Source organism: Turicibacter sanguinis (genome assembly GCF_013046825.1).
Taxonomy (GTDB): Bacteria; Bacillota_I; Bacilli_A; order MOL361; family Turicibacteraceae; genus Turicibacter; species Turicibacter sanguinis.
On record NZ_CP053187.1, the window covers coordinates 57672 to 115342 of the forward strand.

The 57671-nt window shown below is 35.4% G+C and carries 47 protein-coding genes, 51 tRNA genes and 2 rRNA genes (2 of these 100 cut by a window edge); 10 read left to right on the plus strand and 90 right to left on the minus strand.

Annotated elements, in window-relative coordinates:
- The 3 genes from HLK68_RS00255 to recJ all read right to left on the minus strand — a co-directional run.
- Nucleotides 1-1139: the 5' portion of a RelA/SpoT family protein gene (locus HLK68_RS00255; RefSeq protein WP_132942911.1), read on the minus strand. The gene continues 1054 nt to the left of window position 1, outside the view; the window shows 1139 of its 2193 coding nt (coding positions 1-1139); its start codon is at nucleotides 1137-1139; its stop codon lies beyond the left edge, outside the window.
- Between the two features lie 262 nt (nucleotides 1140-1401).
- A complete protein-coding gene (locus HLK68_RS00260; RefSeq protein ID WP_006784225.1) occupies nucleotides 1402-1914 on the minus strand; it encodes an adenine phosphoribosyltransferase in 513 nt (170 codons plus the stop codon).
- A complete protein-coding gene (gene recJ / locus HLK68_RS00265; RefSeq protein WP_132942912.1) occupies nucleotides 1904-4129 on the minus strand; it encodes a single-stranded-DNA-specific exonuclease RecJ in 2226 nt (741 codons plus the stop codon). Before recJ ends, HLK68_RS00260 begins: the two co-directional genes overlap by 11 nt.
- 79 nt (nucleotides 4130-4208) lie before the next feature.
- Here recJ and spoVB point away from each other — a divergent pair, with 79 nt between their 5' ends.
- The gene (gene spoVB / locus HLK68_RS00270; RefSeq protein WP_006784227.1) at nucleotides 4209-5735 is read left to right on the plus strand and encodes a stage V sporulation protein B; all 1527 of its coding nucleotides are present in this window, start codon (nucleotides 4209-4211) and stop codon (nucleotides 5733-5735) included.
- Between the two features lie 57 nt (nucleotides 5736-5792).
- On the opposite strand, the gene HLK68_RS00275 is transcribed toward spoVB, so the two are convergent.
- Nucleotides 5793-6467, minus strand: coding sequence for a DUF421 domain-containing protein (locus HLK68_RS00275; protein WP_006784228.1), 675 nt, complete (start codon nucleotides 6465-6467; stop codon nucleotides 5793-5795).
- A 117-nt stretch (nucleotides 6468-6584) separates the two neighbouring features.
- Between HLK68_RS00275 and HLK68_RS00280 the strand changes: the two genes are divergently transcribed.
- Nucleotides 6585-6965: a TIGR04086 family membrane protein gene (locus HLK68_RS00280; RefSeq protein WP_006784229.1), complete on the plus strand. Its 381-nt coding sequence runs from the start codon at nucleotides 6585-6587 to the stop codon at nucleotides 6963-6965.
- A gap of 52 nt (nucleotides 6966-7017) precedes the next feature.
- Here the strand turns inward: HLK68_RS00280 and yajC are convergent, their stop codons facing one another.
- From yajC to HLK68_RS00315, 7 genes are all read right to left on the minus strand, one after another.
- Entirely contained in the window at nucleotides 7018-7281 is a 264-nt protein-coding gene (gene yajC / locus HLK68_RS00285) for a preprotein translocase subunit YajC (RefSeq protein WP_006784294.1), read from the minus strand.
- A gap of 461 nt (nucleotides 7282-7742) precedes the next feature.
- Nucleotides 7743-8879: a tRNA guanosine(34) transglycosylase Tgt gene (tgt, locus tag HLK68_RS00290; RefSeq protein WP_006784293.1), complete on the minus strand. Its 1137-nt coding sequence runs from the start codon at nucleotides 8877-8879 to the stop codon at nucleotides 7743-7745.
- Nucleotides 8880-8914: 35 nt separating this feature from the next.
- Nucleotides 8915-9943 (minus strand): tRNA preQ1(34) S-adenosylmethionine ribosyltransferase-isomerase QueA, encoded by a 1029-nt coding sequence (gene queA, locus HLK68_RS00295; protein WP_006784292.1) that lies wholly within the window; start codon nucleotides 9941-9943, stop codon nucleotides 8915-8917.
- A 79-nt stretch (nucleotides 9944-10022) separates the two neighbouring features.
- The gene (gene ruvB / locus HLK68_RS00300) at nucleotides 10023-11030 is read right to left on the minus strand and encodes a Holliday junction branch migration DNA helicase RuvB (RefSeq protein ID WP_006784291.1); all 1008 of its coding nucleotides are present in this window, start codon (nucleotides 11028-11030) and stop codon (nucleotides 10023-10025) included.
- On the minus strand, nucleotides 11027-11230 hold the full coding sequence (locus tag HLK68_RS00305) for a hypothetical protein (protein ID WP_129821269.1): 204 nt from the start codon (nucleotides 11228-11230) through the stop codon (nucleotides 11027-11029). The genes ruvB and HLK68_RS00305 overlap by 4 nt, the downstream gene beginning before the upstream one ends.
- Nucleotides 11231-11366: 136 nt before the next feature.
- Nucleotides 11367-11954, minus strand: coding sequence for a Holliday junction branch migration protein RuvA (ruvA, locus tag HLK68_RS00310; RefSeq protein ID WP_006784290.1), 588 nt, complete (start codon nucleotides 11952-11954; stop codon nucleotides 11367-11369).
- A 175-nt stretch (nucleotides 11955-12129) separates the two neighbouring features.
- Nucleotides 12130-12897 (minus strand): formate/nitrite transporter family protein, encoded by a 768-nt coding sequence (locus HLK68_RS00315; RefSeq protein ID WP_039930827.1) that lies wholly within the window; start codon nucleotides 12895-12897, stop codon nucleotides 12130-12132.
- 284 nt (nucleotides 12898-13181) lie between these two features.
- On the opposite strand from HLK68_RS00315, the gene HLK68_RS00320 reads away from it, so the two are divergent.
- Nucleotides 13182-14453: a DUF1576 domain-containing protein gene (locus HLK68_RS00320; RefSeq protein WP_132942913.1), complete on the plus strand. Its 1272-nt coding sequence runs from the start codon at nucleotides 13182-13184 to the stop codon at nucleotides 14451-14453.
- Entirely contained in the window at nucleotides 14450-14794 is a 345-nt protein-coding gene (locus tag HLK68_RS00325; RefSeq protein ID WP_040763902.1) for a hypothetical protein, read from the plus strand. Before HLK68_RS00320 ends, HLK68_RS00325 begins: the two co-directional genes overlap by 4 nt.
- 77 nt (nucleotides 14795-14871) lie before the next feature.
- Here HLK68_RS00325 and HLK68_RS00330 read toward each other — a convergent pair whose 3' ends face one another.
- The 6 genes from HLK68_RS00330 to HLK68_RS00355 all read right to left on the minus strand — a co-directional run bounded on the left by HLK68_RS00330 (nucleotide 14872) and on the right by HLK68_RS00355 (nucleotide 21969).
- Entirely contained in the window at nucleotides 14872-15732 is an 861-nt protein-coding gene (locus tag HLK68_RS00330; protein ID WP_006784287.1) for a patatin-like phospholipase family protein, read from the minus strand.
- Between the two features lie 76 nt (nucleotides 15733-15808).
- The gene (locus HLK68_RS00335; protein ID WP_055163554.1) at nucleotides 15809-16897 is read right to left on the minus strand and encodes a hypothetical protein; all 1089 of its coding nucleotides are present in this window, start codon (nucleotides 16895-16897) and stop codon (nucleotides 15809-15811) included.
- Nucleotides 16898-17006: 109 nt separating this feature from the next.
- Nucleotides 17007-17312 (minus strand): hypothetical protein, encoded by a 306-nt coding sequence (locus tag HLK68_RS00340; RefSeq protein ID WP_006784285.1) that lies wholly within the window; start codon nucleotides 17310-17312, stop codon nucleotides 17007-17009.
- Nucleotides 17313-17425: 113 nt separating this feature from the next.
- Nucleotides 17426-18697 carry an aspartate aminotransferase family protein gene (locus tag HLK68_RS00345; RefSeq protein ID WP_006784284.1) on the minus strand — a complete coding sequence of 424 codons (1272 nt, stop codon included), beginning with the start codon at nucleotides 18695-18697 and terminating at the stop codon, nucleotides 17426-17428.
- Between the two features lie 11 nt (nucleotides 18698-18708).
- Nucleotides 18709-20634, minus strand: a complete 1926-nt coding sequence (locus HLK68_RS00350; protein ID WP_132942914.1) for a peptidase U32 family protein — start codon at nucleotides 20632-20634, stop codon at nucleotides 18709-18711.
- A gap of 177 nt (nucleotides 20635-20811) precedes the next feature.
- A complete protein-coding gene (locus tag HLK68_RS00355; protein ID WP_006784282.1) occupies nucleotides 20812-21969 on the minus strand; it encodes a YecA family protein in 1158 nt (385 codons plus the stop codon).
- Between the two features lie 577 nt (nucleotides 21970-22546).
- Here HLK68_RS00355 and HLK68_RS00360 point away from each other — a divergent pair.
- On the plus strand, nucleotides 22547-23368 hold the full coding sequence (locus tag HLK68_RS00360) for a site-2 protease family protein (protein ID WP_132942915.1): 822 nt from the start codon (nucleotides 22547-22549) through the stop codon (nucleotides 23366-23368).
- A 152-nt stretch (nucleotides 23369-23520) separates the two neighbouring features.
- Here HLK68_RS00360 and HLK68_RS00365 read toward each other — a convergent pair whose 3' ends face one another.
- From HLK68_RS00365 to HLK68_RS00385, 5 genes are all read right to left on the minus strand, one after another.
- Complete coding sequence (locus HLK68_RS00365; protein ID WP_129821268.1) at nucleotides 23521-24345, minus strand: hypothetical protein; 825 nt, start codon at nucleotides 24343-24345, stop codon at nucleotides 23521-23523.
- A gap of 298 nt (nucleotides 24346-24643) precedes the next feature.
- Entirely contained in the window at nucleotides 24644-25615 is a 972-nt protein-coding gene (locus HLK68_RS00370; protein ID WP_006784279.1) for an aldo/keto reductase, read from the minus strand.
- A gap of 114 nt (nucleotides 25616-25729) precedes the next feature.
- The gene (locus tag HLK68_RS00375) at nucleotides 25730-26119 is read right to left on the minus strand and encodes a helix-turn-helix domain-containing protein (protein ID WP_006784278.1); all 390 of its coding nucleotides are present in this window, start codon (nucleotides 26117-26119) and stop codon (nucleotides 25730-25732) included.
- Nucleotides 26120-26343: 224 nt separating this feature from the next.
- Nucleotides 26344-26604, minus strand: a complete 261-nt coding sequence (locus tag HLK68_RS00380; RefSeq protein WP_006784277.1) for a zinc ribbon domain-containing protein — start codon at nucleotides 26602-26604, stop codon at nucleotides 26344-26346.
- Between the two features lie 42 nt (nucleotides 26605-26646).
- Nucleotides 26647-27621, minus strand: coding sequence for a 5'-nucleotidase (locus HLK68_RS00385; protein ID WP_006784276.1), 975 nt, complete (start codon nucleotides 27619-27621; stop codon nucleotides 26647-26649).
- Nucleotides 27622-27984: 363 nt separating this feature from the next.
- On the opposite strand from HLK68_RS00385, the gene HLK68_RS00390 reads away from it, so the two are divergent.
- Both HLK68_RS00390 and HLK68_RS00395 read left to right on the plus strand, forming a co-directional pair.
- A complete protein-coding gene (locus tag HLK68_RS00390; RefSeq protein WP_132942916.1) occupies nucleotides 27985-29025 on the plus strand; it encodes an IS1595 family transposase in 1041 nt (346 codons plus the stop codon).
- A gap of 69 nt (nucleotides 29026-29094) precedes the next feature.
- Nucleotides 29095-29571 (plus strand): DUF4825 domain-containing protein, encoded by a 477-nt coding sequence (locus tag HLK68_RS00395; RefSeq protein WP_132942917.1) that lies wholly within the window; start codon nucleotides 29095-29097, stop codon nucleotides 29569-29571.
- Between the two features lie 264 nt (nucleotides 29572-29835).
- Here the strand turns inward: HLK68_RS00395 and HLK68_RS00400 are convergent, their stop codons facing one another.
- From HLK68_RS00400 to HLK68_RS00410, 3 genes are all read right to left on the minus strand, one after another.
- Nucleotides 29836-30195, minus strand: a complete 360-nt coding sequence (locus HLK68_RS00400; RefSeq protein WP_006784275.1) for a hypothetical protein — start codon at nucleotides 30193-30195, stop codon at nucleotides 29836-29838.
- Between the two features lie 71 nt (nucleotides 30196-30266).
- A complete protein-coding gene (locus HLK68_RS00405) occupies nucleotides 30267-31019 on the minus strand; it encodes a 5'-nucleotidase (RefSeq protein WP_006784274.1) in 753 nt (250 codons plus the stop codon).
- Nucleotides 31020-31133: 114 nt separating this feature from the next.
- Nucleotides 31134-31445: a DUF1540 domain-containing protein gene (locus tag HLK68_RS00410; RefSeq protein ID WP_006784273.1), complete on the minus strand. Its 312-nt coding sequence runs from the start codon at nucleotides 31443-31445 to the stop codon at nucleotides 31134-31136.
- Between the two features lie 262 nt (nucleotides 31446-31707).
- Between HLK68_RS00410 and HLK68_RS00415 the strand changes: the two genes are divergently transcribed.
- A complete protein-coding gene (locus tag HLK68_RS00415; RefSeq protein ID WP_006784272.1) occupies nucleotides 31708-33072 on the plus strand; it encodes a sodium-dependent transporter in 1365 nt (454 codons plus the stop codon).
- A 32-nt stretch (nucleotides 33073-33104) separates the two neighbouring features.
- On the opposite strand, the gene HLK68_RS00420 is transcribed toward HLK68_RS00415, so the two are convergent.
- The 10 genes from HLK68_RS00420 to HLK68_RS00465 form a co-directional block, all read right to left on the minus strand.
- Complete coding sequence (locus HLK68_RS00420) at nucleotides 33105-34640, minus strand: poly(ethylene terephthalate) hydrolase family protein (protein WP_055163545.1); 1536 nt, start codon at nucleotides 34638-34640, stop codon at nucleotides 33105-33107.
- A gap of 125 nt (nucleotides 34641-34765) precedes the next feature.
- Nucleotides 34766-37057 carry a beta-L-arabinofuranosidase domain-containing protein gene (locus HLK68_RS00425; RefSeq protein WP_132942918.1) on the minus strand — a complete coding sequence of 764 codons (2292 nt, stop codon included), beginning with the start codon at nucleotides 37055-37057 and terminating at the stop codon, nucleotides 34766-34768.
- Between the two features lie 154 nt (nucleotides 37058-37211).
- Nucleotides 37212-38270, minus strand: a complete 1059-nt coding sequence (locus tag HLK68_RS00430) for a patatin-like phospholipase family protein (RefSeq protein WP_055163539.1) — start codon at nucleotides 38268-38270, stop codon at nucleotides 37212-37214.
- Between the two features lie 482 nt (nucleotides 38271-38752).
- Nucleotides 38753-38836: transfer RNA gene (locus tag HLK68_RS00435), tRNA-Leu, on the minus strand.
- Nucleotides 38837-38898: 62 nt separating this feature from the next.
- Nucleotides 38899-38974: transfer RNA gene (locus tag HLK68_RS00440), tRNA-Lys, on the minus strand.
- A gap of 32 nt (nucleotides 38975-39006) precedes the next feature.
- Nucleotides 39007-39081: transfer RNA gene (locus HLK68_RS00445), tRNA-Gln, on the minus strand.
- 23 nt (nucleotides 39082-39104) lie between these two features.
- Nucleotides 39105-39180: transfer RNA gene (locus HLK68_RS00450), tRNA-Val, on the minus strand.
- A 7-nt stretch (nucleotides 39181-39187) separates the two neighbouring features.
- Nucleotides 39188-39263: transfer RNA gene (locus tag HLK68_RS00455), tRNA-Thr, on the minus strand.
- A 9-nt stretch (nucleotides 39264-39272) separates the two neighbouring features.
- Nucleotides 39273-39349, minus strand: a tRNA-Glu gene (locus HLK68_RS00460).
- Between the two features lie 190 nt (nucleotides 39350-39539).
- Nucleotides 39540-43940 (minus strand): AAA domain-containing protein, encoded by a 4401-nt coding sequence (locus HLK68_RS00465; RefSeq protein WP_132942919.1) that lies wholly within the window; start codon nucleotides 43938-43940, stop codon nucleotides 39540-39542.
- Between the two features lie 263 nt (nucleotides 43941-44203).
- Here HLK68_RS00465 and HLK68_RS14770 point away from each other — a divergent pair, with 263 nt between their 5' ends.
- Nucleotides 44204-44443, plus strand: coding sequence for a potassium transporter TrkG (locus HLK68_RS14770; RefSeq protein ID WP_350022611.1), 240 nt, complete (start codon nucleotides 44204-44206; stop codon nucleotides 44441-44443).
- A gap of 396 nt (nucleotides 44444-44839) precedes the next feature.
- On the opposite strand, the gene HLK68_RS00475 is transcribed toward HLK68_RS14770, so the two are convergent.
- From HLK68_RS00475 to HLK68_RS00745, 55 genes are all read right to left on the minus strand, one after another.
- Entirely contained in the window at nucleotides 44840-45166 is a 327-nt protein-coding gene (locus HLK68_RS00475) for a hypothetical protein (protein ID WP_009606150.1), read from the minus strand.
- Nucleotides 45167-45287: 121 nt separating this feature from the next.
- A tRNA-His gene (locus HLK68_RS00480) sits at nucleotides 45288-45363 on the minus strand.
- A 2-nt stretch (nucleotides 45364-45365) separates the two neighbouring features.
- Nucleotides 45366-45439 (minus strand) — tRNA-Trp (locus tag HLK68_RS00485).
- A 10-nt stretch (nucleotides 45440-45449) separates the two neighbouring features.
- A tRNA-Thr gene (locus HLK68_RS00490) sits at nucleotides 45450-45525 on the minus strand.
- 9 nt (nucleotides 45526-45534) lie between these two features.
- Nucleotides 45535-45611: transfer RNA gene (locus HLK68_RS00495), tRNA-Glu, on the minus strand.
- A 10-nt stretch (nucleotides 45612-45621) separates the two neighbouring features.
- Nucleotides 45622-45698, minus strand: a tRNA-Asn gene (locus tag HLK68_RS00500).
- Between the two features lie 8 nt (nucleotides 45699-45706).
- Nucleotides 45707-45815, minus strand: a 5S ribosomal RNA gene (rrf, locus tag HLK68_RS00505).
- Nucleotides 45816-45822: 7 nt separating this feature from the next.
- Nucleotides 45823-45911: transfer RNA gene (locus HLK68_RS00510), tRNA-Leu, on the minus strand.
- Between the two features lie 36 nt (nucleotides 45912-45947).
- Nucleotides 45948-46023 (minus strand) — tRNA-Lys (locus HLK68_RS00515).
- Nucleotides 46024-46028: 5 nt separating this feature from the next.
- Nucleotides 46029-46104: transfer RNA gene (locus HLK68_RS00520), tRNA-Val, on the minus strand.
- 3 nt (nucleotides 46105-46107) lie between these two features.
- Nucleotides 46108-46183: transfer RNA gene (locus HLK68_RS00525), tRNA-Phe, on the minus strand.
- 8 nt (nucleotides 46184-46191) lie between these two features.
- Nucleotides 46192-46267 (minus strand) — tRNA-Asp (locus HLK68_RS00530).
- Nucleotides 46268-46270: 3 nt separating this feature from the next.
- Nucleotides 46271-46346, minus strand: a tRNA-Met gene (locus HLK68_RS00535).
- Between the two features lie 17 nt (nucleotides 46347-46363).
- Nucleotides 46364-46456 (minus strand) — tRNA-Ser (locus HLK68_RS00540).
- A gap of 10 nt (nucleotides 46457-46466) precedes the next feature.
- Nucleotides 46467-46543, minus strand: a tRNA-Met gene (locus HLK68_RS00545).
- 24 nt (nucleotides 46544-46567) lie between these two features.
- Nucleotides 46568-46643 (minus strand) — tRNA-Ala (locus tag HLK68_RS00550).
- 15 nt (nucleotides 46644-46658) lie between these two features.
- Nucleotides 46659-46735: transfer RNA gene (locus HLK68_RS00555), tRNA-Pro, on the minus strand.
- A gap of 5 nt (nucleotides 46736-46740) precedes the next feature.
- A tRNA-Arg gene (locus tag HLK68_RS00560) sits at nucleotides 46741-46817 on the minus strand.
- A gap of 8 nt (nucleotides 46818-46825) precedes the next feature.
- Nucleotides 46826-46914: transfer RNA gene (locus HLK68_RS00565), tRNA-Leu, on the minus strand.
- 38 nt (nucleotides 46915-46952) lie between these two features.
- A tRNA-Lys gene (locus HLK68_RS00570) sits at nucleotides 46953-47028 on the minus strand.
- A gap of 6 nt (nucleotides 47029-47034) precedes the next feature.
- Nucleotides 47035-47109: transfer RNA gene (locus HLK68_RS00575), tRNA-Gln, on the minus strand.
- A 9-nt stretch (nucleotides 47110-47118) separates the two neighbouring features.
- A tRNA-Tyr gene (locus tag HLK68_RS00580) sits at nucleotides 47119-47203 on the minus strand.
- Between the two features lie 3 nt (nucleotides 47204-47206).
- A tRNA-Thr gene (locus HLK68_RS00585) sits at nucleotides 47207-47282 on the minus strand.
- 18 nt (nucleotides 47283-47300) lie between these two features.
- A tRNA-Val gene (locus tag HLK68_RS00590) sits at nucleotides 47301-47376 on the minus strand.
- A gap of 27 nt (nucleotides 47377-47403) precedes the next feature.
- A tRNA-Glu gene (locus HLK68_RS00595) sits at nucleotides 47404-47480 on the minus strand.
- A 372-nt stretch (nucleotides 47481-47852) separates the two neighbouring features.
- The gene (locus tag HLK68_RS00600; RefSeq protein ID WP_170837654.1) at nucleotides 47853-49187 is read right to left on the minus strand and encodes a CoA-disulfide reductase; all 1335 of its coding nucleotides are present in this window, start codon (nucleotides 49185-49187) and stop codon (nucleotides 47853-47855) included.
- Nucleotides 49188-49307: 120 nt separating this feature from the next.
- Nucleotides 49308-49383, minus strand: a tRNA-His gene (locus HLK68_RS00605).
- Nucleotides 49384-49385: 2 nt separating this feature from the next.
- Nucleotides 49386-49459 (minus strand) — tRNA-Trp (locus HLK68_RS00610).
- A 10-nt stretch (nucleotides 49460-49469) separates the two neighbouring features.
- Nucleotides 49470-49545: transfer RNA gene (locus tag HLK68_RS00615), tRNA-Thr, on the minus strand.
- A 9-nt stretch (nucleotides 49546-49554) separates the two neighbouring features.
- Nucleotides 49555-49631 (minus strand) — tRNA-Glu (locus tag HLK68_RS00620).
- Nucleotides 49632-49641: 10 nt separating this feature from the next.
- A tRNA-Asn gene (locus HLK68_RS00625) sits at nucleotides 49642-49718 on the minus strand.
- An 8-nt stretch (nucleotides 49719-49726) separates the two neighbouring features.
- Nucleotides 49727-49835 (minus strand): 5S ribosomal RNA (rrf, locus tag HLK68_RS00630).
- Nucleotides 49836-49842: 7 nt separating this feature from the next.
- Nucleotides 49843-49931, minus strand: a tRNA-Leu gene (locus tag HLK68_RS00635).
- A gap of 36 nt (nucleotides 49932-49967) precedes the next feature.
- A tRNA-Lys gene (locus HLK68_RS00640) sits at nucleotides 49968-50043 on the minus strand.
- Nucleotides 50044-50048: 5 nt separating this feature from the next.
- Nucleotides 50049-50124: transfer RNA gene (locus HLK68_RS00645), tRNA-Val, on the minus strand.
- Nucleotides 50125-50127: 3 nt separating this feature from the next.
- Nucleotides 50128-50203, minus strand: a tRNA-Phe gene (locus tag HLK68_RS00650).
- 8 nt (nucleotides 50204-50211) lie between these two features.
- Nucleotides 50212-50287: transfer RNA gene (locus tag HLK68_RS00655), tRNA-Asp, on the minus strand.
- A gap of 3 nt (nucleotides 50288-50290) precedes the next feature.
- Nucleotides 50291-50366 (minus strand) — tRNA-Met (locus HLK68_RS00660).
- 17 nt (nucleotides 50367-50383) lie between these two features.
- Nucleotides 50384-50476 (minus strand) — tRNA-Ser (locus HLK68_RS00665).
- A gap of 10 nt (nucleotides 50477-50486) precedes the next feature.
- A tRNA-Met gene (locus HLK68_RS00670) sits at nucleotides 50487-50563 on the minus strand.
- 27 nt (nucleotides 50564-50590) lie between these two features.
- A tRNA-Pro gene (locus HLK68_RS00675) sits at nucleotides 50591-50667 on the minus strand.
- Nucleotides 50668-50672: 5 nt separating this feature from the next.
- Nucleotides 50673-50749: transfer RNA gene (locus HLK68_RS00680), tRNA-Arg, on the minus strand.
- An 8-nt stretch (nucleotides 50750-50757) separates the two neighbouring features.
- Nucleotides 50758-50846 (minus strand) — tRNA-Leu (locus HLK68_RS00685).
- Between the two features lie 38 nt (nucleotides 50847-50884).
- Nucleotides 50885-50960 (minus strand) — tRNA-Lys (locus tag HLK68_RS00690).
- 6 nt (nucleotides 50961-50966) lie between these two features.
- Nucleotides 50967-51041: transfer RNA gene (locus HLK68_RS00695), tRNA-Gln, on the minus strand.
- A 9-nt stretch (nucleotides 51042-51050) separates the two neighbouring features.
- Nucleotides 51051-51135 (minus strand) — tRNA-Tyr (locus tag HLK68_RS00700).
- Nucleotides 51136-51138: 3 nt separating this feature from the next.
- Nucleotides 51139-51214: transfer RNA gene (locus HLK68_RS00705), tRNA-Thr, on the minus strand.
- Nucleotides 51215-51234: 20 nt separating this feature from the next.
- Nucleotides 51235-51310: transfer RNA gene (locus HLK68_RS00710), tRNA-Val, on the minus strand.
- A 27-nt stretch (nucleotides 51311-51337) separates the two neighbouring features.
- Nucleotides 51338-51414 (minus strand) — tRNA-Glu (locus tag HLK68_RS00715).
- Between the two features lie 344 nt (nucleotides 51415-51758).
- The gene (locus tag HLK68_RS00720) at nucleotides 51759-52598 is read right to left on the minus strand and encodes a phosphatase PAP2 family protein (RefSeq protein WP_006785768.1); all 840 of its coding nucleotides are present in this window, start codon (nucleotides 52596-52598) and stop codon (nucleotides 51759-51761) included.
- Nucleotides 52591-53928: an alkaline phosphatase family protein gene (locus HLK68_RS00725; RefSeq protein WP_132943026.1), complete on the minus strand. Its 1338-nt coding sequence runs from the start codon at nucleotides 53926-53928 to the stop codon at nucleotides 52591-52593. The genes HLK68_RS00720 and HLK68_RS00725 overlap by 8 nt, the downstream gene beginning before the upstream one ends.
- A 197-nt stretch (nucleotides 53929-54125) precedes the next feature.
- The gene (locus tag HLK68_RS00730) at nucleotides 54126-54407 is read right to left on the minus strand and encodes a rhodanese-like domain-containing protein (protein WP_006785770.1); all 282 of its coding nucleotides are present in this window, start codon (nucleotides 54405-54407) and stop codon (nucleotides 54126-54128) included.
- Between the two features lie 118 nt (nucleotides 54408-54525).
- Nucleotides 54526-54726 (minus strand): cold-shock protein, encoded by a 201-nt coding sequence (locus tag HLK68_RS00735; RefSeq protein WP_006785771.1) that lies wholly within the window; start codon nucleotides 54724-54726, stop codon nucleotides 54526-54528.
- A 182-nt stretch (nucleotides 54727-54908) separates the two neighbouring features.
- Entirely contained in the window at nucleotides 54909-56081 is a 1173-nt protein-coding gene (locus HLK68_RS00740; RefSeq protein ID WP_006785772.1) for a THUMP domain-containing class I SAM-dependent RNA methyltransferase, read from the minus strand.
- Nucleotides 56082-56389: 308 nt separating this feature from the next.
- On the minus strand, nucleotides 56390-57181 hold the full coding sequence (locus HLK68_RS00745) for a hypothetical protein (protein WP_238843609.1): 792 nt from the start codon (nucleotides 57179-57181) through the stop codon (nucleotides 56390-56392).
- A 269-nt stretch (nucleotides 57182-57450) separates the two neighbouring features.
- On the opposite strand from HLK68_RS00745, the gene HLK68_RS00750 reads away from it, so the two are divergent.
- Nucleotides 57451-57671, plus strand: the start of a protein-coding gene (locus HLK68_RS00750; RefSeq protein ID WP_006785774.1) for an MFS transporter. Its footprint extends 961 nt past the window's final position; the window shows 221 of its 1182 coding nt (coding positions 1-221); the start codon lies at nucleotides 57451-57453; its stop codon lies off the right edge, out of view.

A 57671-nucleotide genomic window follows, 5' to 3' on the forward strand; every position in this document is an offset into this window, starting at 1 on the left:
TCTTCTTGGTAAGCGATTAATGTTTCATACCATTTTAATTTATCTTGAATTTCTTTTTGTTCCTGTTTTGGAGTGATTTGTCTATTTTCTTTATACGCCCAATGAGCAGCAACTCCTTGCTCCGCGATATCATCCATTTCTTTTGTACGAATTTGAACCTCAAAGACATTACCATGTGGTCCAATAATCGTTGTATGTAAGGACTGATACATATTTGGTTTGGGCATCGCAATATAATCTTTAAAGCGATTTGGAATCGGTTTAAAGTGCGCATGGATAATTCCAAGCGCTGAATAACATTCAGGAACAGAATTAACAATTAAACGTAGCGCTAGCAAATCATAAATTTCTTCAAAATCTTTTTCACGCGTCATCATTTTTTTGTACACGCTATAAATATTTTTAATACGCCCTTTAATCTCAAAATTAATTTGATATTCACTTAATGCTGATTTAATCTCGTCTTCCATTTCTTTTATCTGTGCTTCTCGCTCGTGTTTCTTTTGTTTAATTAACTGAGCAATTCGATAAAAATCTTCGGGCTTTAAAAAGCGAAGCGAGGTATCCTCAAGTTCAGCTTTAACACGATACATCCCTAAACGATGTGCAATTGGAACATAAATTTCCATCGTCTCATGAGCAATCGCACATTGTTTTTCCGGCGCTAAAAACTTAAGCGTACGAATATTGTGTAAACGATCAGCTAATTTAACTAAAATAACACGAATATCTTTACTCATCGCAAGTAACATTTTACGATGATTTTCAGCCTGCTGTTTTTCTTTTGATTTATAAGATAATTTTGTTAACTTTGTCACACCATCTACAATATTGGCAATTTCATCATCAAAGAGTTCAGCTATTTCCTCTTTTGTAATATCTGTATCCTCGATAATGTCATGTAAAAGCCCTGAAGCAATGGTACGAGGTCCCGTTTGCCACTTCGCTAAAATATAAGCGACCTCAATGGGGTGGATAATATACGGTTCCCCTGATTTGCGCAATTGCGTCTTATGCTGCTGATACGCAAGTTCAAACGCTTTTTCAATGATGGCAATACTATCCGGATTTTTAATATATGTTTTAGCTTGCTCTAAAACATGGTCAATTGAAATGTCATACCCATTTAGTTGGTACATAATTATTACTCCTACCATTTAATATACTTAATTTATTATAAATCTAAAATCATCTTTTGTTTCAAAAAAAATGATATTTTCGAATTATTTTAGGTGAAAAAAAAGATGATGACCAAATCAACATCTATCACAAACCGTAAAACTTAACATAATCAATACTATTTTAGCATGATACATACTTTTTTTAGATTTTAACATAAAAAAAAGTAGAATTGCAACAATAATTGCTTCAACTCTACTTAATCTTTTATATTTTTAAAAATTAATATTGCATTAATGAGAAAACGTCATAATTTCCTAAGTGTTTGCGCCCATCTAAATCAACAAGCTCAATTAAGAAAGCACATCCAACTACAATACCACCAAGCTCTTCAATGATTTTAATCGTAGCTTCAACTGTTCCACCTGTTGCTAATAAATCATCAACGATTAAAACACGTTGCCCTGGCTTTACGGCATCTTTGTGCATGCATAATGTATTTGAACCATATTCTAAATCATAGTTAAATGAAACTGTTTCACGAGGTAATTTTCCTGGTTTACGAACAGGCGCAAATCCAATTTTTAATTCATTTGCAACTGGACATCCAAAAATAAATCCACGAGCTTCAGGTCCAACGATTAATTCTGCGTTTTGTGCCTTTGCAAATTCCACCATTTGAGATGTTGCAAAGTTATATGCTTCTCCGTCTGCCATTAACGGTGTAATATCTTTAAACTGAATACCTTCCTTTGGAAAATTAGGTACGTTTGCAACATAATCTTTAAGATTCATGAGTTATTTCCTCCCTAGCGTTAATAAAACTGTTCTTCAATTCACTCCACGTCGTCAATTCAAAAAATTCAAGCATCAAAAGCTTTGATTGTTGAGACTGATACGTTGGAGCTTCTGATAAATCACGCTTCATCTGATAATCGGTTGAAAAAACCGAACCATTTTTTATTATAACAAGTTCTATCTCAAAAAACACCTGCAAAATGAATAATAATTCATTTTTACTAATTCCAATGCGCATAAAGTAACTATACATTTGATCATTTAAATGAATTGGACTGTGTTGTTTGACTAGCTTATACACGGTAATAAATTTTTCTCTCGGTGCAAATGTCACGTGATTTGGTAAAGGAGCTAAAACGATATTTTGAATTGGATGCTCTTTTATAAGTGCCCACAACTGTTCTTTAGAGCTTGGAATTTTATCGATGATTAACGTACTTATTTCTGATGTTTCAGTTACCTCAGAATATAAAGTCGCATGAATAAGCTTTTCCCTATTTTGTTCGTAAACTTGCTTATTTCTTAAATCAAGCAACTGGAACTCATCACATTTAACATCCATGACATGAAATTGAACCGTTCGATTTCCATTCCATTCATTAATTTTAATCTCTCCAATAAAATCAAACAATGTATCAGGCGTTAAATAAATCATTAAATCCGCTTTATTAAACGCAATTGCATCTAGTTGATGAGCCTCATCATAAATCGTAAACTTTAAATGTTGTAACTTATTTCCGATCGCTTTAATATTTTTAACTTTAACCTGCTCAATTCCGATCACTGGAGGACGATTGCCCTCACCATAAGGCGCCAAAACAGCTAAATCCTCAACTAATTCAAGATCAATTTTTTCAAGTGATAAATTTAAGTCTACCCGTTGCATCGGTTGAATCTTAATCCCTCTTAAATCAGCATTTAACTTATCTTCTAACGGTTGAATATTTTCTGGAGCTAACGTAATCCCAGCCGCAAGCGCATGTCCCCCAAAACGTTCGATTAAGTCTTCATTTTGATTGAGTAAATCAAATAAATGATACCCCTCAACCGCTCTTGCCGATCCTTTAACAAATCCATCATGATCATCAGTTAAGACAAAGACAGCTTTTTGCCACAATTTCGATAATCGACCTGCAACAATTCCTAAAATCCCCTCATGCCAGTTCGGTTGATATAATAAAACCACTTTTTTATCTTCTAGTTGTTTTGGAGTCATGAGTGTACTTGCCTGATCTAATACTTTTTGCGTTACTTTTTGACGTTCTAAGTTAAAAGATTCAATTTGTGTTGCAATCAAAGCGGCTTCCATCTCATCATCACTAATTAAAAGTTCAACAGCTAACGCTGCTTCATCCATTCGTCCTGGCGCATTTAACCTTGGACAAATTTCAAATCCGACATTAACTTCATCCACTTCCGATTTATCTATCTTTGCTTCATTCATCAGCGCATTTAACCCGCATAACTCAGTCCGTCTAATCGCCTCAAGTCCACGTTTAACGATATAACGATTTTCGTCACTTAAAGGAACAACATCTCCAATTGTTCCAAGAGCTGCAATAGCAAAATACTCTTCTGATAACCCATCTCCAATTAAAGCTTGAGCTAATTTCAAGGCAACTCCAGCTCCTGATAATTGATGAAATGGATAAGATGAATCTAATTCCGGATGAATAATTGAAAAAGCATTTGGGTGGCATTCCTTTGGTTGATGATGGTCGGTAATAATTAAATCAACCCCGTAAGGAGGTAAAATATCAGCTTCTAATAGACCTGATATTCCATTATCCACCGTTATAATTAACTTATATCCATCTGAAATAGCCTGCATAAAAGCATCTTCATTCGGCCCATATCCCTCATAAAAACGATTTGGGATATAATAATCTACGATGGCTCCTAGCCCTCTTAATGCTCTCATTAAAATAGAAGTTCCTGTTACACCATCAGCATCATAATCCCCATAAATTAAAATTGGCTCTTGATTTTCAATTGCTTTGTTTATACGATCAACACTCTTTTTCATATCCGAAAATAAAAAGGGATCATATAAAGGACCCTCACCGCTTAAAAAGGTGTCAATACTCTTCTCACTCGCTAAGTGACGATTTAAAATGAGTTGTTTAACTTCATCACGAAGATTTGAATTAAAGTCAAGTTCTAACTCCCCGATTGATTCACTCCACTGCCATAAAAAATTAGATTTAAGCAAAATATCTCCTCACCTTCATATTTTATAAAATTCTATCATAGACTTAATCGAAATATTAATTAAGTATAGGTGGATAACTATGAAAAAACAAAGCGTTGCACAAGGAACTTTAATACTCGTTGTAGCCGGTTTAATTACTAAAATATTAGGAATGATAAATCGGATTATTGTGACAAGGTTGTTAGGAGAAGACGGAATTGGTATTTACATGCTAATTTCACCGACATTGATGTTATTAACGACATTCGCAAGTATCGGGCTTCCCGTTGCCATCCCAACCTTAATTTCACGAGCAAACAAGCGACAGAAAAAAATATTATCTGTCTCTCTTATTATTGCGATGGCCTCTAGCCTTTTAATTTCTATCATCCTCTTTTTCACAGCAAAACCATTAGCTGTTTATTTATTAAAGGATGCTAGAACCTATCTTCCCCTCATTTCAATCGGACCCCTTTTATTTTGTGTGTCATTATCGTCCATTTTGAAAGCCTATTTTCAAGGGGAACAAAACATGTATCCCTCAGCGATTTCAACACTTGTTGAACAAATTGTCAGAATTATCATTTGTATCTTCTTTATTAATTGGTTATTGCCTTATGGTGTAATCTATGGCGTTGTCGGGACAATTTGGGCTTCGATTGCAGGAGAATTAGCTTCCATTTTTATTTTAATTGTGATGTTCTTAAACAATATGAGAATTAACCATCGTGGTGCTAATCTCTTACCAACTCGATTAACTTCTCAAAACTTCAAAGATGTTATCGCCATCTCCTTACCCGCAACTGGAAGTCGTTTAATCGGTTCTTTCTCACACTTTCTAGAACCCATCATTGTCGTACAATGTCTCTACCAAATCGGTTATACTAGTGAATCAAGTGCCAAATTATACGGTGCCGTTTCAGGATTCGCCCTTCCTATGCTATTGATGCCATCCTTTATTACGATGGCTGTCACACAATCGATTGTACCTCCGATTAGCCAAGCTTTTGCAAGTAAAAACTTCGAACGAATCCACTCGCATCTCAATGCAGCTTTTCAACTCTCTTTTCTTCCGAGTGGACTTTATACGGTCTTACTGATGATTTTCCCATTTGAATTAATGAAACTTCTATATGGCACAAGTACTGGATCAGACTATCTACTCATCATGGCACCCTTTTTCCTTTTATACTATTTCCAAGGGCCGATGACAGCCAGTTTACAAGCCATTGATGAAGCAAGTCGTGCCATGACGACCACACTTATTTCCTCTATCATCAAAATTATCATGATGGTTGTCTTACTTTTAATCCCGTCTTTAAATATTTACGGATTAATTATCTCTGTTTTATTCAATATCGTCTTTATCACAGGATGGCATTATATTATTATTCATAAAAAAATCGGATATAGTATGGATCTTCGTGCTGTAATTAACGGAACGTTAATTATTGGGATTACCTTTTTACTGGGCCGATACCTATCCGCTACTATGAGCTTCTTCACAAACCCATTTCTCAATATGATATTCATTATGATGATTGTATCGATTGCTTACCTATTTCTTATTGTTATTTGTGGACTTTTTCCAACACAAAAAATGACAACATCCATCAAAACGAAATAACGTTCTTATTATAACATATGTTTCCATGAGATAAAGAAGGATTGCGACTAAAAAACGTTACTGCTCGGTAACGTTTTTTGCATTTAAATCGAGATTTCGTCGTGTTAAACATTGAAGATGCTCACCATCATAAGCTGCATAATACACCTCTTTAACCGAAAAAATCCCCTGATTTTCAAGTTCTTGTTTCACCCAATCTTCATTTTTTTGAATTAAAAATAAATTTTCTTTTTCAATTCCACCTGACGTAATAATTGGTAATGGGTTATATTCAGTTTCTTGTTTTTTAAAGGCAGATAACTCACCATTTGCTTCTAGTATCGCATACTCCACTTCAAATACAGACGAAATATTATTTGTTCTCAATTGAAGCATTAAATCATCAAATGTATAACGTTGTCTACGCATCTCATCTAAATCAACCATGCCATGATGAATTAAAATAGAGGGCTTGCCGTCTACAATCTCTCTCACCTTTTTAAATCTTAATGTAATAAAAGCGGAACAAAACTGTAAAGCCCCTAGAAGACCAATTGCTAACAAGACTTCATGAATGGGACGATTCAAGTTATCAATGGCCATCGCTGCAATCTCAGCCATTAAAACCGATACAACTAAATCAAGTAGCGTCAACTGACCAATTTCCCTTTTTCCCATTAATTTAAATACAATTAACAACACAATATAAAATAAAGTTGTTCGATACACCACAATATAACAATTCGGATCCATAACGTCCTCCTCTTTTTACTTAATCTATTACTAACTTTATTAATGATTCTCATAATCCTGTCGCATCGTTCATAAATTGATTATTGAGATAACATGATTGTATTAGGAGTTGAGAATATGACACAAAAATTAGGACGAGCATTATTATACGGTTTAAGCTTCATTGTTATTAGTATCCTCATACTTGGGTTACTTATAACTACTTTTGCGTATTTTGAATGGCTTTCAGTTGGAGCATTAGAAAAATTAATTTATGCTTCATACGTTGCAATCTTTTTCATCGGATCTGCAGTTGTTGCCAAACAAGTCGCTGAAAAAGGTTGGTTAATTGGGTTAATGATTGCGGCTACGATGATTATCCTGAGCCTGCTTTACTATCTCATTGGAGTAGAATCACCTCTTTCATTTAAATTTGCTATTCGTTGTGTGATTACCTTAGTCATCTGTGTCACTGGAGGAATGATTGGTGTTAATCTTCCGGGAACTAAAAAAAATTAATAAAAAAAGCATAGAACTAAAATTAGTTCTATGCTTTTTTTATTTTCAATTACTACTCAGCTTTACGTGCAATGGCACTACGTTCAAAAGTCCATTTTGCACCTTCATCATTAATTAAAGTAACAGTCGTCTCTTCTAATGCATGAATACGTCCGTGAACACCACCAATAGTCACCACACGGTCACCTTTGTTTAAACTACTTTGCATCGATGCAACAGCTTTACGGCGTTTACTTTCTGGACGAATCATAAAGAAATAAATAATTACCCCTAATAAGGCAAATTGAATAATAAGTACAATCATATCAGCGCTCATTGAACATCTCTCCTTCACCATTCTTAATTTTAAAATTTATGAAAAATAAGATCGTAGTTGATTTCCTACACTTCTATTATAAAAAACTTTCACTTAAAAAAATAGAGAATATTCACATACTTTCAGTATTAAGTCTTTCTATTTTTCACACTAAATTAAATAAATATGTTTAAACTCCAAAATTCATGATAAAAATCGACTTCATCAGTGGGGCCCCGCTTTTTTTATTGTCTAGCAACACTCGCACAATGCTTGTAAAGTTCGAGAAGCTGTTGCAACTCTTCAGTTGCTTCCACCTCCTCTTAGCCCAGTAATTGAGGAAAGCTTTCCAAACTCTAGGTCCCTACTTTCTACGCATTATAGTAGTCCGTCTAATGGAATAAGATTTTTCCTTCAAGAAGGAACAGCCCCACCTACGGAGTAAACCTGACTTCGTCAGGGTGGGGACCCCGCTTTTCTTATTAGAATCCGCGTGATCCTGGTTTGTTTAGTCCGTATTGTTCGAAGAATTCTTCTTTGAAGTCTAGTAAACGATCGTTTTTGATGGCTTCACGGATTTGTTCCATTAAGTTGATTAAGAAGTGTAAGTTATGATAAGACACTAAACGTTGTCCAAATGATTCGTTCGCTTTAATCAAGTGACGAATGTATGCTTTTGTATAATTTTTACAAGCATAGCAATCGCAGTTTGGATCTAACGGAGTAAAATCGCGTTCATAAGTTTTATTTTTAATCACAACACGACCAACTGAAGTCATCGCTGTTCCGTGACGAGCAATACGAGTTGGTAACACACAGTCAAACATATCAATACCTAAAATAGCTCCATCGATTAAATCATCTGGAGATCCTACTCCCATTAAATAACGTGGTTTATCTTTTGGTAAATATGGTGTTGTATACGAAATCATCTTACGCGCTACATCTTTTGGTTCTCCAACTGATACCCCACCAACAGAGTATCCTGGGAAATCCATTTCAACTAACTTTTCAGCACAGTATTTACGAAGTTCTGGGAATTCCCCACCTTGAACAATCCCAAATAACGCTTGCGTATCAGGATTTTTATGAGCATTTTTCCCACGCTCTGCCCAACGAATCGTACGTTCTACTGAATCTTTCATATAGTCATAAGTGGCTGGATATGGTGGACACTCATCAAATGACATGATAATATCTGCCCCTAATGAATTCTGAACACCGATAGAAATTTCTGGTGACATAAATAATGGTGCTCCATTACGATGATCACGGAAGGTTACTCCTTCTTCCGAGATTTGACGTAGTTTACTTAAGCTAAAAACTTGGAATCCACCAGAGTCAGTTAAAATAGCTCCGCCCCAATTCTCAAATTTATGAAGCCCTCCGGCTTCTTCCACAATTTTTTCACCAGGCTGTAACCATAAATGATATGTATTCGCTAAAATAATTTTAGCTCCCATTTTTTCTAACTCTTCTGGTGATAATGTTTTAACCGTTGCTAATGTTCCAACAGGCATAAAAACAGGAGTTTCAAAACTTCCGTGTGGTGTGTGTAATTTTCCATAACGCGCACCTGATTGTTTACATTCATGTATTAATTCATATTTAATCGCCAAGATTGGCACCTCACTTTAACTATCTTAGTTGCATTTTATTCTATAATTAGCATCGCATCTCCAAAACTAAAGAAACGATATTTTTCCTCAACTGCAATTTTATAAGCATTCATCACAGCATCTTGTCCTGCTAAAGATGAAATTAACATAATTAATGTTGACTTTGGTAAATGGAAATTTGTAATCATTCCATCAATCCCTTTAAATTGATACGGCGGATAAATAAAGATATCTGTCCATCCTTCACAAGCCACAAATTTCCCATGATCACGAGCAATGGTTTCAAGTGTACGTGTTGAAGTGGTTCCAACTGTAATAATACGTCCACCTAACTCATGAGTTTGATTTAAAATATCTGCCGTTTCTTGTGACATTTGATAAAATTCTGCATGCATATCATGTTCTTCGACAGAATCTACTGATACTGGTCTAAACGTTCCAAGTCCAACATGCAACGTTACATAAGCAATTTTAACCCCTTTAGCTTGAATTTCTTCAAGTAATTCAGGAGTAAAATGTAACCCTGCTGTTGGGGCAGCTGCTGAACCAATTTCCTTAGCAAAAACAGTTTGATAACGATCACGATCATCTAACTTTTCAGTAATATAAGGTGGTAATGGCATTTCTCCAAGTGAATCTAATACCTCATAGAAAATCCCATCATACATAAATTTGAAAACACGTTTTCCCATATCGCCTGTTGAAATACACTCTGCTTTTAAACGTCCGTCTCCAAATTCAACAATCGTCCCAACTTTAACACGCTTAGCAGGTTTTACTAACGTTTCCCAACAATCTTGTTGTTCTTGTTTTAATAATAAAACCTCAATGCTGGCTCCTGTATCTGGTTTTTGTCCCATTAACCTAGCTGGCATGACCTTCGTATTATTTAATACTAATGTATCATTTGGGCGCAAGTAATTTAACACATCATGAAATACTTCATGTTTTACCTCACCCGTTTTCTTGTTTAAAACCATTAAACGCGATGTATCGCGATCTTTTAATGGAGTCTGTGCGATTAATTCATCGGGCAATTCAAAATCAAACTGATCGACTCGCATAAAACACCAACTTTCTATGTTGCAAAATTAATTTAATTACTTCTTAAATTATCTACCAAATATCGCTTTTTTTCAATCTTTATTTTAACGGATACTCAATCCCTAAATGATGACAAGCTTGTGGTGTAATCACTCGACCACGAGGTGTTCGTTTAATAAATCCCATTTGAAGTAAATACGGCTCATAAACATCTTCAAGCGTCTGTGATTCCTCCCCGATTGAAGCGGCAATCGCTTCAATTCCACAAGGACCACCACCAAAGCGTTCAATAATTCCTCTTAAATACTTATGATCCACATAATCAAGCCCTAACTCATCAATGTCTAAACGATCAAGTGCTAATTTTGCAATATCATGTGTAATCACTCCATTCCCTACTACCTCGGCATAATCACGAACACGACGGAATAATCGATTTGCAATACGAGGTGTGCCACGAGAACGACGAGCTAACTCTAGTGCGGCTAAATCATCCATCTCAATCTCATAAACAATCGCCGTACGCTTAACAATAGAAGTTAACTGCTCTTCTGTATAGTACTCTAATCGATTAATAACACCAAAACGATCACGAAGTGGAGCTGATAAATCCCCTGCTCTTGTCGTTGCCCCAACCAGTGTAAATGGCGCTAAATCTACACGAATCGAACGTGCTGACTCATCTTTTCCAACGACAATATCTAAAACATAATCTTCCATCGCTGGATACAAAACTTCTTCGATTGATTTAGGTAAACGGTGAATCTCATCAATAAATAAAACATCTCCTGGTTCAAGAACTGATAAAATAGCCGCTAAATCACCACTTCTTTCAATCATAGGCCCTGATGTTGTTTTAATGTTAACACCCATTTCATTTGCAATAATCGTGGCTAATGTCGTTTTACCAAGACCCGGAGGTCCGAATAATAAAACATGATCTAGCGACTCGTTACGATTTTTAGCCGCTTCAATGAAAATACGTAAATTTTCTTTTACAGCTGTCTGTCCGATATACTGATTTAAACGTTCAGGACGTAAGCTTAATTCAGACTCATCTCCCATGACTTCATCTGGTGTCACTAAGCGTTCTTCTGTCATCTTCATTCCCTACTTCCTTCTTTTATTTTTGCACAAGCATGCAAAGTAATACCAAATTCCTCTTTAAGTTTTACTTCTCCCTCTTCAGTCAAATAATATTTCACCTCATGATCCATTACTTCCATCACAAGGTATCCCTTATCAACGCAATACTCAACAAAGGCGCCCCCAATAGCAAATGGATTAATACGTTGCATTGACTTCATCCTATCCCTCTCTTCTATATATAACAATTAATAACCAAGATAATAAAAGTCAGTCTTGATTATTCAAATGCTTGATTATCCACCCCAACTATAGACCCTATAAAATAACTATAGAAAATTAATCAGGACTAATCGATTACTTAACTAATAATTGTAGACCTTTTTTAATAATTTCATCAACAGAAGCATCAGTATCTTTAAATGCGTTTTTAACCTTCGTTAATTCTTTATCTCCATATCCAAGTGCTTGTAGAGCTTCAAGCGCCTCAGATAAACTATTATTGACAAAAATTGCAGCATCTGGCACAACTAACTTACCTTTTAAATCCAAGATAATTTGTTGCGCAGTTTTTGGACCGATTTTAGGAAACTTACATAAATATTTTGCATCACCATTTTCAATCGCATGACGTAATCCACTCATATCCTTCATCGCTAAAATCGCACAAGCTGTTTTAGGTCCAATGCCTCTTGCACTAATCAAATTGATAAACAAATCATGTTCCTCAAGCGTCTTAAATCCATACAAACTTAAATCATTCTCTGACACCACTTGGTGTGTAAAAACCTGTGTCGCTTCATCCTTTCTAAATTCATAAGGATTCGCCGTATAAACTTTATATCCAATACCCGCTACCTCAATCACAACGAAATCTTTAGCGCTATAAGCAACCGTTCCTTTTAAATATGCGTACACCTTCATCACCTCTTTATATTGATTCATTATAACATAACTTCACCTAGATTAAAAAGTTACAAAAACAAACATTAGTTCTATTTTAGGAGATTCATTTCTATTTTAATCATGAATCCATTTAAAATCATCATAACCTTCTAAAAAATCACGTCAATAGTTGCTATAAATTAAAAAAGCTTGCCCTTACGGACAAGCCCTCATCTTAATGATGATCTTTATCTTTTAAGAATAAGAAGTAGTACGCTGCAGTCACTAACATCCCACCTATAATATTTCCGATTGTAACTGGAATAATATTAGCCATAATTTGTCCAATCGTAAGATCTGCTCCAAGTAAATATCCCATTGGTAAAACGAACATGTTTGCCACGCAGTGTTCAAATCCTGTAATAACGAATAACCAAATCGGAATATAACTAATAATAACTTTTCCTGTAACATCCTTCGCTGCATAAGACATATAAACTGTGATTGCAACTAAAATATTACATAACGTACTACGAGTTAATAATTCAACCATATTTAAATGAACTTTTTTCTCAGCTAAATGCATCACACCTTCAGCTATTGATCCGGTAAATGTATTACTATAATACACTAAAACAACTAAGAATAAAGCTCCAACTAAGTTTCCAAGCCAAACAATACTAAGATTTTTTGCTACATCACCTAATTTAATTTCTTTTTTATACCACGCCATCGTGACTAACGTATTACCGGTAAATAAATCAGCTCCAGCAATTAAAACTAATAATAATCCCACAGGGAATAATAAAGCTCCAACCACTTTACCAACTGCCGCATCTGCCATAATGCCAGATACAATTAAATATCCTGTGTAGCCAAGTCCAATGAATAGTCCTGCCAACATAGCTGAAACAAATACAATACTATTTTTCTTAGATGTCTTATACTTACCAACACCAACCGTTGCTTCAGCAATTTCTTTTGGCGCTAACATTTGTTGCATAAAATACCCCTCCACGTAATTCTCCTAAAATCTAACTATAACATCAGAGTTAATACATTATGATGTTATAACGTTATAACATAACAATAACACCAATTCACTTTATTTGTAAATAAATTTTAAGCAATTTAGTGTCATTTTTTCCTTATTTTATCCACATTTCTCCTGTACTTCCCATATTCTCTCCACTTCTTTCTTACATTTTAATGAAAACGTTATATTTACGACCATTCCCACAATATATTATAATAGTTATAACATTTAATAGAAAAGGAGATTGATAGATGGAAACGATAGAGAGGCAAAAAATAAAAATTTGGAAAGAATCCGATAAAATGTGGGTCATGATATTTATCGCCCTCTCCTTAATCGGATTTGGATTTATTACCTCTTCCTTTAAAGACATTTTAAACGGTTTATATGAAATTATTATTCATCCAGATGCCCTTATCACTGATTATATCGTGATCGGTGGAATTGGAGGAGCATTTGTTAACTCTGGAATATTAACCTTAATTATCATTTTTCTACTCTGGAAAAACAAAATCCACTTTAATGGGGCAACCTTCGCTTCCCTATTCCTAATTGCTGGTTTTTCATTTCTAGGTAAGAATTTATTAAATATATGGGCCATCATCATTGGGGTCTACTTATTTGCAAAGTATCATAAACAACCTTTTGCTAGATACATCTATATCGCATTATTCGGAACGGCGATGGCCCCCATCGTAACAGAGATTATCTTTCACTTTCAACTTATTTTACCGCTTCGAATCATACTCGGTATTATCTTAGGAATTCTAATTGGATTTATTCTTCCCCCTCTAGCCTCTCACTTTTTAAAGGTTCACCAAGGATATAACCTTTATAATGTTGGATTTACAGCAGGTATGATGATTACCGTTTTAGTTGCCTTATTTAAATCCTTTGGATATAAACCCTCATCTCAACTCATTTGGGGAGAGGGGAATAATCTTTTAATCGGAAGCTATCTCTATTTTCTTTGCACGGTAATGATTCTACTAGGAGAGTTGACTGATACACGATCAATTGAACAATTCAAACGGATTACACACCACTCAGGACGACTAGTTAGTGATTTCATTTTAATAGATGGTTTTTCTCCAACACTCATCAATATGGGAATCAATGGATTAATCGCTACTACTTACGTCTTAATAGTTGGTGGTCAGTTAAATGGACCAACTATCGGTGGAATTTTTGCCGTTATAGGATTCGGAGCATTTGGAAAACATTTTAAAAACATTATCCCGGTAATGATTGGTGTAGTCATCGGTTCCTATTTAAAGGTATGGTCTATTAATGATCCCTCGATTTTACTTGCAGCCTTATTTGGAACGTCACTCGCTCCGATTGCAGGTGAATTTGGTTGGGCATACGGAATTTTAGCAGGCTTTTTACATTCATCCGTTGTTTTACATGTCGGAAGCCTGCATGCTGGATTAAATTTATATAATAATGGTTTTTCTGCTGGCATTGTCGCCGCTATTTTGGTACCATTAATTGAAGCTTTTCGAAAGGAAACACGTCAATGATTTCAACACAAAAACGCATAGCAAAAATAACTAACGAGCTTATTAGCTTCTTCTTCACCTTAGATGCAACGAATATCTCTGTTCAAATCAATGAGCAAGACTCACAATTTGAACTTCTCCTAAGTTGTAACTATAACGTAGAAAAATCAGATAAGCTTAAAGATCTAAGCTATTATTTACAAACTAATCGACAAGTTGAAATGGAAGAGTGTTATTGGGAATTAGCAGGCGAAGGATGTAAAGATTTTGAATTAGCCTTAATTGGGATGATGACTGACTCATTTAAAATGGAAATCAATCAAAACCTTCTAAACCTTAAACTCTATAAAAATAAGGCTTAGACACAAAAAAGGAGATGCTTTATAACTTAAAGTATCTCTTTTTTTATTTAATCATTTTTCTGTCTGTTCATCTTCACTTATTTTTTCTTAAGATAACGTGGAGGTCTCGGATTTTCCTTTAAGACATTATACAAAATTCGATATGCATCATTCCCTCCTAGTTCAATCGAATTTTCAATCACACTTTTTCTAAAATCAAAACTTCCGTAAATACCAGTGCCCAAATCTCGACTTGGTGCAATTTCAATCAGTCGTTTACCATTAATTTCTTTTCGACCCAAACACTGCCCCCGATTTAAATAAACAATAATAATCGTCTCACAATCTGATTTTAACAAAGGAGCGAGAGGGGCACGTTCATATTTCATCGGATCACAATAATAGCTGTTATCAATATAAACAGGATTATACAACATCGGTACAGCTGTTGTCGCAAACAAAATATCTTGCATTTTCTTTGGAGACTGATGATTTAAGTTAAAATAGGCTAATTGCTTACTATTTACTTTTCCACATGATACGATAAGGTCTATTGATTGTTTCTGTATAATAGATGGCTTTAAATACTGGCGTAATACTTTCTCAAATCCCTTTCTTTGTAATGGAAGTCCTGTTTGATTAGCAACTCCAACCATATTAATCGCCCCAAAAAAAGGCGACATCTGCCTCGTATTCACACGATGTACAATTTGATTTACCTTTTTAATATTTTCTTTACTCACACCAAAAATAGCTGTCCAATTACACTGTTGCCAAATTTGGTCAATCTCATCTGCACTATACATTAGGTACAGAGCCCCATTTAAAGCGCCAATGGATGAACCTGATATCATTTTTATTTCGTTTGCAATTTCTAATTCTTCCAACACTTTAAAAACACCCACTTGATAGGCACCTTTTGCCCCTCCACCACATAGAACTAACCCTATATTTTTCACACTATCCCCTCCTCTCTATATCAATAAGTTATGAAATTAGCCCCTAATGGTGCCTTTAAATAAAAAAGGATTCCACTTAGGAATCCTCTTCTTGACATAACTTAAAAGCATTAGCCGTCACTTCTTTTTTAACAAGGCGATTGAGTGTACAGTAACGCTCTTGATACACTCCAACCTGACTTGCAGTTTGATAACCGATGGTCTCATTTTGTAAATTCTTAGCCAGATGACTCCCAAGCGATGAAGAAGCAATTTTCATTACAAACAAATAACTTGATTGCCAAGCATATCGTGTCTGTTGCCACAACTTAACATAACACATGATCTCATCAAAACAACCTTTGCATGATTGACATTGCGACTTAGAAAGCCCTGCCAATCGTCTTGCAATACAGGGGGTCGGCGTTAAGGCATAAAGGGGCATTTGTTTTTTTTGTGTGCGAGAAGAAAACATCATAAACGCATTTAATGCTCTTTTGAAAACAGGTGACTCCTCACTTTTCGAATTAGGATCGACAGTTTCCGCAATCACAGCAATTCGATTAGGATTCATCAAACTTTGAATTAACTCATATAAATCAAGAAACTTCATCTGTTTTCTAACTGATTTCTCGTTCATCCAATTAAAGCTTTGAATCATATCAAACTTTGTAAAATCGTAAGGTTTAAAACATAACTCATTTAACTTTTCTTTAAATCCTTTAAATGATGGTTGAATAACCATCGAAATTGGAACTAAATTCACCTCATTTTTAATTAGTCCAACACTTACATAATGTCTAAAAATATTCATTTGACTTCGCAAGGCTAACTTATTCCCCTCAACGGTAAAGACATTAATAATCTTATTAGAAAAAACCTCTTCCATCACCTGAATTAAGCCAAAGACATCTCCACCTGAACCACTTCCAAGCGCTAGTACATTTATCACTTGAAGCTCATCATACGTTTGATACACCTCAACATTTAAAAACCAATCATGATAGACCTCATAACTTTGACGATAACTAATCGGAAACTGTTCTACTAAACAAGCAATAATCGCTTCCTTACTATTGTGTAAATTATCCTGAGTATGTCCAAGTGTTTTCACATCCACATCAGGTGACAATTGTTCCTGCCACACTTCAATTTGTTCATACAATGTGGGATTTAATACTCTCATCATCTCACCCCAATCAAAAATTAGTCAACTCTTTACATCATATGATGTAAATCAAAAAAAGCAGTAAATTTTTATAAAAAATTACTGCTTCTCCTACTAGTTGCCTATTTTATCGTAATGATGACCGATCAGGTGAATACATTCGTCCAACTTCAAAATATAATGATACTTGAACAAAACCTGATTGGTTATAATCATTGATTTCGTTATAAGGAAAATAAGCTGTCATTTCATTATACTTTTCTGTCTTATCAAGAACAAATTCAACTTCTTGAGGGTAATTGATATTAGCTAACTTGCAAAAATAATTAAATTTATCAATTGCTGCCAATACATCGTCATAATAGCGATCAAAATAAACTTCATCCCCTGGCTGTACAACAACAATCCGAACACGACTAAAGCTTCGTTCCATCTTCTTTCCTCCTACCCTTATTATGATTTCATTCTATTATATTTTCAATGATCACAAACTATGTCTGCAAAAACATAAAAAGAGACCTTTCTTATGAAGGCCTCTTTCATCTTTTATAATTCACTTAAAACATCATCTAAATTCTGAATTAAAACTTCGATATTTTCTTCCGTAATCACTAAAGGTGGCTGGAAAGCTAGTACATTACGTCCTAGTCCATTTTTTCCAACAATTAATCCGCGATCTTTTAGCTTCTCTAAAATGAGATCTGTTTCTTCAGATGCTGCTTCTCCATTTGCTTTTACTAATTCAGCACCAAGCATTAAGCCAAGTCCACGAACCTCTTTAATAATCGGATGCTTTTCCTTTAGCAACTCTAATTTTTGTTTTAAAATAGCTCCTAAATACTCTGAACGTTCACACAGGTTATTTTTTTCAATGTAATCTAAAACTGCCATCGCAGTAGCTGATGAAACAGGATTTCCACCAAGTGTTGAAGCAGATGGCTTAGTAAATGCCTTTGCGATTTCATCATTCGTACAAAAAGCAGAAATTGGCATTCCATTTCCAAGTGCTTTCGCAACCGTCATAATGTCTGGAACCACGCCATAATTTTCAATCGCAAACATCTTTCCGGTACGTGCAAATCCAGTTTGAACTTCATCAATCAATAATAAAATATCATGTTGCTCAAGAAGAGCCTTTAATTCTTTGAAGTACCAAAGAGGAGGTGTAATAATTCCACCATTTCCTTGAATCGGCTCTGCGATTAAAGCTGCAATATTTTCTGCTCCTTGTTCTTCAATAACTTGTTTAATACTTTCAATTGAAGCCTTTGCCGCTGATTCTAAGTCTAATGTATCACTATAAACATTCTTGGCAAAATGAATACAACGAGATAAATCTGGATCTGCTCGCCACATTGGAATAGCAGTGGCACTCATGGTTAAATGCGTACGTCCATGTAACCCATTATGAAGGGCTATAAAATCATTTTTCCCCGTATATAATCTTGCCAGCAACATGGCTCCTTCATTCGCCTCAGAACCCGTACAGCAGAAGAATGAGCGACGTAAATTTCCAGGTAACACCGTTGCTAACTTCTCTGCTAAATTCACCATTTGCTCTGTTAAATAAATGATCGTCGTATGTTGTAACGTTTGCATCTGTGAAATCGCCACATCTAAAATTTCTTTATTACAATGCCCACAGTTCATCACTGAAACACCCGCAAAAAAGTCAATATACTCTTTTCCTTGATCATCATATAAATACTGCATATCCCCTTTCACGATTTGTGGAGGATTTTTATAAAAATGATTTCCATGAGACGATGGAAATAAAAACTCTTTTTTCTTTTGAATAATTTTATCTGCACCTATCATAATTTATCTCCTTAATTATATTGCATTGCTCCAAGTGTGAAGCCTAAGTTTTCATAATTTAATTCTTTTACTAACTCATCACAAAGCTCAAGATTCGCTATCGCTTTTTGATACGTATTAATAATCTGACGTAACGTTTCAAGTTCATAGTTACATCCTTCAATTTTAAAGGATGCCGCACCTAAATGATGTAATTCTTTTAATAAAGGTAAATAACATAATTCTTTAGCTAATACCATATGGTTATTCCCTTTATTGTCACGATAAACAGGATGTTCCTGTCCTCTATCATCAATTAATAACAAGACCTCTTTATCACGATACTTACGATCTGCTTTTTGACTTGCCTCAACGATTTTTGTATTTTCATATAAATCATGACTCATATACATCACAACAGGGGCCCCATGAACTGTAATCTCAATCGGTAACGCTGAATGTTGCAATAAATCTTTTGTATTCATCACTGGTGATTCATTTGACATGCCCGCTAAGCTTAAACCAAAACGTCCATAGAAATTAGCTGCTGTCGCATTATAAATATTTAAAGCTGTATCCCCAATCATTTCAAAAGCGAAATCTGCAAAATAACGAATAGCCCCTAAATTCGTCACGACAATCCCATCAATTCCTAAATTTTGCGTACGTAATAAATGAGCATAACGACTGAAATCATCTTCATACATCATCGTCGGTAATCCTAAATAAAGTTTAGAATTTCCCTTATTTTTCGAAAGACTTTGAATTTCTTTCACACTAAATGGCAACTGTGGTTGGAATACTTCACCTGATAAATAAATCTTTTCAACCCCTTCTTCGATTGCCATCATCGCGGCCTGATAAGAATTAACTTTAACACTTAAAGTCGGTCGATGCGTTTTGATGTCCTCTGTCGCAAGCATCGATTTAATTTGTTGAACTCGTGAGTCTTTCATTTCACTCTCTTCGACTGGTTTACTAAACACTTTTCCAGTACTATAAAACTTCCCTGTTCCTTCCCATCGTTCATTAATATTACTTAGTCCTGGTTTACCAAAAGCATAAGCGGTCGAGAAATCACGTTTTCGGTTTTCATACAACGTTTTTGAATCCTTCTGACGATCATAAAAAATCGGATCTTCAATATAACGATTAATGGCATCACTGTAGCTATTAATAATCCCCAGTAGATAGTCGGCTTCTCGCATACGACCTTCAATTTTAAATGAAACCACTCCCGCTTCAATTAATTCCGGAATATTTTCATACATATACATATCTTTAACCGCCAATGGGAAAGTTGTATTGTATTGGTTCCCCCCTTGGTTCATTTTATATCCCCAACGACAAGGCTTCATACATAAACCACGATTACCACTTTTTCCAAATAAAATTCCACTATACGTACATTGTGAACCATGTGCCACACACATGTCACCATGCACAAAATATTCAAACTCCATATCAGTTTGACGAGAGAAGTACTTGACCGTCTCTAAATCAATATCACGAGAAGTTACAACGCGTGTTACGCCAAGTTCTCGTAAGGCTTTAATGGTTTCAAGATTATGTGTATTCATCATAACAGAGGCATGAATATTTAAATCTAGTCCAAGTTCATTAACTAAGTACACAATACTCATATCTTGAACGATAATAGCATCTGGCTTTAATTCACTCAAATAGGTTAAATAATCTTTTGCTTGTTTTAAATCCTCTGAACTTAACAGGTTATTAACTGTAATATAGATTTTCTTTCCTAGATCATGTGTAATTTTAACGGCTTCTGCTAACTCTTCATCTGTAAAGTTAAATCCTTTTCGATGCATACGCATATTGAAAATTTTACCACCTAAATAAACCGCATCTGCTCCACTATGAATGACTTGTTTAAATATTTCGAACGTCCCAACAGGGGCCAGTAATTCAACTTCTTGATTATTAAAATATCGACTCATACTCCGCTTCCTCTTCTTTCATCAGATTGATTTTCATTATATCATAACCTGTTTTTAAATGAATAGACTTTAATATTTCGACATTTATCACTTTATTCAGTTAACTCATTTTAATATGAAATAAAAAAAATCGCCTCTTAAAAGCAAAAGGCTTTAACAGGCGATTAAATAAGACGATTAACGTCCACAACATTTTTTATATTTTTTTTGACTCCCACATGGGCAAGGTTCATTACGTCCAATTTTAGTTGATTTAATTGGATTAATCATTGGAACAACAACTTGTGTTGAGGCAACCTCTTTCACTGCTGAAGCTTCTAAATCAACTTGACGGAATCCACGATTTTCCCACGTACGAGCATGATTAAATGCATCCATTAAAAGAATCATTAACGCCTGTCCTACATTGTAAGATTCCATTTCAATTTGACGGCCTTCAAGTGCCATAAAGGCTAATTTAGGTTGATATTTATATGCAAAAGACATTCCCATTTCATGTGCAATTTCACGAGCGACTTTTTTATCTTCACAAATATTTTCTTCAATAAATTTTTGAACTTGCATTAATTGAGGAGTCCATTCACCTTCGTCCATTCCAAACTGTTGAATTTCTTCTTTTGTTGGCATGTAATATTCTTTTTCTTCTTGAGTTTCGCGTAAAGCTAATACTTCTTGTTCTGAATCAATAAGTAATGAATCTGAAACAAATAATGGTCCAAATGATTGAACATTTCCATGGAATGTTAATTTACAGAATAATACATTTAGCGCTTCTTCTGGCGTTAATGGTGTTGTTTCATACTCATTAAACACTTTACATAATTGAGCAAAATCACAAATTCCGTATAAATTAACTAATGCCTTCATATATAAATAAACAAGATCCGTACGTACTTTTGTATCTTGTAATTCTGGTTGAGAGATATTAGCATAAGCCTCTTTTACAACTTGAGGCATCATGTAAACAACCTCTTTACCGTTCATGACAGGGTAAACATATCCAAGATTGTATAACGTGTAAACAGAAGAAGACATCATCTCATCACAGTTAACATATGCTTCATTAACTAACATAACGAAATCACTCATCATCAAATCGTCCATGCCACACAGAATATACTCTAAACGTGATACATCACCAAGTGTGGCAATAATACGTTCAATTAATCCACCTTTTGCTAATGACGAACATCCTTTTAATCCATGATGATCCACTAAACGTTTTAATTCAGGTTTTTTGAGTTTATTTAGAATTGTTTCTAACTTCTCATCATAATTACATTTAATTGCATTTGCAATCATTGATTCTTTAATAATATCGTTCATATTTTGCATCAGTAATCCCACCTTACAAAAGAAAAAGTCAACTCGAAATTTATACTTTATCATATTATTAATAAAAAAGCAAAAGAAAATTCTACAAACAAGGTGTTTTACCTCTTATTTTTCTTGTTTTCTTTTCTTTTTTCGACATCGAATTACACATAAAATAATCGATTTTTCTTAGACTATAACTAACAATCATTTAAGGTGGTGACCATGATGGGATTATTATTGTTTTTTGAATTCATCTATACGTTGTTTTCCTATTGGGAGATTATATGGCCCAATATCGCAAACTTTTTTTAATCCAAAAATAGAAGCATTGCCTAACGCAATGCTTCTATTTTTGGATTAAAGGATATTCTAATTCCATGACGCATATATATGTATATGTCTAAGTCTAAATCAGTTTTGTACAACTGCAAAACTTTTGCCTCTCCTATCAGCGGAGAAGACTGCTTCAAGAGTAGGGGACCCATGGACTATTGGATGTCTTAGTAGTAGAAAGTCCGATGAACTAAGACTTATTCTAAAACTGAAAAGACATTTCTATTTCTGTATAGATAGTCTTAAAAAGGGGGGAATCCTAATGCCAATTTTTCTATACATCGTCATTGCCTACCTCAGTATTTTCATTCATGAATGTGGCCACTATTGTGCAGCTTACCTCTTTGGAGTTAAAGCAACCGATGTGGTAACAGGAATGGGTATCAAAATATTGTCTATTAAAACCGCTCATACTCGCTTTATTTTTAAATTATTTCCGAGTGGTGGTGTAACAATTTATGATTTAACCGATGAAAATAAATTAAATTCCTTTCAACAAATCATCATCCTTCTAGCAGGTAGCACCTTTAATTACATCACAGCCGTTATCGCCTCTACTCTTTATTATCAAACAAACTTAATAGAAGGATTTAAAATTTTGAACCAACTCATTAGCAGATTCATTATCTCCTTAACCTCAATGTTGTCTGTTCATGATTTTTTAATACCGGATACCTCATTCACCGAATCAATCGAAATCATTGCAAATGAAAATACGCTTCAACAGTATGCCCTATTTATTATTTTATTCATGAATGTTTTACTATTTCTTTTCAACCTAATTCCGATTCCCTTTTTTGATGGAGGACAGATTGTATCCATTTTATTAGATCCTTTTTTAATAAAATTTGGACTACATGTAGAGTTATTGGAACAGATTAAAACAATCATTAATCAAGCCGTTGGTTATTTTTTAGTGTTTTTAATCGTCACTCCTTTTTTAACTCGCTGGTATCAAAATATGATGCTCTCAAGTAACCCTAAATCAGAACTTCTAAAATGGATTCTCATTTTGTTAGGTGCCATTTTACTCAAACGCATTTTTAACACCCTAAGTCACCTTGTCCGTTCAAATAAAATATAAAATCAACCATTTTTTGAATAGTTTTACAAATAATTTCTAATAATAAAATTGGTACACTTTCATTGCATCTATTCTTTCCTGTTTCAATACTCCACTTCCATGAAGTGGAGTATTTTTTTATACAAGCGATACCACATAAATATCGCTTTTTACTACTTAATAAAATATTGATTTAATCGAACATCGTATGTAATCGTCTGACTCGTTCCTTTTTCATCAATTATCGTATATTTAATCGTTTTAGTTTCCATATCTTCCATATTTCCACTCTCAGGTCCCGTACAAGAAATAGGCCCAATACTTTCTCGTGCCCCAATCGTATCAACAACCATTAGATTAACATTTTTTCCATTATTCATTTCAAATGTATAAACTAATCCCATGATGGCATAATCAGAATTATTTTTAAGACTTGTCTCAAACACACTTCCACTAGCATTTGAAGGAACCGTTAACGTTGGATTCATAAACTCCAAATCAGTCACGGTAACCTTAGGAGTTTCAGCTGAGAATGCCTCTCCTGGTGTATAAGTATATTTATTTTGATTAACATCATATTCCACAACAGTATGAACCATATTCTCATCATACATATTAATCAAAATCCGCGTCGCTTTCATATCCTCAATACGACCTGAACTTGGACCAAAACATTGAATAAACCCACTAATGTCACCTGATTTTAACGTATCTTGTGTGGAAATCGTTGTATAATTTCCATTACTCAACTCTATATCGATTGAAATCCCTCGTATAATAAACTTTGAATTATTTTTAATTTGAGCTTGATAAATATAATTTCCTTCGCTACGTTGCTCAAGGGTTTGATTAATAAATTCTAACTCATTCACTAAAACATACGAATCATCAGCCCCTCCTCCTGCTTTATTAGCAGAACAACCCATCACTAAACTAAGTGTTGTAAATAAGATGCTAGTACAGACTAAATACTTCACGGACCATCTCTTGAACTTCATAACTTATCATCCTTTATAACAAAAATTGACCGACTCAATAAGTTTTCTCCTATCTAATTGATTATCATTTAACTTACTTTTTGATCGATTAGGCATGCATCTCATAATAAACTCCATTTCTACACAAATTCCTAATCCTGATGAACAGACATCAAGTTTATACCAATAGCAAGAATCCTTATCTCTATAGTTATAGAGTTAGAAATTTTAAGTAAAATTATACGAAACTCACCACTCCTTTTTTTAAAATGATAATCAAAAAAAGGTTAAAATCTAATCTGATTTTAACCTTTTTTCTTTATAATAAACTTCTTCCTGGTATCACATTATACAAACGATACCACTGCTCACGTGTTAACTTAACTTGGGAACCTTCACACACTGCTTTAATTCTCTGTGGGTTTTTCGTGCCAACAATCGGTTGGATTTTAGCGGGATGACGTAGTAACCAAGCCATTAAAATAGCTTCTTGACTCACTCCGAATTCATTGGCATACTCCTTAATGACCTCATGCGCTGCTTGATAAGGAGCCTCTACCTTCTCCTTTGTCAACATCCCCGTTGCAAGTGGTGACCAGGCTTGAATCGTCATATGATTTAATCTCGCATACTCGAGTGTTCCTTGACTTCGATGATCAATCGGATTGGTTAAACTGTTAACATTCATCCCTTCATCAATTAAATTAGCATGAACTAACGATAACTCCATTTGATTCACAATTAAATCTTGTTCAATATAACGTTTTAACAATTCTATTTGATGAGGATTATGATTACTAACCCCAAAATGTCTAACTTTCCCAAGAGCCTGTAATTCACTAAATGCCTGAGCCACCTCTTCTGGCTCAACTAGTGCATCTGGACGATGTAGCAATAAAGAATCTAAATAATCGACCTTCAATCTTTTTAAAATACCATCTACAGAATCAATAATATACTGATAGCTAAAATCATAATGTGGTGCAGAACCTTCCCCTAAACTTCCTTTCAAACGAATTCCACATTTAGATTGAATATAAATCTCTTCTCGCTTAACTAAGTCAGTCTCCCAGATTCCAGAAAAAGCTTCTTCCGACTTTCCATACGTATAGATATCAGCATGATCAAAAAAATTAATTCCTTGCTCTAAGGCCGCTTCAATGGTTACTAAAGCCTGTTTCTTAACCTCATTTGTCAAAGGATTATGAGTCCACTCTCCTCCCATTCCCATACATCCAAGTGCAATCTCTGAGGCATGAATGTTACTATTTCCAATTCGTATCTGCTTCATAACTCCTCCTAAAAAACATAATATCAATCCATTATAACTTATCAACACTTCATTATAAACGTTAACAAAGAAAAATTTTATGATAAAAAAGCCATCAGGGACTTCATCATCTTTTTACTGAAGCCGCAGTAGATAATCATCCATATCTTTTTTTAAAAAGCGCCACTCTCTTCCAACCTTATAGCCTTTTAATCTTCCATCACGAATCATATTATAAATCGTTTGATGACTAACCCGTAACATTTTAGCCACCTCTGGCAGGGTTAAAATTTCAGGACCTTCTTCTTTTTCCTTTAAAGTAACCTCACTTCGTTCATAATCTAGCGTTTCTTTGAACTTCTGTAAAACAAGGGCATCCGTAGACTGTAATATTGTATCCCCACATTTAGGACAAACATAAATCGTGATTCCTTCAATTATCACCGTTAAAGTTCCTAATCCTGATTGAATAGATGTGGTTTTGACCTCAAACTGTTGTGAACACTTCTTGCATACCTTTGACATAAATTCAATCCCTCCTAAAAAATCCATTTCCCCCAATGGATGTGCCTCTTTATAACCATTATAAAGAATAATCAATCCTTATAAGTTATTTTTATTATAACCTAATTTTTACCATTATTAAACAGTAAGACATTAATTAAAAACAAAAATGACACAAAAAATAACTTGACTTTATTCTTGGGTAATAAAAAAAGCATCAGCAAGCTGATACTTTTTCTTCATCTCTAATCTCTCCAACGCTTTAAAGTTTTTAATTGTAAGGGATAAATCTTTTTCAACATCCATTTTTGAAATTTATTAACTGGTGCTTGGTCAATCATTTGAATGACTTGTTTTTTCATATCAGTTAAAGTCATATCTGGCTTTATAAAGCGTCCATTTCGATAACATAAATAACAATATTCTTGCGAAAATGTCCCATTATTTTCATTTCCTAAAATTCTTTCATTCAGTGGTAATCCGCAACTTTGACAAACTTTTTCCAATCTAAAGACATCCCTTCGCATTGTTTTAAGATTTATTTTATCTTAACCATGGTATGGTTCATGATGCTCATGCTGGTGCTCCTCATGATGCTCATGTTCATGATGTTGTTCTTTTTGAAATTGATTCAAACTCGAATTGGATTTATATGGAACACGCCCAGAGGGAATCAACTGAGAAGCTGGACCAACATGATAATCTTGATCATCAAAAAAGATATGGGCATTAAACGCTTTAAGAACTTTATCTTTTGCCACTCCTCCTAAGAAGAACATCTCATCCACTTTACATCCCCATTCACGTAATGTAAGAATAACACGTTTATGAGCCGGTGAATTTCTTGCCGTCACAATTGCAATTTTAACTAAGCTATCATCTTTTTCCTTAATCGTTGATAATGTTTTAAGCAACTTAGCAAATGGGCCTTCATTCATTGCATTTTCAGCATTTGCATTTTCATTTTCAATAAAAGCTGCAAGTCCTTGTTCTTTATAAATTAATTCTGACTCATCTGAGAAAACAACCGCATCAGCATCAAAAGCGATTCGAATCTCTTTTTGGTTAGGTTGATAATCTCTTGGAACATCGTAAACAAGTGCTGCCGCCACTCCATTATCAATCGCATCTTGAACATCATGTTCATTTCTTGATAAAAATAAGTCAATATTAAAAGCGCTCAGATACGGGAGCTTATCTTCTCCTCCCGTAAAAGCAGCACGAACAATATCAAGTTTATATTCTGCAATACTATTAAAGACTCTTAGACCTGTTTCGGGGCTATTACTTGATAAAATAATAACCTCAACAATAGGGTAATCAAATTTATCATTCAAACTTAACAATGCCTCAATCAATGGAAATGCCGTTCCTTTTTCTAAAACAGTATTTTCATTCTCAATTTGGTAACGATGATACGCCTCAATTCCTTCCGTTTCAAAAATCTGATTTTCATGCTCTAAATTAAAAAGAGCACGACTTGAAATTGCAACGACTAATTTATCCTGTAAATCATACGCCATTCTCTTCACCTCAATCAATAAACTTACGTTTCACTATCATATTAGATGTGGATAACTTTAATACTTCCATTATATAGATTTAAGAAACGCTTTTCAACAAAGGACAGTAAACTATTTCCTCTCACCTTTATAATTTATATGTCTTTAATCGAATTTATTCTAAAACCAACAAAAAAAGTCATAGTTCTCCATTAGTAGATTGCTATGACTTCTCCTCTTCATCACTCGTCTCTTTAATACCTTATATTTTAAATTAAGGCTCTGTTTTAAAATAGTGTTGATATTTCACACAGAATTTGCATAACTAACTCTTAAATTATCCATTATAATATTATTAGAACATATGTTTGAGGAGTTTTATCTATGCCAAAAGCAGTTATTTTAGCACTTTTAAAGCGAGTAGCATCCAATGATTTACCAGAAATCTTAGTTGAAGTTGAAAAAGGAATCTTTAAATCCGATTTGTCTAAACTTCAAAATGAGATTCAAGAAACCAGGTACTCATCAGGGCAGTATAAATGCCCTTTTTGTCATGACGACCATATCGTAAAGAATGGTAAAGCAAAAGGAAATCAACGTTATCTCTGTCGCAACTGCGGAAAATCATTTAGCCAACAAACTCAAACACCAACTGCTTATTCAAAGAAAGAAACAAAAGTATGGATTGACTATATTGAATGTATGATTAAGGGATATAGCTTACGCCGTTGTGCATGGGAATGTAATATCAATCTCGCCACAGCCTTTTTTTGGCGACACAAAATTTTAGACGCTCTTAGCTCATTCATGGGAGCAGGAGAAGTTGATGGATTGGTTGAAGCGGACGAATGCTATCTCCGTTATAGCTACAAAGGAAATCATTCTAAAAGCAAACGGTTTACAATGCCAAGACCACCCCGTAAACGAGGTGGAGAGTCTGTTGGCAAGCGTGGATTATCAAGTGAACAGGTCTGTATTGGAACGGCATTAGATAGAACAGGTAATATTTTAATTGGAATGATAGGAACAGGACGAGTGAAATATGATAACCTAAAACGTTTCTTTGAAGGTCGTATTGCATCCCATTCTATTTTGTGTACGGATAGCGCTCATGGATATGGAAAATTAGCTAAAGAATTAGATTTAGAACATAAGGCAGTTCCATCAGGAAAATATATGAAAGGTATTTATCATATTCAACACATCAATGCTTTTCATAGTAATTTTAAAGCTTTCCTACAAAAGTTTAGAGGAGTATCAACTAAGCATCTATATAGTTATTTAATGTGGTTCAAGTGGATTGAGCTTTTTAAGGATGAAAAAGAACTTCTAAAAATTCAGAAAGCTTATGTGCAATCACAAGCAAGTTATTGTGTAGTATCTAATGAAATGATTCGAGAAAGAAGAGCTAATTTTATTATGTAAAGACTAATACATTAGTTTGTTGTTAAAAAATGGAATAAGATATATAATAGAAAACAGGAGGTGATTGGAATGAAGAAGTTACTTATGCTTTCAATGTTGTTATCATTCGTTCTTGTCGGTTGTGGTAAACCAACTAATATGACTGAATTGTTAAATTACAAGGGGTCTTTCGTTGGTGATAATTCTGCTGTTGGTCATATTATAGAGCTATTGCCAGCTCATGAGTATTTAGATGGATTTGAATTACAAACAAGTCAAGAACCATATGAGGTGACGATTAATTACAAATCATTTGATGAGGCTACTGTTGAGTTAGAAGATGGTTCAACGTCAAAAGTTGCATTAAACGAGGTATTACAAGGAAACTCAATGATTATCTTATCTCTCGTTACAAATGCAGAAATTGTAAATTTTAATATCGGAGACCAAGAAACGATAACCTTTGATAGAACGACATTATCTGAAAATTATGGAAATGATTTAGAAAGTATTTCAGAAGATGTATCATCTTTACAAAATTTTATAAACACTTATACCGTTAAGTAATAAAAAGCTGTTCAACTATTTGAACAGCTTTTTATTATTGTTAAAATCAACATTTACTTAAAACACAGCGTAAATTAATAACCTATCTAGAACCAGACATATTTTTTTCCTATCAATGAGCATAGTAGATTCCAGATGTAACATAAATCACTTCAAAAGTACAATCGTATCATTCTTCCCGCTAGTAAACGATTCCCTTCTCATCTACTCCATAAAATTAAAGTTACTCAACGATAAAAAACTTATCTGGACTTCTATCGTTTATTAATTTTCCTTTTTATATTCATTTAAACGTTGAAGCAAAGCGTTAAAATCATTAAATACTAAATGACGTCCATATCGGATAAATAATTCAACAGGTAACTCACCTTGAACTTTTTTCACTTCAGGTAAGTTAAGGGTTAAGGGTGCAAAACCTACCTCATATCCTTCATCACTTGAGGTGATGGTTACAACTAACTTATTTTCAAGTGCTAGGTCTCGCTTCGACTCTATAAATTTAGAACAAATCCCTAAAATTTCATCATCTGTCAAATATCCCTGATGATAAAAATCTAACTTCTCTGTTTCATTATTTTTTAAATAAACGCGATTATCATTAGTAATTAACAATACGTCATTCAATAGTCTCCTCTCCTCTCATTTTATCTTCCTTTAAATATATGTAATGGGTTTCTTTTTTATGTTACTTCAAATTAAAAATCAATATTTAAAATACGAGGAGTTGGCTTCGTCCGTATCAAAGAATCTTGCCTCTCCCCCTCTATATAAACCGTAAGATCAAAAAGGCGGCAAACATCTTCAGTCCCTCCCATACCTAAAAAGCAGACTTCATTAACTTTACATTGAGATAATTTAAATAAATCTTTCACCCAAGATTCAACACTATAGCACCTTGTCGTTAGTAAAGCCACCTTAAAGTTAGCAAATAACTTTTGCCAAAATCCAAATACAGGTAGTATTTTTCCAAAGGCATCGCACATTCCCTCTTTTGCAAACAACCGATGATCGAGCGCCACCTTGAACTCATGGGTTGTTGTCACTCCTAAAGAAACTAAACCAGCTAAAATATTCATCTTCTGGGTCTCCTGAACCAAATTTAAGTCAGAAGAGAAAAATAAGTCAACCTTTAAAGCTGCTAAATAATCTAAAATCGAGGTACGATTAGATAAAATGACATTATCAATTTCTAACTTATAATAAGCTAAACTTTCAAAAATACAATCAGATATTTCAGGAGGACTATCTGATATAATCATCACGTCAACAAACGATAGATTAGCGCATAAAAGTTGCTCAATAAAAGAAAAAAGGGGACCTTTATCAAACACCTCATTTGCATTATGATACACAAAAATACGATCACTCTGATCAGTCATCGTTTGAATTTTCTTTAACTTAGGCTTAAATATCGCACTTAAAGAAATTGCCACCACTACTTTCTCCATTTTTCTCTCCCCCAGCTAATCGTATCTTATTATATGAATTTAATAATCACTTTATTACTTTTGTTCTCGCATAATAAAAAGCTTTCTAAAGATTTAGAAAGCTTTTTATCTATCCTATTTTTCAAATGTATCGCAACTTGCTGTATCTGTATTAATTTGTACGGCATCAGCATGACAACAATTTTTATCGTTATGTTTACAATGACATGCACTGCATTTAATATCATTAACTGTCGCTTTGTGTGACGTATTACTAAACTCTGATCCAAATTCAACATCACCAACAAGCCCTTGATCAGCAAAACTTTTACATAACGTTTCATCCGTTACCGTTGCTTGCGCGCCACGAACATTCACAACACTTGCATAACAATTTCCTTGATTATCATTATGCACACAATTATGCGCACCACATTTAATTGACATATGATAGACCTCCCTTTTATCACAATTGTTTCTCTTGTATCATTCCTCAAATTTAATCAAACTATTCTCGTGTTACTCGACATTTTTCAAAACAAAAAGACATTTTGCTTTTCAAATAAAAATTTTCATGCTAAAATAAGTTCAACTTTTATTGCTTAAGCCTTTTTATTAACATTTTAGTAGGTCTAGCATTAAAATAAAAGGATTATTGTAGGAAACGACTAGAAAGAGTCGTTGTGTAGGACAGTAGGAGGAATTAAATATGAGTCAAGAATTATCATCGACAAAGCGCGATGGGTTTTCGTCACGCTTTGGAATCATTGCAGCTGCTGCTGGTTCAGCTGTAGGACTAGGGAACATTTGGAAATTCCCTTATATTGTAGGTGAAAATGGGGGATCAGCCTTCATTTTAGTTTACTTAATTGCGATTTTATTAGTTGGGATGCCAGTTTTATTAGCAGAATTTATTATCGGACGTCGTGGACAATCAAATGCCGTTCGATCGTTTAAAAAAATTGCCCCTAAAACACCTTGGTTCGGTATCGGATGGATGGGAATCGTTGCTGCCTTCATGATTTTAGGCTTCTATACCGTTATTGCAGGGTATACGATTCATTACTTTATTTTAACAGTGACTAACGGATTTGCCGGTATGACTTCTGATCAAATTGCCAACACGTATCAAGCATTCTCAACAAGTAGTGTTGCGCCAATTGTTTATACCATCATCTTTATTTTACTATCATTAGCTATTTTATTCGGTGGTGTTAAAGAAGGAATTGAAAAATACAGTAAAATTTTAATGCCTGGATTAGTTGGAATTATCATTTTATTAGTAATTCGCGCCGTTACCTTACCTGGAGCAAGTGAAGGAATTGAATTCTTACTAAAACCAAACTTCAGTGAATTATCGATGTCAGCTGTTCTAGATGCATTAGGTCACTCATTCTTCTCCTTAAGCGTCGGAATGGGAACGATGTTAACATATGGTTCATACATTAATAAAAAAGAAAACTTAGCAGTTACAACAGCTTCTATCGCAGTTGCAGATACAGTGATTGCCTTATTAGCTGGTCTAGCAATTTTCCCGGCTGTATTTGCTTTTGGAATTGATCCAACTGCTGGTCCTGGTCTAGTTTTCATCACATTACCAAACGTCTTCTTACAAATGCCTGGTGGAACAATTTTTGGAGCCTTATTCTTCTTCTTATTATTCATTGCCGCTTTAACATCTGTTGTGTCAATCTTTGAGGTTATTATTGCCTATGTGACAGAAGAGCTGAAATTTAGCCGTCGTAAAGCAATGGGATTAACAGCTATTACAGTTGTTTTTATCTCAAGCTTATGCGCTTTATCAAACACACCAGATTCAAGCCTTATTTTCGCAGGAAAATCACTATTTGATTGGATGGATGTACTAACAGCTAATGTATTACTTCCAATTGGTGGATTATTAATCATTATTTTCTTAGGATTTATTTTCAAGCGTGATCAATTAGAAGATGAATTAAAACAAGGATCTAAATCAATTAAAACAACGATGGCCTATATTACTATTACAAAATATATAGCACCAGTTGCGATTGCTATTGTCTTCTTATATGGACTTGGTATTATTAATTTCTAATAAAAAAAGTTCTCGAAATTCGAGAACTTTTTTTATTGCGGTTCTTTAACAAATGATAAATCTGCTAATCGAATACATCCTTGACTACTTTGATTAAATAATAAATTAATTTGTTTAATCTTCGTTAAATCAACCTCTTTGAATTGATTTAAAACAAGACGCTCATTATATAAAACCTGTTCATTTGTTCCCATTAGAACTAATTCCTCAATCGAATTGATACTAGCATTTGAGGTTTGATTTTGTTCATCAATTAACTCAATTTCAAAAGATTGAGTGGCTAATTGATTTTGAATGACTTCACCGCTCATCACTTCATTTGATAATTGATTACTTAAATACAAAGAAATCGCATCATAGTGACTCAAATCCCGACTTCCTTTTGGAATTTCAATCGAAAGGCTCGCATTAGTATCATCCCACTTCATCAAAAAGCTCGTCGTTCCATCTGTTGTTCGTTCAATATTGATATCATTTGCAATAATTTTACCACCTAATGTATTCACCGTTGGATTAGATTCAATTTGAGCATTTATCAACATCATCGTATTCGGTACTGTTAAACTTGTTCTCACTTCAGCACCATACAGTGTTTTTGGCATCATTTCTAAAACGGTAAATCCACTTCCAATAGGCGAGCTATCAAAAACACTCTGTAGAAAATCAACAATGTACTGACTGACAAACTCTACATTATTTTCAAAGTTTAGGACTGATTCTAATTCCGAATCTGCTACATTAAAATCGTCAAATTTTCCTGCTTTAACATACACCAATGAAGTCATCGATTTACGAGCTTTCTCCTGACGATAATCTTCATATAATGCTTTACCAACTAAATGTTCATCTTCATTATATTCAGATAACATGATAGCGGTCGGAACATCAGGATATGAAAGTTCTTTATAATTAGTGTCTACTGGATCAATCAATAAAAGGCCTGCAAGGCTTAATTGTTGTTTATACTCTTGATCAAGTGCAATCTTATATACATTTGTTGTACTTTTTCCATGACCAATCATCACCACTTTTGCTAAACTGCCTTTATTCGTGAGCTCTACTCCAAACTCATCATTTTCACCAAGTAATGATTGACTTAAACGTTGACGATATTCATCAAAAACAGACTTCAACATCTCTTCATCGTATCCCTCAATAGAACTTAGCTCAGATAAATCTAAATGAATCGCCAAACAATTAGTGCTTCCAATCGCTGCTAAGATCTCATCATAAGCTCTCGAAACACCCTCTTTGGCATTCAAATCCGAAAAAATAAAGACAATCGGGTACTCTCCTTCAACTTCTGGAACAACTAAACTTCCCTTAAGAGGAATTTGAATTAAATTTGATTCATCTTTCAGTGTCATTTCACCTAAGTCAAAGGATAAAATAGACGCATCCATTTGTGTATTAAAGTTTGAATTATTTTGAACCCCAACAGGAGATATCGATTCAACTGTATCCACCAATGACGTGTCCTCCTGATTGAAATAAAATAAACTACCAAAAACCATAGCCACAAATACTATACCTGAAATAGCTATACCAAAAATCCATTTTATTTTCATCTATATTTAGCCTCCTTGAGAACTATTTATCACTATTTATTTTATTGTGAGACAAAAAATGGAATTTAAACAAAAAAAGTAAAAAAATAAAAGATGATTTCAAAAAATGAAATCATCTTTTTCAATTATGCTTGTAAAATCGTGCGAACTTCTAAAATTCCTCCCACAATACTGTCTTCAAATCGATTTCTAAAACTAACCGTCACTTTATATTTTCCATCCTCATTCGGTTTAACATTTGCTAATAAATCAGATGAAATCGGATAAACCACATCTACTACCTCTACGTTTTTCGTGGCCATTAATCTCTCGGTTTGAATCAATTCATCATTCACCAAAAGATCAAAAACACGTTTGACAGGCTCCAAATTCTCACCATTTAATCCAAAGTAAGAAACAAGTAAAGCCATCTTCTCGTTTGGTATGACTTCCATTTCATAACTAAAACTTCCATCTATTCCACGTGCATCTCGCCACCACATATTTACATCTGCTAAATAACCCGCGTAAGATTCAACTGATTTAAACTGATGCTCAATCTCAGACTGCTGTTCTCCCGTTTTAACAAGATCAACCGTCTGATCAAATAACAACTCATCGCGACTTAACGTTTCATCGCCCAAATTCAAAAATTCCTCTGACCTATACTTCGAAAAATAAATCGTATATCGCTCATGATGAATGGCATAAAAAGGCTTAAGTGTAAAACTAACATCTCCTGGCTTTGCATTTGGTGCAGTCTTAAATGTTAATGTCTTTTGATTAACAAGTTCAATCCATTGATTCAAATCTTGATAATCCGTCACAATTTTAGGGACCCTAATCGTTTGTTGCGTCATTAACGATAAGTGGTCAGGTACAATATCACAAGCAGGGAAATGCTCACAACCAAGTACCGCTGCTAAAACAACGGGCCCATACATAAACGAAACCTTATGCGGATCATCCATCGACACATACTCATGAAGCCCCATTGGTAGGACAATCTCAATCTCATCATCTGCATGAAATGTATCAGAAATCATTAAATAGCCTTGCCCATTCGCTTCATAACTTTGACCTTTGAACCTTACTTCTATCGGTGCATTTAACCAATAAGGCACACGAATTTTAACATTTAAAAACAGCTGATTTGCTTCCTCAAAAACAAGTTTTACTACATTTGAAATAGGAAAATCTGTTTGAAGCACTACTTTTAACTGCTCATCCTCTTTTACAAAACTTGAAGCCATAAATAAATTCACATAAAAATCTTCATCTTCTTTAAAGAAAATATGGTGCGTATAACGACCTGGATTCTCCATTCCAGTTCCCGTACAACACCAAAACGAATCTTCCTTTGTTCCATAAACTTTAAAATGTCCTGGATAATTTGAGGTAAAATAAATTTTACATCCTGTATGCGGATCTTGTGATGCTAAAATATGGTTATACGTAGCACGTTCAATAAAATCTATATATTTAGAATCTTTCGTCCATTTAAATAAATACTTCGCCAACTTAATCATATTATACGTATTACACGTTTCAGCTGCTTCACGCGATAATGCTTCTGTATCACTTGGTCCAAAATGTTCACCACTTGAATTTCCACCGATTACATAAGAGCGATGCAAAACCACCGTCTCAAAGAAAAACTTTGCCACACGATAATAATAGTCATCACCTGTTACTTCATATAACTTAGCAGCACCTAACACCTTTGGAATCTGTGTATTGGCATGACGACCTTGTAAATCATCAACCCCTGCAGCTAATGGATCCATAATTAGATGTTGCGTAAATCGCTTCGCTAAATAAAGGTATCGCTCATCCTGGGTGATTTCATATAATTCGGCCATCACCTCATTCATACCACCGTACTCACAAATCAACATCCGTTGAAATTGTTCATCACTCATCAGCCGACTGCCCTCATAAGCCCAATCTGCTAACTTTTTTAAAATATTCAACGCTTCTACATTTTTTCCAATCTGATAAGCATCCATTAACCCTGCATATATCTTGTGAATCGAATACCAAGGTACCCAGTAATGACTCAAACTAAAATGATCAACATGAAACTCCCCTGTAAAAACTTGTTCAAATGGTGTACTTAAAAATCCACCTAAGTACCCGTCTGCTCGTTGCAATAGAGAAAATGTTTCAATAATATAGTCCATACGCTCTTTAAGCTCTAAATCTTTGGTCGCCTCATACATACAAGTAAGTGCCGATAAATAATGGCCAATGGAATGACCTTTAATCTCTAAACTTTCCCATCCTCCATAGCTTGGTTTAGGTGGGATTTGAGATGCTCCCTCATAAATCGGTGCTAACAAACGCTCAACATCTAAATCCAGTAAGTACTGCTTTCCCACTGCTTGCGAGATTTCAAATAAAGAATCCTTTTCTAACCTTACAAATTCCGAACTCATTCCTTCCTCTCCCATCCACTTTTAAATCCGCTTTCAATCATATAAAAACAAAAAATGTACTTACAACATCAATCGTTATAAGTACAACTTAATTATAAGTTTAACCACTTATTCTGTAAATATTTTCTAAATCGTATCTTTCAAAACACTGTCATTAAACTTCAAAATGCATTCGATAACAACTTTCACGACGTCCCATTTCTTCAACAACCAATTTTCGAGCTAATATTTTGAGTCTATTATTATAACAATCAATCATTTGATCTCCCAATGTTAATAAAGCCTCAATATTTTCTTTTGAAATATTGTCCATCTGATGACTGACATGATTGGCCTCTAATTCCGGATCAATCCTTATATATTGATCTTTTATCCCATTTGAAGCGTATAATCGACTTAACTGATGATGAACTGTCTGTGAGCCTGCCGATCCGTAAATAGATAACGCTGGTATCGCCCATTGAATATCTCCCCAATTTCTAGCCTTTTCATATTCATAACTAATCTCTTTCGACCCTGTTCCAAGAGAAAAAATCAAAATATCCTCTTCACTCGGATTAAATGGAAACTTACAGGCCTCTATAAACGCACATAAAGCTGGGTTATTAGCAAACATTCCCCCATCAATTAAAGCTAACTCTCCCCGTAACACATCACTAATTTTAGCCACTGGAAAATAAGTTGGCGCAGCTGTACTTCCCCTAACAACCTCACGGACCAAGAAATTAAACGATTCATCTCGATAAGCATTCATCTGATTAAAAAACATTGCCTCTCCTGAGACAATATTATATGCCGGAATCAAACAAGGCTTAACTAAGTCTTCCATCCGCGTCTCACCTAAATACTCTTCTAATAAATGTTCTAAATAATGAGGTAAATATTTAGGTCCAATCAAACCAAAACCACTACTAATTCGACTCCAAATTGTTTTTTCAAAAATATAAATTCCCTCATTCACATATAAGTCTAAAATCTGTTGGGCACTATATTTTGATTTTGTTGATCCCGGTCTTTCAGGGCATAAATAAAGACTCGTTAAAATTGCCCCCGTACTCGTCCCGGCAATCAGATCAAAATAATCACTAATGTGAGCCTCTTGATTCCCGCTATAAAATTTTAGTAATTCCTCCAGCCGAATCAGCAGTTTAGCAGGAATAATCCCTCTAATTCCTCCACCATCAATTGAAAGAACTCGAATCATATTCGGCATAATCATCCCTCCATTATTCCTTCTTACTTTAATATATGAGATGAGATGAGAAGAAAATAAAATTCGAAGAAAAAATACCCTCTTTTCGCAAATAAAAAAAGGCCTACTGGCCTTTCATCTCATTAAGCGCTGACTTTTGAAGCTTTTGATTTCGTATAAACGTCAAAGAAGACTGCAATCAATAATACAAATCCTTTAATTGCTTATTAATAATCAATCTACTTTCAGCTCTCATTATCTTTCACAAGAACATGACCATTACTAGAGTCGAATTATCTTAAATTCTACTCTTTATGATATCAATTCCCCACTAATCTTACAGTTCAAATAAACTTATCACAAATACTGTCTATTCATCACCTAAAAATAAAAAAACCAGGACAAAATCCTAGTTTCAAATCATATTCATCTTTACTATTTTACGACTTACATCTTTAGACATAAAAAAAAGATATCCATTTGGATACCATAATCATCATATTTGGTGCGGGTGACAGGAGTTGAACCTGCACACCAAAGGTACTAGAGCCTAAATCTAGCGCGTCTGCCAATTCCGCCACACCCGCATATCATTATTATAGCAAATTTTTAATAAAAATCAATACCATAATGACTCAAAATAAAAAAATGGTGTCCTGCAGAGGACTCGAACCTCTGACCCTCTGATTAAAAGTCAGATGCTCTACCAACTGAGCTAGCAGGACACATTTAGAAATATAAAATTACTTTTATTTAATGGCTGGGCTAGCTGGATTCGAACCAGCGCATGACGGAGTCAAAGTCCGTTGCCTTACCGCTTGGCTATAGCCCAATATGATTTTAGTTTCTTATTAATGGTGGAGGATGACGGGCTCGAACCGCCGACCCTCTGCTTGTAAGGCAGATGCTCTCCCAGCTGAGCTAATCCTCCAACTGAATGGTGCCGAAAGCAGGACTTGAACCCGCAACCTACTGATTACAAGTCAGTTGCTCTACCAATTGAGCTATTTCGGCACTAATAAATGGTGACCCGTACGGGATTCGAACCCGTGTATGCATGCGTGAAAGGCATGTGTGTTAAACCGCTTCACCAACGGGCCATTCCGTTAACAACTTACTCATATATAATATCACGCCTGTCGAATCCTGTCAACAATTTTTATTAGTTTTTTTGCCGAATAACTAACAAATATATTATGACCTACTTTAATTTAAATATACTCAAATATTTACTTAAAAATAAAAACCTTGATAAAATTTTCAAAAGCTTTATCAAGGTTTAATTCAATTCTAGTTTTTAGGTTTAATATCTAATTGCTCTAATTTATCCCATAATACTTTTAACGCTTTCTCTGGATCACGGTAAAAGACACTTCCACGAATTCTTAAGAAACACCAACCTGCACGTTCTAGTACGCGCTGACGTTCCATATCTTGCTCAATTTTCTCACTGCCATAGAACGTATCACCATCACACTCAATAGCCAACCTTGAACGTACCCCCTCAACAACTAAGTCAATTTGATACTTTCCTACGCGAACTTTTGGAGTCACTTCATAACCATGTGACAAAATAGCTTTCATCACATCAACTTCAAACAACGTTTCACATGTCCCACTTGTTGAGACAAACATCGGTTTAGGATTTTGACAATAACTTAATAATTGATAACGAATATCTTCAGGCATTAACTCTTCTAGTGTGACAGAGTGATATAATCTCATTTCGCATTTTGCTCGTGAGGCAGCTACATTAAATCGTTGAGTATATTGTTTTTTATTCAACGTGTTATAACGCATATTCGGAGCAATAACTAATGATAAACACATAATATCACGTTCATCTCCCTGGAAAGAATAAGCGTCCCCACAAATAATTTGTCGCTCGATCATCACTTTCTCACCAACAGCATCAAGTAATAATGAAGAAATATATTTAGCTTGCTCTGCGCCAAGTAACGAAATAACGCCAATACTCTTATGAAAATAGGCAGGATTTTGAACCATTTCCTTTATATCAGAAACAATACGAATCGCTTCTTCATGATTGACTTTTCGCTCATTACGCGTTGCATTTTCAATATAAATAGCACAAACTGGTGGATTAAATTGCTCAGAAGTCAGTGGTAACTTTAATGGAATCATCTCGTTATGGTAACTTAATGCATTTGAAAAACCAATGATTTCAGGCACACATCTAAAGTGTTCTTTTAACATTAATTTACCTTTACTTGAAAAAACACGACACGCCACATCGTAAAGTGATGTTTGTAAATCGTATGAACTTCCTCCTTCAATATTATATAAATAACGCTGAGCTAAATCTTTGACTTGTGTTTCACTAATTCCCGGCATCATCGGACTAATTTGTTGATCATCCCCGACGATAACTGCCTTTTTAGCTCGCATAAAAATAGGTAAACTTAACAGATTACATTGACTACTCTCATCGATAATTACCACATCAAATAAATCTGGATTAATCGTAAAATTCTCAATAGCTTCTTTTACTGGCATAATCCAAACTGGAATCGCCGACTGACACTTTTCCATCTCAGTACGTGCTTCACGACGATATTTAGAGGCATGACGTCCCGTTCCTTTACCAATGCGATTCATTTTTTGCATCCATGTTTGAAGCGCTCGATCCTCTTCTGGCGTCACACGTTCTAATTGATTTTTCCACGTCATTTTAAAAATTAACTGCTTAATAATTGAAACCTCTTCTTTTTCAAGCAGAGATAGTTTCATTTCGAGCTCGCCAATTTTCCACTCATCAAGCTGATTTAAAAACGTTTGAAGCTTTCCAAACTCAAAAATTTCTTGTAAGCTTCCCGGAATTGATTCAACTAACCCAACTGTTCCTAATATCTCATTTGCAAACAATGGCATACTAACTTTTAAAGTATTTAATAACTGATAAAATTCTTGATACTGTTCCTTAATTTGAATTAAAGATTTAATTTCAACTAGCAATTCACTAAAACGTTCATGATTCTTTTCAACTAAGGACTCATATAATTTTGAACAAAGCGGATGCATATGATCATTCATCAAATTCGTTTTATATTGTGATAACAATACTTGATAAACGTCTCGCCATCCCTTTAAGCGCATTTTAACTTGTGTCAACTCAATCGAATAAGCTAAATGACTTAGCTGTGATAAATTCTCATACTCAATCTTTTTAAACGTCTTTGTTGAGGCGGTAATATACTCATTCAATGCTTGAATACGCTCCACACACTCTAACGTATTTTCTAATTGTTTTAACTTTTGATGATGCTCGAACAACTTCAAAAGCTGATTACTCTCAATCAAAGCTCCACCATTCACCGCTAAATTCTTATTCCAAACCGCCGCAAACTGTTGTAAAAGCTCAATCTTCTCTTTATACAATCTCACACAATCTAAATCATGCAATGTTTCAATCTTGTGCCCGTTTACACGCGTTTTTTCATAAAAAGCTTTTAAGTCGGGATTAAACGTTAAATATAAACCTCGAATGGGTTTATTAGCGTGAAGTTTCTCTGAAATGGTCATCAAAAACTGCTCGTATTTTGGATGATCAAAAAACTCGCATCGAACTTCATCATTTACAATTTTTAACTCATGTTCATTTATCTTAACCATAATCTGTTTAAGATGCTCATACACCGTCTGCCAAACCGAATATCGATCATCTGTTAATAAACACTCTTTTAAAATATGTTGTTCTAGTGGATCTTGTACTTTATCAAGCTTTGACACGAGTTGCACTAATTGTTGATGCACATTTTCTAAAAACACACGATTTTCATCAAACTCATATAAATCATCAAAAACTTTCAATTCCTCAAGACGAGTTAAATAACCTTGCTCCTCTTTTAACAAATGGCGGTATTCTTCAATACTTAACACACGACTTAAATTTGGAAAATGAGAATGAATAATCTCCTTATGCATTCTAGGTAAATGACACTTTAACTCCCACAATGTCACAAACTGCTCATCACTTAAGGGACACGTTGCATTCATTTCAATTAAATCTTTAACCCAATGATACTGAGCTGATTTTTCAAAAAACAACTGTGCCATTTCATAAGGCTGAGACATTTTCTCCTTCCATGGATATCCTTTTGAATCTAGCTCTCTGAATCTTATAATATTATTTCTCGTCATATTCATTTGGCGACGAATCATATCTAACTGACGACTTAAAACCTGAATTTCTTTTTCTAAAATCTGGCTATCATATACTGCTAATCCTTCAGAAATACCACGAATCGATTGCTCAATCTGATTAAGTGACTGGCGATCCCCACCAAGTAATGAAACACAAAGCGGCTGAATTTCTTCAGGTAATTTATCCATCAGAACACGTAATGCTTTATCTTTTTCACTCGTCACTAAAATTCGCTTCCCATGTGACAGCAAATGAGAAATTAAATTGACGATCGTATGGCTTTTCCCCGTTCCTGGAGGTCCCTGTACGGTAATGGCAATATTATTTTCAAGGCGTCTTGCAATATCTTTTTGCTCTTCATTCGCTGGAAGTGGAAATAATAAGTTCTCCCCTACACCCTTCCAACTTAAAACATCCTCATCACTTAAATTTAATCCCTCTACCCCGATGATCGATTGAATCGTTTTAGGAATCTTTCCACCTTCATCTATATAATCAAGCGTTAACTTTAAATCCTCTTTTAATAAAACATCCGATTTAGCTCGTACAAATAGCACATTACGTGGAGCTACAACAGGATATTTTACGCCCTCTTCTGACATAAATTTCTCAACATATTGACCATTTGGATGGATATAATGAATAAACTGGCGTAAATAAGGCTCAAATTCTTCTACGACAAATGGATTAATCGATTGATCCGCTACAAAATCCTTCAACTTCATAATTTCAGTATGATTTGGCAGTTCAATCCCCGATAGCATCTCAAGTTCTAGCTGATACCCCTTCCCCCCGGGAATTAATTTGGCAATTCCTTTTTCAGCATCAAACTCTAATTCTAACTTCGTTGTTAAAAGAGGATGATAAATTTGTGACTTACTTGGATAAGTGAGCATCCCAATTCCAAGCATTAACTCGAGGGATTTTTCCTCTGATTTAAAAACCTGCATCAACTTGAAAAAATAATCATACATTTTTTGAACTTGACGCTTACGCTTTTGTATCACCGCCCATTGCGTCCATAACCCTAACCATAATTTATACTGAGATGTAATTAATTCAATTCTCGATAAAACATCATCCATTTTCTCTAGACATTCTTCTTTAAAGATAAATGAAGAAGAATGTGAAAGTAAAAAGACTTGCCATGGCGTTAAATCAAATTCTTCATCTATCTCACTTTCAACTTTATCGCGTAATTTTTCAAGCTCTTCCTTTAGAATTTGCAATAACTCTAAATCAGAACAACTCACACTACTCTCTTTCGTATAATCAAAATCAAGTAATGTGACAACCTGAAAAACTAATTCATTTAAAGGAGGATAATCAGCATTAAAAGATTGTTGGTGAATTTCAATGACTGACTGTTCATCGTCTCCTTTACCATCCAAATATAGTCCAAATCCTTCTTCTAAATCATCCAAAAACCAATATTTCTCGTATTTCTGTATGTGTCGAATCGGCTCATAACTTAAATTTCGAAGAGCCAATAAATACTCGAATAACTGTCTCACCTTTTTCTCCACAGTCTTCCCTCCACTTTTCTTCAAAATACACCTAAACCTGATATTTTTCTACCTTTATTATATCATGAAATTTCCATGTTTCTTCCTCATTTCTCTCGTAGAATTCTGGGATTGTTTGATGTTTTTTGTCGTAATATAACATTTTTTTATAATTAAAAGTTAAATCAATCACTAGACTTTATTAAAGAGAAAAATTTAAGCATTTTTTTGCATTAAGTGAAATAAAATTCATGTTTATATTAATCGGAATTTCCACTCCTATCATGATATTCTCTCTCTTAACAACCGTATATCCAACATTAAATGAAACTTTTAGAAACTCACTCTTTCAAATTATTTCAGCCATTTCAACAACTAGCTATGCAACCGTATCCTTTAACGACTGGACTCCATTTGCGCTTTTCTTAATGATAATTCTCATGATTATGAGCGGGGGAGCAGGTTCAACATCCGGTGATATAAAACTCTATCGTATCTTACTTTTATGTAAACAATGTATCTAGAATCTAGAATCTAAAAATGAAATTTAAATCAGAATTTTTTATTAAGGAAGACACACTCCTCAAACCGGAAGGAAAAATATTTTTAGAATCATCTTTCATTATTGAAGCTTCTACCTATGCTTTCGCCTATCTAATTCTCTTACTGATAGGTACTTTCATTTTTTTAGTATAGGGTTATCCACTTCAATCCTCATTATTTGAATTTTCATCAGCACTTAAAACCAATGGACTATCTATCGGTATTACTTCTGCCACAACTCCACCGTCATCTTATGGACTGAGATAATTGGGATGATGTTTGGCCAACTTGAAATCTGGGTGATTGTAATTGCTATTATTAAAATTTTTAGACAAAAGTAAAAGGAGTATATCTACAATATACTCCTTTTACTTGAACTAAATATACTCATTTTCTATTAAATAAACAATCTCAGTCGTTGCAGAATTTGAAAAAAACGATTTTTCTTGTTGTTCAATCAAAACATGACCTGCAAACATCACTATAACTAAAAGAACCATTAAAATACCTAAAAAAATCCATCTAGACCAACTTGATTGATAAGATGGTCTTTTCTTATTACGCTTATTAGAATTTATTTCAATCTCATTATCCGAATCATAGTCAATCAATACTCCTGCTTCTTCCAAGTCCTTTTTATTAAATTCTTCAACAGTTACATCTAAAGCGCAGGAATTGATAGAAATTATCTCACCTTTTTCCATCTTCTATCCCTCCTATACTATTTAGTATATAAAAAATAAGAAAATAGGTGATATAAAAGTAAATCTTTCACTATTTAACTAAATAAAAAAACATCCTTTAAGGATGTTATCTACTAATTTATGGGGCGACTGATGGGAATCGAACCCACGAATGCCGGAGCCACAATCCGGTGCGTTAACCACTTCGCCACAATCGCCATGGCAGGGGTGGCAGGAATCGAACCCACGCTAACGGTTTTGGAGACCGCTGTTCTACCGTTAAACTACACCCCTATTAAATTAATGGTGCCGAAAGCAGGACTTGAACCCGCAACCTACTGATTACAAGTCAGTTGCTCTACCAATTGAGCTATTTCGGCACTAATAAATGGTGACCCGTACGGGATTCGAACCCGTGTATGCATGCGTGAAAGGCATGTGTGTTAAACCGCTTCACCAACGGGCCATTATTATAATGGCGCCCCAACTAGGACTCGAACCTAGGACCCCTTGATTAACAGTCAAGTGCTCTAACCAACTGAGCTATTGAGGCATTGTACAACCTAGCAACGTCCTACTCTCGCACTTGCGTACTACCCTCGGCGCTAAGGAGCTTAACTTCTGTGTTCGGTATGGGAACAGGTGTGACCTCCTTGCCATCATCACTAGATTATATTTGGTGCCTAGGGCCGGAATCGAACCGGCACGGGTGTCACCACCCGCAGGATTTTAAGTCCTGTGCGTCTACCAGTTCCGCCACCCAGGCATTTCATTATTTCAGGCACGCGCCTATTTTCAAAAATGGTGTCCTGCAGAGGACTCGAACCTCTGACCCTCTGATTAAAAGTCAGATGCTCTACCAACTGAGCTAGCAGGACTTTTATGGTGGAGGATGACGGGCTCGAACCGCCGACCCTCTGCTTGTAAGGCAGATGCTCTCCCAGCTGAGCTAATCCTCCAAATGGTGGCTTGGGACGGAATCGAACCGCCGACACAAGGATTTTCAGTCCTTTGCTCTACCGACTGAGCTACCAAGCCTATTTAAATGGCGGTCCAGACGGGAATCGAACCCGCGATCTCCTGCGTGACAGGCAGGCATGTTAACCGCTACACCACTGGACCTTTTGGTTGCGGGGACAGGACTTGAACCTGCGACCTTCGGGTTATGAGCCCGACGAGCTACCAACTGCTCCACCCCGCGATGTTATTTAATTAATATGGCGGAGGAAGAGGGATTCGAACCCCCGCTACGCTCTCACGTACTGTCGGTTTTCAAGACCGATCCCTTCAGCCGGACTTGGGTATTCCTCCACATATTAGTTGGTAGCGGAGGAGGGACTCGAACCCCCAACCTCACGGGTATGAACCGTACGCTCTAGCCAGTTGAGCTACTCCGCCATTTTATTATTTTTTTTATTTAATTGGTGGAGACTAGGGGGATCGAACCCCTGACCTCCTGCGTGCAAGGCAGGCGCTCTCCCAGCTGAGCTAAGTCCCCTGGGTATTTAATTAATGGTCGGGAAGACAGGATTCGAACCTGCGACCCCCTGGTCCCAAACCAGGTGCTCTACCAAGCTGAGCCACTTCCCGTTTTATGGCGCGCCCAAGAGGAGTCGAACCCCTAACCTTTTGATCCGTAGTCAAACGCTCTATCCAATTGAGCTATGGGCGCTATTAAGTTGGTGCCTAGGGCCGGAATCGAACCGGCACGGGTGTCACCACCCGCAGGATTTTAAGTCCTGTGCGTCTACCAGTTCCGCCACCCAGGCATTTATTTATCCATAAATGTTTATTCTTTTTTTTAAAATGGTGTCCTGCAGAGGACTCGAACCTCTGACCCTCTGATTAAAAGTCAGATGCTCTACCAACTGAGCTAGCAGGACTTTTAATGGCTGGGCTAGCTGGATTCGAACCAGCGCATGACGGAGTCAAAGTCCGTTGCCTTACCGCTTGGCTATAGCCCATTTTCAAAATGGTGGTGGGGGACGGATTCGAACCGCCGAACTCGGAGAGAGCGGATTTACAGTCCGCCGCGTTTAGCCACTTCGCTACCCCACCAGATGGTGCCGAAAGCAGGACTTGAACCCGCAACCTACTGATTACAAGTCAGTTGCTCTACCAATTGAGCTATTTCGGCATCTTTTTTATTTAATTATGGTGGAGGATGACGGGCTCGAACCGCCGACCCTCTGCTTGTAAGGCAGATGCTCTCCCAGCTGAGCTAATCCTCCATGCAGATATTTCTATCTAATTTTAAATGGTGACCCGTACGGGATTCGAACCCGTGTATGCATGCGTGAAAGGCATGTGTGTTAAACCGCTTCACCAACGGGCCTTTTATTTTCCGTTTTGCGACTTCGTTATTCTATCATCTCAACTTGTTTTCGTCAAGAGTTTTTTTGAAAAAAGTTTTTTTTCAAGAAGTTACTCGATTATTTTATCAACCAACATCTCTTTTGTCAAATACTTTTTAAAATTCTTTGTTAGTTCGTTTTATTTACCAGAAACGAACTTCTATATAATACCAAGTTTGTCGTTTCTTGTCAAACCTTTTTTTCCTAAAAAGTTTTTTAACTCATCCCCTTCTCTTGAAGAGAACTTTTATATAATACCAAATCTGTCGGTTGTTGTCAAACATTTTTAATATACTTTTTTAAAAATATAAAACACTCTAATATCAATCTGATATTAGAGTGTTTTATATAAATTATTTCGCTACACTTCCTGCAATATTTAAAGCATCCCACGTTCTTGCAAATGGTGGTGCATAGCATAAGTCTAACATTGCCAGTTGATCGGTTGTCAATCCTGCAAAAATAGCAGTAGCTAATACATTAACTCGTTGAACTGCATCTTTACGTCCAACAACTTGTCCGCCTAATAATACTTTTGTATCAGCATTATAGATTAACTTCACATAAATTTTGGTTTGTCCTGGATAATAACTTGTTTGATTCATATCTGTAATAAATACTGTTTTATAGTTTAATCCTAAATTTTTAGCCTCTTGTTCAGATAATCCAGTACGCCCGGCTTCTAAATCCATTACTTTTAGACACGCTGAACCTAAAGAACCGTTAAATTGTTGATGGGCACCTGCTAAATTTTCACCAATAATGCGTCCCATTTTATTTGCAACCGTTGCTAATGGAATATAAGCCGGTTCAGATTTCAAAATATGATTGATACTTGCACAATCACCAGCTGCGTAAATATCTTCAATTGAAGTACGCCCCTCTTGATCAATGATAATGGCACCATTACGGAGCATTTTAATTCCTGTATCTACTAAAAATTCAGTATTCGGTCGTACACCAGCAGTTAAGACAACAATATCGACATCATAACTTTCATCTTTAGTTTGAATTTTAGTTACATATTCTTGACCTTCTAAAGCTGTAACTGTTTGAGCTAAATGCAGATGAACATTGTGAGCTCTTAGCTCTTCTTCTAGAATATCTGTTATTTCTTTATCAAAAGTATCAACCAGAACACGATCATTTAATTGGAAAACATGAACTTCTTTTCCATATTGCTTAGCCGCTTCAACAACCTCAAGCCCAATAAACCCTGCTCCTACAATCGCAACACGATTTAAATCAGAATTTTGCATTGCTTGTTTTAAATCATGACCGTCTTCCATGCTTTTTAAAGTGTAAACATGTTTAAGATTTACATTTTGAATTGGAGGGATAATGGCACTTGCTCCTGTTGCAACCATTAATCGATCATAGTAATCGTCAAACACTTCATTTGTTGTTAAATTTTTTACAGTTACAACTTTATTATCTACATCTACTTTTAATACTTCATGTTCTGGATGAACAGAAATTCCTGAGGAATTGAATTGCTCTACTGTTCTTGCAATCATATTTTGAGAATCTTCAAAGAAATTTCCGACAAAATAAGGTAAACCACATGCTCCAAATGAAACATGTTTTGATTTTTCATATACTGTTATACTTGCATCTTTATTTGAACGCTTTAATTTTGCAGCAGCACTCATTCCAGCTGCAACACCACCAATAATAACAACCTTCATCATATAACCTCCTTAAAATTACCTTACATTATCTTATATTATATCAAATTTTCTCATAATATATATAAATAATGCCAAGCATAAAAAAAACATCCTTTAAGGATGTTATCTACTAATTTATGGGGCGACTGATGGGAATCGAACCCACGAATGCCGGAGCCACAATCCGGTGCGTTAACCACTTCGCCACAATCGCCATGGCAGGGGTGGCAGGAATCGAACCCACGCTAACGGTTTTGGAGACCGCTGTTCTACCGTTAAACTACACCCCTATTAAATTAATGGTGCCGAAAGCAGGACTTGAACCCGCAACCTACTGATTACAAGTCAGTTGCTCTACCAATTGAGCTATTTCGGCACTAATAAATGGTGACCCGTACGGGATTCGAACCCGTGTATGCATGCGTGAAAGGCATGTGTGTTAAACCGCTTCACCAACGGGCCATTATTATAATGGCGCCCCAACTAGGACTCGAACCTAGGACCCCTTGATTAACAGTCAAGTGCTCTAACCAACTGAGCTATTGAGGCATTGTACAACCTAGCAACGTCCTACTCTCGCACTTGCGTACTACCCTCGGCGCTAAGGAGCTTAACTTCTGTGTTCGGTATGGGAACAGGTGTGACCTCCTTGCCATCATCACTAGATTATATTTGGTGCCTAGGGCCGGAATCGAACCGGCACGGGTGTCACCACCCGCAGGATTTTAAGTCCTGTGCGTCTACCAGTTCCGCCACCCAGGCATTTCATTATTTCAGGCACGCGCCTATTTTCAAAAATGGTGTCCTGCAGAGGACTCGAACCTCTGACCCTCTGATTAAAAGTCAGATGCTCTACCAACTGAGCTAGCAGGACTTTTATGGTGGAGGATGACGGGCTCGAACCGCCGACCCTCTGCTTGTAAGGCAGATGCTCTCCCAGCTGAGCTAATCCTCCAAATGGTGGCTTGGGACGGAATCGAACCGCCGACACAAGGATTTTCAGTCCTTTGCTCTACCGACTGAGCTACCAAGCCTATTTAAATGGCGGTCCAGACGGGAATCGAACCCGCGATCTCCTGCGTGACAGGCAGGCATGTTAACCGCTACACCACTGGACCTTTTGGTTGCGGGGACAGGACTTGAACCTGCGACCTTCGGGTTATGAGCCCGACGAGCTACCAACTGCTCCACCCCGCGATGTTATTTAATTAATATGGCGGAGGAAGAGGGATTCGAACCCCCGCTACGCTCTCACGTACTGTCGGTTTTCAAGACCGATCCCTTCAGCCGGACTTGGGTATTCCTCCACATATTAGTTGGTAGCGGAGGAGGGACTCGAACCCCCAACCTCACGGGTATGAACCGTACGCTCTAGCCAGTTGAGCTACTCCGCCATTTTATTATTTTTTTTATTTGATTAATGGTCGGGAAGACAGGATTCGAACCTGCGACCCCCTGGTCCCAAACCAGGTGCTCTACCAAGCTGAGCCACTTCCCGTTTTATGGCGCGCCCAAGAGGAGTCGAACCCCTAACCTTTTGATCCGTAGTCAAACGCTCTATCCAATTGAGCTATGGGCGCTATTAAGTTGGTGCCTAGGGCCGGAATCGAACCGGCACGGGTGTCACCACCCGCAGGATTTTAAGTCCTGTGCGTCTACCAGTTCCGCCACCCAGGCATTTATTTATCCATAAATGTTTATTCTTTTTTTTAAAATGGTGTCCTGCAGAGGACTCGAACCTCTGACCCTCTGATTAAAAGTCAGATGCTCTACCAACTGAGCTAGCAGGACTTTTAATGGCTGGGCTAGCTGGATTCGAACCAGCGCATGACGGAGTCAAAGTCCGTTGCCTTACCGCTTGGCTATAGCCCATTTTCAAAATGGTGGTGGGGGACGGATTCGAACCGCCGAACTCGGAGAGAGCGGATTTACAGTCCGCCGCGTTTAGCCACTTCGCTACCCCACCAGATGGTGCCGAAAGCAGGACTTGAACCCGCAACCTACTGATTACAAGTCAGTTGCTCTACCAATTGAGCTATTTCGGCATCTTTTTTTTATTTAATTATGGTGGAGGATGACGGGCTCGAACCGCCGACCCTCTGCTTGTAAGGCAGATGCTCTCCCAGCTGAGCTAATCCTCCATGCAGATATTTCTATCTAATTTTAAATGGTGACCCGTACGGGATTCGAACCCGTGTATGCATGCGTGAAAGGCATGTGTGTTAAACCGCTTCACCAACGGGCCTTTTATTTTCCGTTTTGCGACTTCGTTATTCTATCATCTCAACTTGTTTTCGTCAAGAGTTTTTTTGAAAAAAGTTTTTTTCAAGAAGTTACTCGATTATTTTATCAACCAACATCTCTTTTGTCAAATACTTTTTAAAATTCTTTGTTAGTTCGTTTTATTTACCAGAAACGAACTTCTATATAATACCAAGTTTGTCGTTTCTTGTCAAATCTTTTTTGAAAAAAGTTTTTCAATTCATTACCTTTTATTGAAACGAACTTCTATATATTATCAAGTTTGTCGTTTTTTGTCAAACCTATTTCCAAACTTTTTGAAGAATTTTAAAGTAGCATCTAATGATGCTACTTTTTCTCTTGTCCTTTCCCCTTAAAAAACAAGGGATAGATACCAAATCCTATAAAACTTATACTGCTATAAATAATAAAAGTTGCATTCCTAATCTCTCCTAGGATTTCTTTGAATACATGTTTAAGACTTAAAATAACAAGAATTCCAATTAAGCATCTTAAGATTTTAATCACTAGTGTTGTATTCTCTTGAAATTGAATATACCTTTTTTCAATTGTTGTTCCGAGCGCAAATCCAATAAATGTTCCTAATGATTTTGAAAAATCTATTGAAGTCATAAAAATCCCAGGAATGAAAACAATTAAAGTCGCTAAATATAAGAACTGTTTATTTTCTGTTCTTTCATAAAGATAATACGTAATCGTTGCGACTATAATTCCAAGCAGTAATCCAACTATTACATCACGCGGATAATGAACACCTAAGTAGAGTCTAGAAATCGCAACTAATAATATAAGAAGTAAACTTCCCCATCTAATCGAGCGCTTCTTCAGGAATATTCCTATCGCAAAATAGGTTGAAGAGGCTCCTTGCGTATGTCCGCTTGGAAATGAATAACCTGTTGCCGTCTGAGTTCTTAGAGAACGAATCCCTTCTTTACCAATCGGACGTTCTGCTTTAAAAATATTCTTAATCCAATTATTTAACAAACAACTTGTAAAATAAGAATAGCCTATGTATTCACCAAACTTTTTATTATAGCCCCAGTAAATACAAAGAATCACCGACAAAATAACGGCACTTTCTCCTAACATCGTGATAAACTGAACCACTTGATCTAAAACTTCATTATGTATACTTTGTATCATGCGTATAATATCTAACTCACTCATTTTCTTTTTCCCCTTCTTCAAATATTTCATTCAACACCCTGCCATCACAATCATAAAAATCTAATCCTAGTATGCTAGCAATAGTTGGAGCAATATCCATGACGCTTATATTTCCCATCTCAAATTGATTTTTTATCCCGACACCTGAAATCATGACAATAGTTTTATAACCTGCCTTAAGCGGTGAGTAGCCATGATTACCTTTTGTAAAATTTGATTTAACATCTTTAGAGGTTAAATCATCTTTAAATTGATAGCCCGCCTTGGCTTCAATTGCAATATCAACATCTGATGAAGCATGAAGACGCTTCAAGTCATTAACTGTATAGATAGTTTCAATACCGTAAGTAGGATCTTGCATGACAGATCGCAGTAACGTCATCACTTCTTTTTTGATAACTGAATCGTGGTCTTTAATATAAACATAAGCTCCTAACCCAAGGGATTGAACATAAGCTTTGTAATTTAGTCCATCTTCTGTTTCAGTGATATAACCCGCTCTTTTTAACACATTATTTAAATAAACATTCTGATGAACATCCATCTGCCCATGATCACTTGTCACAACAAAGACTGTATCATCATAATATCCCGCTTCCTTTACTGCTTCTACAATTTCCATCACTGATTGCTCATACACATTAAATGCCTTCACCGATTCAATAGATTCAACACCAAAATCATGCCGAAAATGATCAACGGAAATAAGATGTATCGCTAACAAATTAGGTTTCTTAGATTTTATCGTATCAACTGCTACAGCGGTTGAAAATTGATCTAACTTAGGTTGGGTACCATCTCCTAGGATTTTTCCATATTTCAAATAGGACTTAACCAAGTACATCGGTGTACCACTTTCTAATAATTTCGTTGCTTGGTTTTCTCCTGCTAAGGCAATAATTTCAGGAATATTATAAGTGATATTTCCTCGCCCTGTGACTGGCCATAAAATACTAGCCGTCACAAATTGATGTTGTGCGAGTTTATCAAACAATGAAGGAACTTTTACTTCATCTTGATACCAGTACCACGTTTGGTTTTTGATTGGGACTCCTACCTGTAGCTGGTGATTATGATAAATTCCGTGTTTATCCGGAGTCGTTCCAGTGACGATTGAAGTATGGATGGGATAAGTTAAGGTTGGATAGACGGTAGTTACTTGATTAGAATAGGCTCCCCTGTTAATTAACTCTAAAAAAACAGGGCGTTGCATTAAGTTATCAAAATCCGCTTCATATACACCATCTAAACTAATCATGATGACATGTTTAGCTATTTCATTTCCTGTATAAGCTGTTTTTTTGAATACTTGTCCCAAATCAAAACACATCCAAACTCCCCCTATTAAAATAATGATTACTCCTATGTATATCATTACTTTCATTATTTTATTCATGTTTTCACTGCCCCCATTAAATTCTCCCCTTTACCTTTTATTACACCTTATTTTTATAAACACTTAAATATAACGAGAGATTATGTTTAGCTCATAAAAAAAAAAGAGTTGTCATAAAATACAACTCCAACCTATCGATATTCTAACATTCCACCTAATACATTGATGACATCGTATCCTAAAGAATTTAGGTATGCTGTCACTTGCTCCGTACGAGCTCCTGAACGACAAATTAAATAATAGCACTCTGTTTTTGATAAATATTGATGGGGTTCTCTCACTAATTCTTGCATCGGGATATGTCTGGCTTGCGCTAATTTAGGTAACGTTTTAAATTCTAATGCCTCGCGAATATCTATTAAATTGATCTCATTTAATTGAGGTTTTAAATCTTTGATATGAATGTGTTTCATATTTTGCACCTTCCTTATCCTCTCTTATTGTACCATTGATTCTTTTATTTATAAAATGACATGCAATAAATAAAAAAAGAGACTATCAGGAAAGTCTAATAGTCTCTTAAGTTAATGCTTATAGTTTAACGATATGAGAAGCTTGTGGTCCGCGGTTTCCTTGAGTAATTTCAAATTCAACTTTTTGACCTTCTTCTAATGTTTTAAATCCATCACTTTGAATTTCTGAGAAGTGAGCAAACACTTCATCACCGTTATCAACAGTAATAAATCCGTATCCTTTGTCAGCATTAAACCATTTTACAGTTCCTGTTGCCATGTTAAAAAAACCTCCAAAAATAAAATCATTTTAATTAATTAGTTACATCTCATCTAATACATGTCATTTATTAAATATTAAAACTGATGGAACTATCATTAATATTGTTGGTTTTATTTTTAAAATTATTCATATTTTATAAAAAAATTTTAAAAGCTACTTAAAAAAGTAGCTTTTAATGATTATTCTTCTGTTGAAACAGCTGTTTCAGATACGACTGCTCCATATTTTTGTTTTAAGTTATTATCAAAATATTGATAGTAACGTGTTAAGATACGTCCATTATATAATTTACGGTTTTTATCCGCTTCACGTCCAAATGCTTTTTCAAATTTAGAGAACGACGTTAAGATATTGAAATCCCAAGTATCTAATTTACGTTTCATGATTCCTAATTTTTTGTTTAATTTGAAGACTTCATCCTCTTCACCGATACGTTCTCCATATGGAGGATTTGTAATCATATAGGCGTATTTATAATTAGAAGAGAATTTATGAAAGTCTAATTGATGGAATTCAATTGCTTTAGCAACTCCTGCTTTTTCAGCATTTTGACGAGCCGTACGTAAAACTTGTCCATCTATATCATAACCAAACATACGTAATGAGTTATTCTTGATGGCTTTACGAGCACTGTCACGAACTTGTTCAAAAATTTCAGGATCCATTGATGGCCAATCTTCGCAAACAAATTGACGATTTAATCCAGGTGCAATATTATTTCCAATTAAAGCTGCTTCAATTAAAATCGTTCCCGATCCACAGAATGGGTCAACCAGTAAGCGTTCTGGTTTCCAACGTGATAAGTAAACTAAAGCTGCTGCTAATGTTTCTTTTAACGGAGCTTCTCCAGCGAATTCACGATATCCACGTTTGTGTAGTCCCGCTCCTGATGTATCGATTGTTAATGTCACAACGTCTTTAAGTAATGCTACTTCAATTTTATAAACCGGTCCATCTTCTGTAAACCAATCTTGGTTATACGCGCGTTGCATACTTTTAACAACGGCTTTTTTTACGATTGATTGGCAGTCAGGTACACTGTGTAAAGTTGATTTTACCGACTTCCCTACAACATGCATTTTCCCGTTAACTGGAATGTATTGACTCCAGTCAATGGCTTCTGTTTGATTAAATAAATCTTCGAATGTTGTCGCTTCAAATTCTGCTACTTTGATTAAAACACGTTCTGCTGTACGTAACCATGTATTTGTAATGGCGATGTCCATTTCATCTCCTTCAAAATGAACCTTACCATTTTCTAATTTTAAATCTTCGTAACCTAATCGTTTTAATTCGCGAGCTGTTACGGCTTCAATTCCAAATGTGGTTGTTGCAATTAATTGATAATCCATATATATTTCTCCTTATCTTAAAGTAGATCGTTTAGTTAAACGAATACTGAGATGACATTTAATTACAAAATTAGATTTAAACTACTCTTTTATTCTATCCATCTTACTCAAACTCACAACGTCGTTTTTAAGATGGCCCAAAATACCATTTTTAAGTTTATCATTAATCTGAACTGGTGGCAACGATTATCTAACTTTGTCGTTTGAATCGTATCAGTTTAAACCGAAAGTATCCTTTATATCATGAACGATTAAGAAACCGTTTAAACAAAAAAAGTCATTCAATTATTCACTGAATGACTTTTTTTCTATTTAATTTCAATGGTTCCATTGACTTGTTTCACGTACTTAATGTTTTGCTGATCAAGCAATGATGTCAGTTCCGATGTAATTTGTGTGCCCACTTGATTTTGATCGGTCACAAATTGGCTATAATAATCGCTGACTTCAGATGTCATGCTTTCATTTGCTACGACTAATTCTACCATTTGATTTAAGCTAGCTAATTTATAAGATAATAGGCGATTTAAATTAGAAAAAGATTCATCTGCCCCTTCACTGATACCAGTGGTTTTAATTTCAATATTTTGCTGAATAGTTTGAAGTTCTTGTTTATAGCTATCTGAAAAATCATTTAATTTTAAATGTGAGGTAAGTTGTTGATTCACTTCATTATGCATTGACATTAATTCGTCATACTCGGTTAGATATGTTGTGATTGGACTCACTGAATTCACTCCAAATAATCCAAGAAGTTTTTCTTGTGGAATCACGCCACTTGCATACAAAATAGTAACTAAAACAATGACAAGTGGTAGCCCCACTAATATACCTCGTAAAACATCAGCTCCCATTCCATCATTTGAAAGCGATAAGTTGAGGTGTTGATTTGAGGATTTATGATTTTGACGATTCCCTGCGTACTGACGGCTTAAATCATGATTCGCCTTATATTGTGTCGGGTCTATTCGTGGTTTTTCATATAGCTGTTTTCCTTCCTCTAATTCTTCTTCGAGTTTCCATTCTTGATACCAGTTACGATAATACTTTCTTTTTCTAGTCGACATCTCCCTCATTGCCAAAGTGATTAACTTTAGCAACTTCCCCCTTTCGTATGTGCTATTAGATCTTTTTTTATGTGTTATCTTTATCGTTACGACATAACAATCCTCATTCATGATGTCTCATTATTTTAAAATAATTCTTTATATTGTAGCTTACGTGATTTAGATTCAGCGTATGACTTTAATCAAAAAAAAGAATTCGACGTTTTTATTCATGTCAGAAAAAAAACAAAGAATGTGTCATTTGAATTCATAGGATAAGTCTTATATAATGATAGTTAAATGTCTCAAAATTAGGAGGATACATGGAACAACAATCATTAAGAAAATTTTTGATTTTTAACTTGTTAATCATGACGGTCTTTAACTTTGCCCATCCCGTCACACCTCGCCTTATTAATGAATTAGGGCTACCGTCATATATGTTTGGATTATTTTTTGCCATGATGTCTCTAGGTAGCTATATTTTTTCACCGATTTGGGGAAGTCTTTCCGATTACAAAGGGCGTAAACGCTTCTTGATGCT

Bases quoted from the DNA above. Each gene is read 5' to 3' on its own strand.
- HLK68_RS00260 (WP_006784225.1), bottom strand. From the start codon at position 1,914: ATGAATCTTAAAGATTATGTTGCAAACGTACCTAATTTTCCAAAGGAA.
- spoVB (WP_006784227.1), top strand. From the start codon at position 4,209: ATGAAAAAACAAAGCGTTGCACAAGGAACTTTAATACTCGTTGTAGCC.
- HLK68_RS00275 (WP_006784228.1), bottom strand. From the start codon at position 6,467: ATGGATCCGAATTGTTATATTGTGGTGTATCGAACAACTTTATTTTAT.
- HLK68_RS00280 (WP_006784229.1), top strand. From the start codon at position 6,585: ATGACACAAAAATTAGGACGAGCATTATTATACGGTTTAAGCTTCATT.
- yajC (WP_006784294.1), bottom strand. From the start codon at position 7,281: ATGAGCGCTGATATGATTGTACTTATTATTCAATTTGCCTTATTAGGG.
- queA (WP_006784292.1), bottom strand. From the start codon at position 9,943: ATGCGAGTCGATCAGTTTGATTTTGAATTGCCCGATGAATTAATCGCA.
- ruvB (WP_006784291.1), bottom strand. From the start codon at position 11,030: ATGAAGATGACAGAAGAACGCTTAGTGACACCAGATGAAGTCATGGGA.
- HLK68_RS00305 (WP_129821269.1), bottom strand. From the start codon at position 11,230: ATGAAGTCAATGCAACGTATTAATCCATTTGCTATTGGGGGCGCCTTT.
- ruvA (WP_006784290.1), bottom strand. From the start codon at position 11,954: ATGAATCAATATAAAGAGGTGATGAAGGTGTACGCATATTTAAAAGGA.
- HLK68_RS00315 (WP_039930827.1), bottom strand. From the start codon at position 12,897: ATGCAACAAATGTTAGCGCCAAAAGAAATTGCTGAAGCAACGGTTGGT.
- HLK68_RS00320 (WP_132942913.1), top strand. From the start codon at position 13,182: ATGGAAACGATAGAGAGGCAAAAAATAAAAATTTGGAAAGAATCCGAT.
- HLK68_RS00325 (WP_040763902.1), top strand. From the start codon at position 14,450: ATGATTTCAACACAAAAACGCATAGCAAAAATAACTAACGAGCTTATT.
- HLK68_RS00335 (WP_055163554.1), bottom strand. From the start codon at position 16,897: ATGAGAGTATTAAATCCCACATTGTATGAACAAATTGAAGTGTGGCAG.
- HLK68_RS00340 (WP_006784285.1), bottom strand. From the start codon at position 17,312: ATGGAACGAAGCTTTAGTCGTGTTCGGATTGTTGTTGTACAGCCAGGG.
- HLK68_RS00345 (WP_006784284.1), bottom strand. From the start codon at position 18,697: ATGATAGGTGCAGATAAAATTATTCAAAAGAAAAAAGAGTTTTTATTT.
- HLK68_RS00350 (WP_132942914.1), bottom strand. From the start codon at position 20,634: ATGAGTCGATATTTTAATAATCAAGAAGTTGAATTACTGGCCCCTGTT.
- HLK68_RS00355 (WP_006784282.1), bottom strand. From the start codon at position 21,969: ATGCAAAATATGAACGATATTATTAAAGAATCAATGATTGCAAATGCA.
- HLK68_RS00360 (WP_132942915.1), top strand. From the start codon at position 22,547: ATGCCAATTTTTCTATACATCGTCATTGCCTACCTCAGTATTTTCATT.
- HLK68_RS00365 (WP_129821268.1), bottom strand. From the start codon at position 24,345: ATGAAGTTCAAGAGATGGTCCGTGAAGTATTTAGTCTGTACTAGCATC.
- HLK68_RS00370 (WP_006784279.1), bottom strand. From the start codon at position 25,615: ATGAAGCAGATACGAATTGGAAATAGTAACATTCATGCCTCAGAGATT.
- HLK68_RS00375 (WP_006784278.1), bottom strand. From the start codon at position 26,119: ATGTCAAAGGTATGCAAGAAGTGTTCACAACAGTTTGAGGTCAAAACC.
- HLK68_RS00385 (WP_006784276.1), bottom strand. From the start codon at position 27,621: ATGGCGTATGATTTACAGGATAAATTAGTCGTTGCAATTTCAAGTCGT.
- HLK68_RS00390 (WP_132942916.1), top strand. From the start codon at position 27,985: ATGCCAAAAGCAGTTATTTTAGCACTTTTAAAGCGAGTAGCATCCAAT.
- HLK68_RS00395 (WP_132942917.1), top strand. From the start codon at position 29,095: ATGAAGAAGTTACTTATGCTTTCAATGTTGTTATCATTCGTTCTTGTC.
- HLK68_RS00405 (WP_006784274.1), bottom strand. From the start codon at position 31,019: ATGGAGAAAGTAGTGGTGGCAATTTCTTTAAGTGCGATATTTAAGCCT.
- HLK68_RS00410 (WP_006784273.1), bottom strand. From the start codon at position 31,445: ATGTCAATTAAATGTGGTGCGCATAATTGTGTGCATAATGATAATCAA.
- HLK68_RS00415 (WP_006784272.1), top strand. From the start codon at position 31,708: ATGAGTCAAGAATTATCATCGACAAAGCGCGATGGGTTTTCGTCACGC.
- HLK68_RS00420 (WP_055163545.1), bottom strand. From the start codon at position 34,640: ATGAAAATAAAATGGATTTTTGGTATAGCTATTTCAGGTATAGTATTT.
- HLK68_RS00425 (WP_132942918.1), bottom strand. From the start codon at position 37,057: ATGAGTTCGGAATTTGTAAGGTTAGAAAAGGATTCTTTATTTGAAATC.
- HLK68_RS00430 (WP_055163539.1), bottom strand. From the start codon at position 38,270: ATGCCGAATATGATTCGAGTTCTTTCAATTGATGGTGGAGGAATTAGA.
- HLK68_RS14770 (WP_350022611.1), top strand. From the start codon at position 44,204: ATGATATTCTCTCTCTTAACAACCGTATATCCAACATTAAATGAAACT.
- HLK68_RS00475 (WP_009606150.1), bottom strand. From the start codon at position 45,166: ATGGAAAAAGGTGAGATAATTTCTATCAATTCCTGCGCTTTAGATGTA.
- HLK68_RS00600 (WP_170837654.1), bottom strand. From the start codon at position 49,187: ATGAAGGTTGTTATTATTGGTGGTGTTGCAGCTGGAATGAGTGCTGCT.
- HLK68_RS00720 (WP_006785768.1), bottom strand. From the start codon at position 52,598: ATGAGTGAGTTAGATATTATACGCATGATACAAAGTATACATAATGAA.
- HLK68_RS00725 (WP_132943026.1), bottom strand. From the start codon at position 53,928: ATGTGTTTTGATTTGGGACAAGTATTCAAAAAAACAGCTTATACAGGA.
- HLK68_RS00730 (WP_006785770.1), bottom strand. From the start codon at position 54,407: ATGAAACACATTCATATCAAAGATTTAAAACCTCAATTAAATGAGATC.
- HLK68_RS00735 (WP_006785771.1), bottom strand. From the start codon at position 54,726: ATGGCAACAGGAACTGTAAAATGGTTTAATGCTGACAAAGGATACGGA.
- HLK68_RS00740 (WP_006785772.1), bottom strand. From the start codon at position 56,081: ATGGATTATCAATTAATTGCAACAACCACATTTGGAATTGAAGCCGTA.